The organism is Myxococcales bacterium, assembly GCA_022184915.1.
GTDB lineage: Bacteria > Myxococcota_A > Polyangia > Fen-1088 > Fen-1088 > JAGTJU01.
The window spans coordinates 230,687-287,901 of the sequence record JAGTJU010000002.1; the positions used below are offsets into that span (position 1 = coordinate 230,687).

General features: G+C 64.9%; 49 protein-coding genes, 1 tRNA gene and 4 pseudogenes (2 of these 54 running past the window's edge). 27 read left to right on the top strand and 27 right to left on the bottom strand.

The genetic code is table 11. From position 1 onward, the window contains the following. The 3 genes from KA712_08540 to KA712_08550 form a co-directional block, all read left to right on the top strand. Positions 1–29 carry the end of a hypothetical protein gene (locus KA712_08540; GenBank protein MCG5052995.1) on the top strand. It extends 1,591 nt beyond the left edge of the window, so only the last 29 of its 1,620 coding nucleotides appear in the window; its start codon lies off the left edge, out of view; the stop codon is at positions 27–29. Between the two features lie 66 nt (positions 30–95). Then, on the top strand, positions 96–974 hold the full coding sequence (locus KA712_08545; protein ID MCG5052996.1) for a hypothetical protein: 879 nt from the start codon (positions 96–98) through the stop codon (positions 972–974). A gap of 154 nt (positions 975–1,128) precedes the next feature. Next, complete coding sequence (locus tag KA712_08550) at positions 1,129–1,638, top strand: hemerythrin domain-containing protein (protein MCG5052997.1); 510 nt, start codon at positions 1,129–1,131, stop codon at positions 1,636–1,638. A gap of 22 nt (positions 1,639–1,660) precedes the next feature. Here KA712_08550 and KA712_08555 read toward each other — a convergent pair whose 3' ends face one another. Then, positions 1,661–2,668, bottom strand: a complete 1,008-nt coding sequence (locus KA712_08555; protein ID MCG5052998.1) for a ketoacyl-ACP synthase III — start codon at positions 2,666–2,668, stop codon at positions 1,661–1,663. A 373-nt stretch (positions 2,669–3,041) separates the two neighbouring features. Here KA712_08555 and KA712_08560 point away from each other — a divergent pair, with 373 nt between their 5' ends. Beyond that, the gene (locus KA712_08560; GenBank protein ID MCG5052999.1) at positions 3,042–3,764 is read left to right on the top strand and encodes a response regulator; all 723 of its coding nucleotides are present in this window, start codon (positions 3,042–3,044) and stop codon (positions 3,762–3,764) included. 21 nt (positions 3,765–3,785) lie between these two features. On the opposite strand, the gene KA712_08565 is transcribed toward KA712_08560, so the two are convergent. Continuing rightward, the gene (locus tag KA712_08565; GenBank protein MCG5053000.1) at positions 3,786–4,280 is read right to left on the bottom strand and encodes a response regulator; all 495 of its coding nucleotides are present in this window, start codon (positions 4,278–4,280) and stop codon (positions 3,786–3,788) included. On the opposite strand from KA712_08565, the gene KA712_08570 reads away from it, so the two are divergent. The 3 genes from KA712_08570 to KA712_08580 are packed head-to-tail and all read left to right on the top strand — an operon-like array spanning position 4,279 to position 6,548. After that, the gene (locus tag KA712_08570; GenBank protein MCG5053001.1) at positions 4,279–5,169 is read left to right on the top strand and encodes a hypothetical protein; all 891 of its coding nucleotides are present in this window, start codon (positions 4,279–4,281) and stop codon (positions 5,167–5,169) included. The two genes, KA712_08565 and KA712_08570, sit on opposite strands and share 2 nt — an antisense overlap. Before the next feature lie 36 nt (positions 5,170–5,205). Then, entirely contained in the window at positions 5,206–5,799 is a 594-nt protein-coding gene (locus KA712_08575; protein MCG5053002.1) for an RNA polymerase sigma factor, read from the top strand. Next, entirely contained in the window at positions 5,796–6,548 is a 753-nt protein-coding gene (locus tag KA712_08580; protein MCG5053003.1) for a hypothetical protein, read from the top strand. The genes KA712_08575 and KA712_08580 overlap by 4 nt, the downstream gene beginning before the upstream one ends. 10 nt (positions 6,549–6,558) lie before the next feature. On the opposite strand, the gene KA712_08585 is transcribed toward KA712_08580, so the two are convergent. Further along, positions 6,559–8,001: a hypothetical protein gene (locus KA712_08585; protein MCG5053004.1), complete on the bottom strand. Its 1,443-nt coding sequence runs from the start codon at positions 7,999–8,001 to the stop codon at positions 6,559–6,561. A 142-nt stretch (positions 8,002–8,143) separates the two neighbouring features. After that, the gene (locus KA712_08590) at positions 8,144–8,596 is read right to left on the bottom strand and encodes a UPF0158 family protein (GenBank protein MCG5053005.1); all 453 of its coding nucleotides are present in this window, start codon (positions 8,594–8,596) and stop codon (positions 8,144–8,146) included. 159 nt (positions 8,597–8,755) lie between these two features. On the opposite strand from KA712_08590, the gene KA712_08595 reads away from it, so the two are divergent. Further along, positions 8,756–11,221: a glycosyltransferase gene (locus KA712_08595; protein MCG5053006.1), complete on the top strand. Its 2,466-nt coding sequence runs from the start codon at positions 8,756–8,758 to the stop codon at positions 11,219–11,221. Here KA712_08595 and KA712_08600 read toward each other — a convergent pair. Beyond that, positions 11,112–11,981, bottom strand: a complete 870-nt coding sequence (locus KA712_08600) for a class I SAM-dependent methyltransferase (GenBank protein ID MCG5053007.1) — start codon at positions 11,979–11,981, stop codon at positions 11,112–11,114. The genes KA712_08595 and KA712_08600 overlap by 110 nt on opposite strands. Before the next feature lie 199 nt (positions 11,982–12,180). On the opposite strand from KA712_08600, the gene KA712_08605 reads away from it, so the two are divergent. The 3 genes from KA712_08605 to KA712_08615 are packed head-to-tail and all read left to right on the top strand — an operon-like array spanning position 12,181 to position 16,696. Next, on the top strand, positions 12,181–14,622 hold the full coding sequence (locus KA712_08605) for a glycosyltransferase (GenBank protein ID MCG5053008.1): 2,442 nt from the start codon (positions 12,181–12,183) through the stop codon (positions 14,620–14,622). Between the two features lie 14 nt (positions 14,623–14,636). Then, the gene (locus tag KA712_08610; protein ID MCG5053009.1) at positions 14,637–15,554 is read left to right on the top strand and encodes an NAD-dependent epimerase/dehydratase family protein; all 918 of its coding nucleotides are present in this window, start codon (positions 14,637–14,639) and stop codon (positions 15,552–15,554) included. Beyond that, positions 15,554–16,696, top strand: coding sequence for a glycosyltransferase family 4 protein (locus tag KA712_08615; protein MCG5053010.1), 1,143 nt, complete (start codon positions 15,554–15,556; stop codon positions 16,694–16,696). Before KA712_08610 ends, KA712_08615 begins: the two co-directional genes overlap by 1 nt. A gap of 1 nt (position 16,697) precedes the next feature. Here the strand turns inward: KA712_08615 and KA712_08620 are convergent, their stop codons facing one another. The 9 genes from KA712_08620 to KA712_08660 form a co-directional block, all read right to left on the bottom strand. Further along, entirely contained in the window at positions 16,698–18,338 is a 1,641-nt protein-coding gene (locus tag KA712_08620; protein ID MCG5053011.1) for a glycosyltransferase, read from the bottom strand. Further along, positions 18,335–20,041, bottom strand: a complete 1,707-nt coding sequence (gene asnB, locus KA712_08625) for an asparagine synthase (glutamine-hydrolyzing) (protein MCG5053012.1) — start codon at positions 20,039–20,041, stop codon at positions 18,335–18,337. The genes KA712_08620 and asnB overlap by 4 nt, the downstream gene beginning before the upstream one ends. 5 nt (positions 20,042–20,046) lie before the next feature. After that, a complete protein-coding gene (locus tag KA712_08630; GenBank protein ID MCG5053013.1) occupies positions 20,047–20,703 on the bottom strand; it encodes an HAD hydrolase-like protein in 657 nt (218 codons plus the stop codon). After that, entirely contained in the window at positions 20,691–21,434 is a 744-nt protein-coding gene (locus KA712_08635) for a methyltransferase domain-containing protein (protein ID MCG5053014.1), read from the bottom strand. Before KA712_08635 ends, KA712_08630 begins: the two co-directional genes overlap by 13 nt. Further along, a complete protein-coding gene (locus tag KA712_08640) occupies positions 21,431–22,171 on the bottom strand; it encodes an SDR family oxidoreductase (GenBank protein ID MCG5053015.1) in 741 nt (246 codons plus the stop codon). Before KA712_08640 ends, KA712_08635 begins: the two co-directional genes overlap by 4 nt. Continuing rightward, positions 22,153–23,052 (bottom strand): hypothetical protein, encoded by a 900-nt coding sequence (locus tag KA712_08645; GenBank protein ID MCG5053016.1) that lies wholly within the window; start codon positions 23,050–23,052, stop codon positions 22,153–22,155. Before KA712_08645 ends, KA712_08640 begins: the two co-directional genes overlap by 19 nt. Before the next feature lie 182 nt (positions 23,053–23,234). Continuing rightward, positions 23,235–24,335, bottom strand: a complete 1,101-nt coding sequence (locus KA712_08650) for a DegT/DnrJ/EryC1/StrS family aminotransferase (GenBank protein MCG5053017.1) — start codon at positions 24,333–24,335, stop codon at positions 23,235–23,237. A gap of 10 nt (positions 24,336–24,345) precedes the next feature. After that, a complete protein-coding gene (locus tag KA712_08655; protein MCG5053018.1) occupies positions 24,346–25,431 on the bottom strand; it encodes a Gfo/Idh/MocA family oxidoreductase in 1,086 nt (361 codons plus the stop codon). 161 nt (positions 25,432–25,592) lie between these two features. Next, positions 25,593–26,261: a glutathione S-transferase gene (locus KA712_08660; GenBank protein MCG5053019.1), complete on the bottom strand. Its 669-nt coding sequence runs from the start codon at positions 26,259–26,261 to the stop codon at positions 25,593–25,595. 248 nt (positions 26,262–26,509) lie between these two features. On the opposite strand from KA712_08660, the pseudogene KA712_08665 reads away from it, so the two are divergent. After that, positions 26,510–26,749: pseudogene (locus KA712_08665) on the top strand (hypothetical protein). On the opposite strand, the pseudogene KA712_08670 reads toward KA712_08665, so the two are convergent. Beyond that, positions 26,698–26,865, bottom strand: a pseudogene (locus tag KA712_08670) (YIP1 family protein). The pseudogenes KA712_08665 and KA712_08670 sit on opposite strands and share 52 nt — an antisense overlap. Here KA712_08670 and KA712_08675 point away from each other — a divergent pair. The 7 genes and pseudogenes from KA712_08675 to KA712_08705 all read left to right on the top strand — a co-directional run bounded on the left by KA712_08675 (position 26,837) and on the right by KA712_08705 (position 36,182). Further along, a complete protein-coding gene (locus tag KA712_08675) occupies positions 26,837–27,778 on the top strand; it encodes an SMP-30/gluconolactonase/LRE family protein (GenBank protein ID MCG5053020.1) in 942 nt (313 codons plus the stop codon). The pseudogene KA712_08670 and the gene KA712_08675 overlap by 29 nt on opposite strands. Positions 27,779–27,920: 142 nt before the next feature. Continuing rightward, the gene (locus tag KA712_08680) at positions 27,921–28,934 is read left to right on the top strand and encodes a tetratricopeptide repeat protein (GenBank protein ID MCG5053021.1); all 1,014 of its coding nucleotides are present in this window, start codon (positions 27,921–27,923) and stop codon (positions 28,932–28,934) included. Positions 28,935–29,232: 298 nt separating this feature from the next. Continuing rightward, positions 29,233–30,195 (top strand): Ig-like domain-containing protein, encoded by a 963-nt coding sequence (locus KA712_08685; protein ID MCG5053022.1) that lies wholly within the window; start codon positions 29,233–29,235, stop codon positions 30,193–30,195. A gap of 239 nt (positions 30,196–30,434) precedes the next feature. Further along, positions 30,435–31,550: a hypothetical protein gene (locus KA712_08690; GenBank protein ID MCG5053023.1), complete on the top strand. Its 1,116-nt coding sequence runs from the start codon at positions 30,435–30,437 to the stop codon at positions 31,548–31,550. A gap of 56 nt (positions 31,551–31,606) precedes the next feature. Beyond that, positions 31,607–33,561 (top strand): annotated as a pseudogene (tgt, locus tag KA712_08695) (tRNA guanosine(34) transglycosylase Tgt). A 179-nt stretch (positions 33,562–33,740) separates the two neighbouring features. Next, positions 33,741–34,877, top strand: coding sequence for a hypothetical protein (locus tag KA712_08700; protein ID MCG5053024.1), 1,137 nt, complete (start codon positions 33,741–33,743; stop codon positions 34,875–34,877). Beyond that, the gene (locus KA712_08705; protein ID MCG5053025.1) at positions 34,878–36,182 is read left to right on the top strand and encodes a cation:proton antiporter; all 1,305 of its coding nucleotides are present in this window, start codon (positions 34,878–34,880) and stop codon (positions 36,180–36,182) included. A gap of 39 nt (positions 36,183–36,221) precedes the next feature. Here the strand turns inward: KA712_08705 and KA712_08710 are convergent, their stop codons facing one another. After that, on the bottom strand, positions 36,222–37,133 hold the full coding sequence (locus KA712_08710) for a LysR family transcriptional regulator (protein MCG5053026.1): 912 nt from the start codon (positions 37,131–37,133) through the stop codon (positions 36,222–36,224). A gap of 116 nt (positions 37,134–37,249) precedes the next feature. On the opposite strand from KA712_08710, the gene KA712_08715 reads away from it, so the two are divergent. Beyond that, the gene (locus KA712_08715; protein MCG5053027.1) at positions 37,250–37,699 is read left to right on the top strand and encodes a DoxX family protein; all 450 of its coding nucleotides are present in this window, start codon (positions 37,250–37,252) and stop codon (positions 37,697–37,699) included. 69 nt (positions 37,700–37,768) lie between these two features. After that, a complete protein-coding gene (locus tag KA712_08720; protein ID MCG5053028.1) occupies positions 37,769–38,137 on the top strand; it encodes a tellurite resistance TerB family protein in 369 nt (122 codons plus the stop codon). 57 nt (positions 38,138–38,194) lie between these two features. Here KA712_08720 and KA712_08725 read toward each other — a convergent pair whose 3' ends face one another. From KA712_08725 to KA712_08760, 8 genes and pseudogenes are all read right to left on the bottom strand, one after another. Continuing rightward, positions 38,195–38,572 (bottom strand): hypothetical protein, encoded by a 378-nt coding sequence (locus KA712_08725; GenBank protein ID MCG5053029.1) that lies wholly within the window; start codon positions 38,570–38,572, stop codon positions 38,195–38,197. 145 nt (positions 38,573–38,717) lie between these two features. Next, a pseudogene (locus KA712_08730) lies at positions 38,718–39,977 on the bottom strand (M20/M25/M40 family metallo-hydrolase). Between the two features lie 65 nt (positions 39,978–40,042). Then, positions 40,043–42,076: an Hpt domain-containing protein gene (locus tag KA712_08735; protein ID MCG5053030.1), complete on the bottom strand. Its 2,034-nt coding sequence runs from the start codon at positions 42,074–42,076 to the stop codon at positions 40,043–40,045. A 14-nt stretch (positions 42,077–42,090) separates the two neighbouring features. Beyond that, positions 42,091–42,720 carry a hypothetical protein gene (locus tag KA712_08740; GenBank protein MCG5053031.1) on the bottom strand — a complete coding sequence of 210 codons (630 nt, stop codon included), beginning with the start codon at positions 42,718–42,720 and terminating at the stop codon, positions 42,091–42,093. 129 nt (positions 42,721–42,849) lie between these two features. Further along, positions 42,850–42,924 (bottom strand) — tRNA-Gly (locus tag KA712_08745). Positions 42,925–43,011: 87 nt separating this feature from the next. After that, complete coding sequence (locus tag KA712_08750) at positions 43,012–43,803, bottom strand: polysaccharide lyase (GenBank protein MCG5053032.1); 792 nt, start codon at positions 43,801–43,803, stop codon at positions 43,012–43,014. Positions 43,804–43,858: 55 nt separating this feature from the next. After that, on the bottom strand, positions 43,859–45,214 hold the full coding sequence (locus KA712_08755) for a DUF1552 domain-containing protein (protein ID MCG5053033.1): 1,356 nt from the start codon (positions 45,212–45,214) through the stop codon (positions 43,859–43,861). Between the two features lie 8 nt (positions 45,215–45,222). After that, positions 45,223–46,995 carry a DUF1592 domain-containing protein gene (locus tag KA712_08760; protein ID MCG5053034.1) on the bottom strand — a complete coding sequence of 591 codons (1,773 nt, stop codon included), beginning with the start codon at positions 46,993–46,995 and terminating at the stop codon, positions 45,223–45,225. 219 nt (positions 46,996–47,214) lie between these two features. Here KA712_08760 and KA712_08765 point away from each other — a divergent pair, with 219 nt between their 5' ends. Beyond that, positions 47,215–48,642, top strand: a complete 1,428-nt coding sequence (locus KA712_08765) for an SLC13 family permease (GenBank protein MCG5053035.1) — start codon at positions 47,215–47,217, stop codon at positions 48,640–48,642. 6 nt (positions 48,643–48,648) lie between these two features. Here KA712_08765 and KA712_08770 read toward each other — a convergent pair whose 3' ends face one another. Beyond that, a complete protein-coding gene (locus KA712_08770; protein ID MCG5053036.1) occupies positions 48,649–49,488 on the bottom strand; it encodes an NAD(P)-dependent oxidoreductase in 840 nt (279 codons plus the stop codon). A 246-nt stretch (positions 49,489–49,734) separates the two neighbouring features. On the opposite strand from KA712_08770, the gene KA712_08775 reads away from it, so the two are divergent. The 3 genes from KA712_08775 (at position 49,735) to KA712_08785 (ending at position 53,113) form a co-directional block, all read left to right on the top strand. Then, the gene (locus KA712_08775) at positions 49,735–51,093 is read left to right on the top strand and encodes a TolC family protein (protein ID MCG5053037.1); all 1,359 of its coding nucleotides are present in this window, start codon (positions 49,735–49,737) and stop codon (positions 51,091–51,093) included. Next, entirely contained in the window at positions 51,090–51,788 is a 699-nt protein-coding gene (locus KA712_08780) for an SAM-dependent methyltransferase (GenBank protein MCG5053038.1), read from the top strand. The genes KA712_08775 and KA712_08780 overlap by 4 nt, the downstream gene beginning before the upstream one ends. Positions 51,789–51,862: 74 nt before the next feature. After that, positions 51,863–53,113 (top strand): DTW domain-containing protein, encoded by a 1,251-nt coding sequence (locus KA712_08785; GenBank protein MCG5053039.1) that lies wholly within the window; start codon positions 51,863–51,865, stop codon positions 53,111–53,113. A gap of 9 nt (positions 53,114–53,122) precedes the next feature. On the opposite strand, the gene KA712_08790 is transcribed toward KA712_08785, so the two are convergent. Then, positions 53,123–53,779, bottom strand: coding sequence for a hypothetical protein (locus KA712_08790; GenBank protein ID MCG5053040.1), 657 nt, complete (start codon positions 53,777–53,779; stop codon positions 53,123–53,125). A gap of 111 nt (positions 53,780–53,890) precedes the next feature. Then, positions 53,891–55,603 carry a gamma-glutamyltransferase gene (locus tag KA712_08795; protein ID MCG5053041.1) on the bottom strand — a complete coding sequence of 571 codons (1,713 nt, stop codon included), beginning with the start codon at positions 55,601–55,603 and terminating at the stop codon, positions 53,891–53,893. 169 nt (positions 55,604–55,772) lie between these two features. On the opposite strand from KA712_08795, the gene KA712_08800 reads away from it, so the two are divergent. Together KA712_08800 and KA712_08805 are read left to right on the top strand one after the other, a co-directional pair. Then, on the top strand, positions 55,773–57,047 hold the full coding sequence (locus KA712_08800) for a hypothetical protein (GenBank protein ID MCG5053042.1): 1,275 nt from the start codon (positions 55,773–55,775) through the stop codon (positions 57,045–57,047). Positions 57,048–57,117: 70 nt separating this feature from the next. Further along, positions 57,118–57,215, top strand: partial view of a WYL domain-containing protein gene (locus KA712_08805; GenBank protein ID MCG5053043.1) — the start only. 637 nt of this gene lie beyond the right edge of the window; 98 of the gene's 735 nt are visible here — the first part of the coding sequence; its start codon is at positions 57,118–57,120; the stop codon falls past the right edge of the window.

Genomic DNA, 57,215 nt, shown 5'->3' on the forward strand with positions numbered 1-57,215 from the left:
CTGTGGGGCATCTCCTGCTGAATAGGTAGGTCCGAGTCGCAAAGGGCGAACTGCGCCGCGACGCACTCTCGAGACCGGCAGGACCCTTGCACGGCGTGGGGGGGATGACGGGCTGCGGAGAGGTTGACGGGTGCAGAGAGGCCGAGCGCACGTTCGAGGGTGTCAACGAGGCGTTTCATGGCGCTTACGGCCAGGTGCGTGCCAGGGCGGAGCGCGAGAGCGCCGTCTTCGTTTTCCTGGACGATGTGCTCTGGGTCGTGCGGGGGGCGTCGCGTTTGTCCCTGCCGGTCACCCCGCCTGTGTTCCGACTGCTCAAGGCGGCCGCCCACGGACCCGTGGGGCTTTACGCCGCCCTGTGCGGCCTTGCCGACGGCCCCCTGCCCAGCGACGCAAGGGAGACTTTGCGGGCGTACCTCGCCCGCCTCGAACGCGCGGCCAGCACCGGGCCGCGGGGCGCCGTGAGGGGTGATGAGGTGGCATTGGTCAAGGACGTCACGAAGGCCACCCGCGATTTTCTGCGGGCGTTGCTGGCGGCAGACCTGCTCCAGCGTTCCGCGCTCGAGCGCTTTGCGCGCGCCCTTGGCCCCCGCCTCCTGATCCTGACCGAGGCGGCCACCCGCGCCCAACTCGCAGCCCTTCATCGACAGGTCGAAACCGCCTACGGTGAGCTTTCTCCCGCCGAGCGCCGCGGGCTCGAGGTGGTGGTGGCGGGGGACCATCAAGCGCGGGAGCGGAGCAGCGCCATGCAGTACTTCCGCAAGCGCTTCCAGGAGCCGAAGGGCGCCGAGGTGAACGTGGCTTACGCCGAGAACGTCACCACCTTGGAAGAAGCGCTCGCATTGGTGGGCGTTCGGCGCGTCGACAGGGCCATAGCGCGCGCCTTTTTCGGGGATGAACGGCGCCTACAGCGAGACGTGCTGGGCGATGCCGCCAAGAGCATTCTTGCGCACGAGACCTTTACGCCACTGGGCTAGCCTGTCGTTTCCGACACGCCCCGTCCCGTGTGGACGCGTTACCGCATGCCCACACAAAAAGGCCGTATTTTCGGCTTCCTTGCGTGCAGGCTGTGTGTCCCGGGTCCATCGCATCGGGCATGGTTCTTGAAGGCCTGCATCGCCCGAGGTCCAGATGGCAAAGACGAGCAAAGACGAGAAGACCGAGGACGCAACCAAGATTCTGATGACCCAGCACCGGGAGGTCGAGGCGTTCTTCGAGGAGCTCGAAGACGGAAACCCGAAAATGTCCACGATGAAGAAGCTGGCCAACTCCTTGGCCTTGCACATGACGCTCGAAGAGCGGATCTTTTATCCCGCGAGCAACGAAGATGAAACCGAGGGGCAGCTCCGCGAGGGTGTCGAGGAGCATCTGGCCGCCAAGCGCACGCTGGCCGATCTCCTGGCGATGAAGCCCAAGGATCCGCAATTCAGGGCGAAGGTCGCCGTGCTCAAGGAGCAGGTCCTCCATCACGTCAAGGAGGAGGAAAAAGAACTCTTCCCCAAGGTGCGCAAGCTGCTCGGTAAGGAGCGGCTGGCAGAGCTCGGTGACGAGATGCGTATGCTCGCCTCCAAGCTGGGACGCACCAAAAAGAACGTGGGAAAGCAGCTGTCCTCCCAGACCGATCACGCTGCGTCTTTGTGACGGACGGGCGCCGCCTCCTCACTCACCAGCGGACGAGGGCGGCGCCCCAGGTAAACCCGGCGCCGAAGGCGGCGAAACAAACGAGGTCGCCCGGTTGGCATCGCCCCGCGGCGCGCGCTTCGTCGAGGGCCAGGGGAATCGAAGCGGCGGTGGTGTTGCCGTAGCGCTGGATGTTGTTCCAGACCTTGCTCCCGGGCAGACCCATGCGCTGCTGGACCATTTCGCTGATCCGCAAGTTGGCTTGATGCGGGATGAGCAGATCGATGTCGCTTGGGGTGAGCTGGTTCGCCGCGAGCGCTTCCTCGATCACCTCCGGCATGCGTACCGAGGCGTGCTTGAACACGTTGCGGCCGTTCATGTGGGGAAACTGAGCCCCATCGTGCAGATGAGCGGTGTCGATGCGGGGCATGGTGGCGCTCGAAGGATAGTTGCAGCAAAGCTCGTCAGCGAAGCGCCCATCGGCGTGCAGATGAACCGAGAGCACACCGCGCGCGGGATCCTCGGTTGGGCCTAGCACCACGGCGGCCGCGCCGTCGCCGAAGATGACGGACACGTCTCGGCCCCGATCCGAAAAGTCGAGCCCCGTCGAGTGCACCTCGGAGCCAATCAGCAACACGCGCCGGTAGGTGCCGATGCGGATGAACGCATCAGCGATGGACAAGCCGTAGAGGAACCCGGAGCACTGGTTGCGAATGTCCAGCGCGGGCACCCCCGCAGGGATGTTCAGTTTGGCCTGAACGAGCACGCCGTCGCCGGGGAACGCGCGATCGGGGCTGAGCGTGGCGTAGATGATGAGGTCGACGTCGTCGGGGCTCACCCCGGCGTTGGCGAGGGCCGCCCGCCCCGCCTGGGCGCCCAGATCCGATGCCCCCATCGGCGCGCGTGCGAAGTCGACATGGCGGCGCTCTTCGATGCCTGTGCGCTGGCGAATCCACTCGTCGGAGGTGGTCATCACCTGCGCGAGTTCGTCATTCGTAACCACCTTGTCGGGCACCGCGTGCCCCGTTCCCAGAAAGATCGTTCGTGTCATGTGGGTGTCTCCTGGACGGCCGTAGCCACCTGCCAGACACCCTGGCGACCGTTGGTGACTCTCGGGTGGCAACGGTGCGACAATTTTGCGCCACCGTAGCGCTGCACGGACGCGGGTTTGTGAGGCAGCGTTTCGTCAAGGGAACATCGACCTCACTGGGGCTTTTGGGGATCGATCGGTACCGACATAAACGTGCTTGTGCTGCACGACGAATCGACAAGTGTAAGGGGCCATCCGGCAAGCCTGCGGGTAGTATCCCGCCCATGGAAACACGACTCTCTACCGACGAGTACGAGATCGTAACGGAGCGCGCGTGGGACCAGATCACGAAAACGCTCGATCTGTCTGCCCACCCGCTTGCCGAGGTGGTCGCATGAGATCCGCGCATACCCGCCACAGGATTCTCATCGTCGAGGACGACGAAGGCATCGCCGATTCACTGCTCGGGGCGCTCGAGGATCGGTACGATGTGGCGCTCGCACGCAATGGAAGAGAGGGCCTGGAGGCCCTGTCGCTTTACTGCCCAGATCTCGTGCTCCTGGATCTCATGCTGCCGGTGCTCGACGGCGCTGGGTTTCTCGCCGCCCGGACGGCGGTGCAACGAGGTGTTCCGGTGATCATCATGTCGGCGGGCTGGGACGCGGGCCGCGTCGCTCGTGAGCACGGGGTTCCGCATGTCCTGGTCAAGCCGTTCGGCCTGGAGGAACTCGACCGTCTGCTCGAGCGTTTGCTGACGCCCTCCGGGGGGAGGGGCGGTACGGGCTCCGGCACACCCCGGCACGGTGAGGCCAAAGGAGGCGGGGGCACCCGGGGAGGCGAAGCGAGACGCTGGCGCCACCTGACCCTCGGGCGTGCCCCCGGGGTCCGGGGTGTGCCCTTGCGCGCCGGCACCCTGCGCTGGGAGTGGAACGACGCGAACGGAGGGCGGCAGCTCGTGGCGGGGTGGGCGGTGCGCGCCCGCAGCTGGGGCCCCCCCCCACCTCCGCGCCCGCCCCGGGGCGCGGGGCAGGCCCCGGAGCCGAACCGGCCCTCTGACGCCGCATCCCGCGGGAGCCGGGCGCGCCGCAAACGGTCTTCTCGCGGGCGCTTCGGCTGAGCCGCGGGCGCGTGTACAGCCTCAGGGTCGCGTCGACCGGGCCGACGGCACGGTGGCGAGCAGCCTGTCGAGCGCGCTGAGGTCCGGCGGCTTTGCCATGTGCCTGTCGAAGCCAGCCCGCTTGGCCCTCTCGATATCCTCCGCCGCTGCGTATCCGCTGAGCGCCACCAGAAAGGCCGATGCCAGGGTGGGATCGGCGCGCACGGCCCGCGCCACGTCGTAGCCGTCCATGCCTGGCAACCCGATGTCACACAGGACCACGTCGGGCACGAAGCTGCGGAGCGCTGCCAGGCCTTCGGGCCCGTCGAACGCCACCCTCACGTCGTGCCCACCCGCTTCGAGCACGTCTTTGAGGCTCTCGGCGCCGTCGACGTTGTCGTCGATCACCACGATGCGCTTCGGCTCCCAGGGGGCGCCAGGCTGATCGAAGGGGGGCATGGGCCTAACCATACCTTCGCGTTCGAGACGGGCCACCCCATAGAGGCCTTCGGCGCGCACGCTATGATGGCTGCGCATGGCAGGTGGCTGGCATCACCTTGGTTTCGGGGGCGCCCGCGCGCTCGTGCTCCTGCTGGGGCTGGGCCTGGGATGGGGCCGTGCGCGGGCGGCGGCGCCCGAGGCGGTGGGCACCTGCCCGGAAAGCCCGGCGATCGAGCGGGCCCTCGCGTCGGCGCTACCGGCTGCAGAGCTGGCGCGGTTGCTGGCCGAGCCCGCACCGCTCGCCATGGCCTTCGACGAGGGGACCACCTTCGTGGTGCAAAGGGGCACCCAGCGCCGGGTACTGGAAGATCCAGAGCGGGATTGCGCCGCCCGGGCCCGCAACGCGGCCGTCTTTCTGGTTTTGGCCCTTTCGTTGGAGGCGACCACCGCCCCGCAACCGCCCCCGACGCGCGTCGCGGAGACAGTCTCCCCCTGGCAGCTCGAGGGCGCCGCGGTGGGTGAGTTCGTGCCCGGCTTGGGGGCAGCGGCAGGCGCTCACGTGGCCCTGTCGCCCCCCGCGTGGGGACCCTGGCAGCTGGCCACGGTGGGGGGCGCAACCCACACGCTGGGGGCCCGGTTCGAGGGCCTCGAGGCCGAAGAGCTGCGCGTGTTCGCGCGGGGAGGCGGGCGGTTTCTGTTCGGGGGGCCGGTCTGGGAGGGAGCGGTATCGGCGCTGGGTGCCCTCACGTGGACCCGCTGGGAGCTTGCTCCCTTGCCCCGCGCGCAGCCCGACGCGGTCCTCGTAGGCTCCGTGCAGGCGGAGGCGCGGCTCGGGTGGCGCCTCGGACGTTTTCGCCCTTTTGTGGCCTTGGGGGTCGAATGGCTGCCCGCGCCGCCCCGGGTACGGCTCGACCCTGGGCTGCGGTTCCGCACACCCGGGTTGCGCTGGCAGCCTCAACTCGGGCTGGCCATTTCGATTCCGTGAAGGTTTCGGGGCCGCCGATACATTCCTCGAGGATCCTTGATCTCGAGTTTCAAAGAACGCCCCCACGCGCCAGAGCCGCACGACGTCACGGACGGCGGCAAAGCCGGGGACGCGTTCGACGCCTTCTATGCTCAGTGGGTGAGCAAGGTGTTCGCGTGGCTGCGCGCCCAGGGCGTGCGCCCCGCCGAGCTCGACGACGTGGCGCAGGACGTGTTCCTCGTGGTGCATCGGCGCCTTCCCCGCTTCGATGGCCGGCATCCGGCCGCGTGGCTTTACCGGGTGGCGCACAACGTGGTGCGGAATCATCGGCGCGCCGCCTGGCTCAAGCGGCTCGTGTTCATGGACACGTCCGATCCGGAGCTTCCCTTCGTAGACGAGCGCACCACGTCCGCGGCGCACGAGGAGGCCGAACGTCTGCGCGCGCTGCAGGTTTTGTTGGATCGCATGGAGCCGAAGCGCCGGGCTGCCTTGTGGATGTTCGAGGTGGAAGGCGCGAGCGGCGAGGAGATCGCCGAGGTTCAGGGCGTGCCGCTCAACACCGTGTGGTCACGGTTGCGGCTGGCCCGCCAGGACCTCGCCAAACTGGTCGAGAGCGCGCGGCAGGCGCAGCAAGGCGGAGAGTGGCCATGACACACGAGCGGTCCGAATGCGATCTGGGGTCGCCCCCGAGCCCCGCGCTGCAGCGGTGCTTGTTGGCTTTACGAGCAGCCTTTGGCGACGATGGCGTGCGGGCCCGTTCCCTGCATCGTGCGCTCCGCCGCCAGCTTGCGGTGGGCGCTCCGCGAAGAGGCCGGCGGCTGCGGCCAGCGCTGGTGCTTTTCAGCCTGTTCGTGGCCGGGGGGGCAGCCGCGGCGGCCGTAGGTCTGCTGCGCGCACCCGCACCTGCCCCGTCTCTTCGGGACGCGGATCGCCCCCGGTCTCCCGCGCGCGGGTCCTCCCCTCCGGTGACCCGTCCGCTCGCTCCCGCCGAGGTGCTCACCGAGAGCCCTCCCGAGCTTCCCGTCCGCCTCGCGTCTCCGCCGCGCCGTCCGCCCCGCCGCGCGCCGGCTGTGCGCACGGAGGTCCCGCCCGCGGCCGCGAAGGTGTCCGAAGCTCCGGCCCCCGCACCGAGCGCCGCCGAGTCACGCCTGTTGCTCGCGGCGGTGCGCGCGCTCAAGCGGCAGGCCCAGCCCCGGCAGGCGCGGGCCCTGGCTCAGCGCTACGAGGCCGAGTTCCCGCAGGGAGCGTTGCTCGAGGAGGCCCGTGCGCTCGCGTTTCAGGCCGCCGCCGAGGCGGGAGATGCGGACGCACCCGCGCTGGCACGCAGCTACCTTGCGCTTTACCCCGCGGGCCGTTTTGCGGTGGTGGCCGCCCGCGTGGGCGCGCGGGCGGCGCCTTGAGCGCGGGCCGTCAGGGCTGCTTGGGGCTCAGGGCGGGACCCTGCCCAGTGGGCAGCGCCCCCTGCGAAATCACGAAGCGATCGAACTTGGCGTTCGACTCGCGTCGTTTGAGCGTGAAGGTCTTTGCGCCCGCCGTGGCCACCTGGAACGAGCCCAGCTCCGACCACGCGAAGGCGGCCTGGCTGGCGGCGCCCATCTCCACGGGGGGGCCCCCATCGATGCGGTAATAGGCCGAATTGGCGCCGTTATCGGGGAAGAGGTTGCGGGAGAAGATTTTGTACGTGCCCGTTTGGTTGAAAAACAGCGCGTACGTCAGCTCTGCCGAGGCCACGTCGGCCTCCTTGACGTTGAACGACATCGTGGGCACCACCACGTAGCCGGTGCCAAGCGCGCCAGGGCTCACGTTCTCCACCACCCAGGCCTGATCACCGTTGGCGTTGGCGCTCTGGAAGCCCTCGGCGTCAAAGGTAACCGTGCCGCCCTGCTCGAGGTAGGTGTTTTGCGGCCACGTGACGTTGAGAGGCACACCCGCCGACGTGGTGCGCTGGCCAATGTCATCTTCGGCCACGGCCGTGAGCACGCGGGCGCCTGCCTGGGGCCGGACGTTGGCTAGGGCGTAGGGCGCCGTGGTGTCGCTGCCCAGGAGCTGAGGGCCGTCGAAGAAGTCGACCTTTTGGATGGTGCCTCCTGCAGAGGCCGCCGAGGCTTCCACGGTGATCGCTGCGCCTGTGCTGATGCTGGTGTTTGCCAGGGGCCGGGTCAGAGTCACCGTGGGGGCGGCCACGAGCGTGAGGGACACGGGGCCGGAGGTGGCGGTTTTGTCGGCGTTCGTGACGGCCCGTGCGACCAGCGTGTGCATGCCCGGCGAAAGCCCCGAGACGGCCACGGTGAAGGGCGCGGCGGACGACGTGCCGCGGATTGCGTCGCCTTCGAGAATCTCTACGCGGGCGATCTGGCCGGGTGCGCTCACAGCGGCGTTCACCGAGACCTGTACGGGCGACGCCGCCGGCAGCTTGCTACCCGGTGTCGGCGCGGTGATCGCGACGGTGGGGGTGGGGGGCTCGGCCGGCGTGCCGCCCGTACCCGGGTTGCCGCCGGTGCCAGGGTTCATGCCGCCGGTGCCGGGGTTCATGCCACCGGTGCCGGGGCTCGTGCCGCCCGTACCCGGGTTGCCACCGGTGCCGGGGTTCATGCCACCGGTGCCGGGGCTGGTGCCACCGGTGCCGCCTTTTCCGCCGGTGCCCAAGGCACCGCCGCTACCGCCCTTACCGCCGGCGCCGCCCGAGGCGCCACCGGTTCCTGGCACCGCGTCCCCCGGACCAGCATCTCCGTCCCCGGGGCGCTTGCCGTCGTCGCGGCTCTCCGGGCTGCCGCAGCCGGCGAGCGCAACGCCGAGCGCTGCCACCCCCAGGCCAAAAAAGATCGCGGTCGAGCGGAACAAGGGTGCGGACATGGAGCCTCGTGGGAGCGGGTCTAGAGGAGGTCTAGAGGGCTATGGCCGAGGGCGCGGGGCCCGATCGACAAAGGGAGACCCAAAAGTTTAGCACAGCGAACCCGAAACTCGGGCGGAGTGCGCCTGCGCACACCGGGCGAATTCATTCCTCCTGGTCGGCCCCCAAAAGGCGCGCGCGTATTTTCTCTGACGCTAGCCACTCCCGCGCCAGGGGGGCCAGCGCCTGGGCTCTGTAAGCGCTGAAACCTTCCTGCAAAGTCGGGTGCAACCGCAGGAGACGGGCGAACCCCCCGAGCGCCTGGCGGGCTTCGAGGGCTTCCAGGAGCTGCACCCGCACGTGGGGGGCTTCGACCTGCGCTTCGACGAAACGCCGGCGCAGGTCCCGACGGAGCCAGGCCGGCGCCAAAGGCAAGGGGCGATAGCGCGCCGGGTCGTTGCGCACGTCTGCGAACAGGGCCTGCTCGTCGAACGCCTCCTGCAGCACCATCTCCACGCCGCCGGTGAGGCGGTCGAGGTAGTAGGCGCACGAGACGGAGGGGCCTGCGTCCAGGGCCTCCGCCAGCGCGGGCAGGTCGATGTCGAGGGGGGTGGCCATGCGGCGATCCTGCAAAGCGACGCCCCCGGGTCAAGGGCCGCCGTCAGGTTTGTGACAAGGGCTCGTCACGCGGCCGCGTACGGGGCATTCCGCCAGCGCTTGACGTGAGCGGGGCACCCCGTCCAGCTTGGCTTGGTCCTTGCTGTTGCGGGTTGCGCCATGAATGTGTCGCCGTCTCCAGCGCCGCTCGTTTCGATCATCGTGCCGGTGTTCAACCTGTGGGAGTACACCCTCCGGTGCCTGCTTTCGGTGGTCAGGCACACGTCCCACATCCCCCACGAGGTGATCGTGATCGACGACGCCTCGACCGACGAGACCGCCGCGGCCTTGCCGCTGCTGGAAGGAGTTCGGTTCCACAGAAACGACGTGAACCAAGGGTTCTCTCACAACAACAACATCGCCGCGCAGATGGCGAGAGGCCAGTACCTCGTGTTCCTGAACAACGATACCGAGGTCCACCCTCGTTGGTTGGATAAAATGCTCGACGTCATGAAGTCCGATCCCTCCGTGGGGATGGTCGGCTGCAAGCTGCTGTTCCCGGACGGGACCATTCAACACGGGGGCGTTGGCTTTTCTTACGGTTCGCCCGACCCGATCTCACCCTATCACCTCGACTATCAGAAGCCCTCCGCGACAAGCACAGAGCGAAGGTCGCTGCAAGCGGTCACCGCGGCCTGTGCACTCATGCCGCGCTCACTCTTCGTCTCCCTCGGGGGATTCGACGAGGGCTTTCGCATGGGCTACGAGGACGTGGATCTCTGTCTACGCATTCGAGAAGCTGGGTGGAAGATCATCTACACGCCAGACTCGTTGGTCACGCACTACGAATCGCTCAGCCCGGGACGGTTTGAGTCGGGGCGACGCAATATCGAGAGATTGCATGAAAACTGGCTGGGGCGCTTCGAGGCCTACGACGCTGACTACCGAAAAGTGATACCGCCTCGTAGCGGGCTTCGGCGGCAACCTTGCTCCGTCGTGGTCAGCGTGCACGATGAACTATCGGCCGTCGCGCCGGCTCTTCACAGCCTGACCTGCGCAATGGCGCCCGATGATGAGCTCATCCTGGTCGATGACGGTTCGGTCGGCGCCACATCGAAATTCTTGCGCCTCTTCGCTGACCGGCAGACCGTGCCCACGCGCGTCCTTCGCCACGAGACGCACAGGGGTCTGGCGCGGGCCTGGACGAGCGGGCTTGCCGTGGCGACGTATGAACGCGCCGTCGCCTGCACGTGCACGGTTTGTGTGTTGCCCGACGCGGTCGATCGTTTGATGCGTCACCTGGAAGCCGATCCCCAGATCGGCCTTCTCGGCACCCGTACAGCCGACGGTACCCACTACGAAGGTCGCTGGCGGCTCTACATGGAAGGCGTAGACCCCGGCCGCGTCCCTCGTGTCGGTGCTGGGGCGGCGCCGTCTTCGACTCATCTCACGACCGCGCTCGTGGCCGGGCCCACGGCGGGACTGCGCAGGCTGGTCGAGGAGATGCCGCACGGGGTACCGGGGCAGCATCCAAAACTCTGGACGACCGCGCTGCGGGAGGAGGGGCGCCGGTCGGCCGTTGCCCCGGATGTCGAAGCCTTTCCCCTCACGCAGGTCTTTCCCGCGTGCAACGAGGCTACACGAAGCCTCTACTTCGAGCACGTGGCCGCAGCCCTGGACGGTGGGTTGCCAGGCGAGAAAGTCTCTGTAATCGTGGTGGCGCGCGACCACGAGGACGCGCTTTGGGCTTGCCTCAGCGCGCTCGTGGCTCACACGCAGAAAGCCATGGAGCTCATCATCGTGGACGATGGCTCTTCGACGCCCCTGAGGGTCCGAGCCGAGCAGCGCCTTGCCACCCTCCGCACGCGTGCTTTCGTCAGCACCTCTTGGATTCGCAACGAAGGGCCGATGGGCCTGCCATTCGCGATCAATCAAGGGTTGGCCCATAGCACGGCAGCGGAGCTCGTCGTGATGAACGGGGACGTGCTGGTCACCCCGCAATGGCTAGTGCGCATGAGCGCGGTGTTGAGGCTGAGCCCTGACATCGGTATTGTGGCGCCTACCGCGAACACGGGGCCCCGTCCACAGCGCTGCGACATGCCCAATGCGCTCCATCCGCCCATGGAGCTAGATGACTTTGCTGCCGAGCGCAGAGCCAAGTACCTGGGCGAGTTCGGAGGCATGCCGCGGGTCTCCGGCGTCTGTCTCCTCCTGCGCAGGGAGCTCGTTGATGCGATCGGTGGCTTTGACCCGAGTTATCCCCAAGATGGCGACGTAGAAGACTACTGCTTGCGGGCCACCCGAAGAGGCTTTTTGGTGGCGATGGCGCGAGAAGCCTACGTCGAACACCTCGGGCGCCTTCCTGCACGCTGGCTCGATCTTCATCCGCGTCGCGCACACCCACGTGGGTGGCTTCGATTCTGCGAACGCTGGCATCATGACCCGGCGGACTCAGACACCGACGGACTGTCCAAGGTGTTCGCTCCGGAGCCCGGGTTCAATCCCGCGACCGACCGGGTAACTCTGCCGACGACGCCTAGCGGCGTCGCATCCAGAACGAACCACCCGATTCATGTAGAAGCCCCAGCTCCCGTTGGATCGCATTCACCCCGTAGCGGTGTGCAAAGTAGTTCACGGCAAACTTGACTTCCCACTCACTGTTGTGGGCCAGGAACGCAGAGAGCATGTACTGCTCGCTGTATACGTGGCGCTGCTTCACCATCCATGACTCGGGGTAGTCGAAGGGCAAGAAGATGTCGTGAAAGTGGACCCACACCCCCGTGGGGATGCGTGGAAGAACATGCGAGAAAATCATGTTTACATCCCCGTAGGGCTTCACGACGTGGCTCGAATCGATGAAAAGTACGTCTCCGTAGGAGAGCGTGTCGAAGAGCCCTAGATCGACCTCTTGCAGCGGCGCCACGTAAGCATCGACTTGCAGGCTCTTGATGACGTCCGCCCGAAAGGGCTCGATACACGTCACGCTCGACCCTGGTCGCGCGTTCCTTACCATAGCCGCGCTCATCAGCTTGGTCGAAAACCCACTTCCGACTTCGATGACCCGCTTTGGATTCAGCTCGCGCAAGAGGGAGTAGAGGGTGAAACCGTCCACGTCACAGAAGTAGTCGTTGCGGCGGTGGTAAACCCGATCATCGGACACCGGGTTCTCCGGGAAGTCGAACTCGGAGACATATGTCTTGAGCTTGCTCCAAAGCGCGAGTTGATCCTCGTAGCGCCAAGCGATGTGACCGCTGGGGATGTCGCTGTAAGGCCTACGGTAGAGCTCGAGCTTGTCGTAGTCGGGGATGGGGCTGTCGTAGGCCAGTCTGACGACCTGGAAACCCCTCTGCGCGGCCGCGGCAGGAGACTGAACCAATGCTTCGAGGAGCTGCGACAACTCGTCCATGGGGCCGATGCTACGTGCTTTGCTCGCATCACGCAAAAACGGGACGCGCCGGGCGCCGACCGGGCGTCACCTCTGTGACGCAGCCATCTTTCTGACGAGGCCCCGGCCCTCCTCCCGCAAATACGATAATGATTCTAATCCCTTCGAGCGCTGTAAGCCTACTACTGGCGTGGCACGTCACTTGCTCAATCGGCTTGCCATGGCCTCCAGCCCCGTTGCCCCCTCGCCCAAAGTCACCGCCATCGTCTCCACCTACGCGTCGGCCCGGTTTCTTCGGGGCTGTCTCGACGACCTCTTGGCGCAAACCCTTTACGCGCAGGGGAACCTCGAGATCCTCGTCATCGACAGTGGATCCCCCGAAGACGAGAGCGACATCGTCAGGGAGTATCAGCGTCGATTTGCCCACATTCGGCTCGAGCGGACCGAACGCGAGACCCTCTATGCATCCTGGAACAGGGCCATCGACCTCGCCACAGGCGCCTATCTCACGAACGCCAACACGGACGACCGCCATCGCCCCGACGCCCTCGAGCTGCTGGCAAGCCACCTCGATGGAAGTCCTGATACGGCCGTGGTGTACGCCGACTCCCTCGTGACGACGGTGGCAAATGAGACCTGGGACACCAACACGGCCGAGTCACGACTCGATTGGCCGACGTTCTCGTACGCCGAGCTTCAGCGCCGCTGCATCGTAGGCCCGCAGCCCATGTGGCGCAAAGCTCTTCATGCACGTTGGGGACCGTTCGACCCCGCCTTTCGCGTCGCGGGCGACTACGAGTTCTGGCTCCGGATCGGAAAAATCGAGCGCATCGATCGCTACCCGGGGACGCTGGGCCTCTACTATCGCAATCCGGGAGGTCTCGAGCACGGTTCTGGCGCGACAAGTGACGAAACAAGTGCAATTCAACGCCGATACGCTCCGGCAGCGACCTTTGTCGTGACGAAGGAGCCCTCGCCGGTCGCCGCTGAAAATCCGATGAGGCCATCTTCGGGTGAGCCCCTCGTCTCGGTGATCATGCCCACCTACAACCGCCCAGATTTCCTCGGCCGCGCCCTCTCATCGCTCTGTATGCAGACGTTCACTGACTTCGAGGTGGTGGTGGTCAACGACTGCGGAGAGCCCGTCGAGGGGATCGTTCAGTCTTTTGCCGACCGCCTACAGATCACCTACGTTTGTCACGCGCGCAATCGAGACAGGTCGGCGGCGCGCAACACCGGAATCCGTGCGTCTCGCGGGAAATACATCGCCTACCTGGACGACGACGACGCTTACAGGGCAGAACACCTCGAGCTTCTGGTGCATGCCCTGCGGGCACAAGGTGCATGCGTGGCCTACACCGAGGCAGAGTGGGTCGAGGAAGAACGAATCGCTACCGGATATCGTGCGGTGAAGAGCTCGCGGGCTCGCGACGCTACCTTCAGTCGCGATCGCCTGATGGTTCAGAACTACATTCCGATTCTCTCAGTCATGCACGAAAGAACCTGCATGGACGAGGTGGGGATGTTCGACGAATCTCTTGCGACTCACGAGGACTGGGATCTCTTCATCCGGTTCGCAAACCGTTACCGCTTCGTGCACGTCGCCAGCATCACGGCAGACGTGTCGATGCGCAACGATGGGTCAAGCACGACGAGCGCCCACCGCAGCGACTTTCTGAGAACGCTGAAGCTGATTCACACTCGGTACCATCATTTGATTGCCGAGCGACCTGACCTTTTGGCGGATCAAGCCAAGTTCTATGAAGCAACGGCGCCCCTTCCAGCGCCGGAGCCAGAGGTCGATGTCTACGATAAAGCTTACGCCTGGGGTTGGGCGAATCCGGCCCTCAAAGACATCGTGTATTTGTGCTACAAGACCCCGAATCTCAGCGAAAATGCCAGACGATTCTACGAGAGCGACGAGTTCAAGTCGGAATGCCAACTTCTTCGCGATCTCGGCCAAGGACCAGGGACCGGAGTACGCGTTCTCGATGTTGGATGTGGAAACGGCGTTGCAAGTTATGCTTTGGCCCGAGCCGGCTATCAGGTGACGGCAATCGACTCGTCGAATGGGACGCTCGCTGGCGTGAGAGCGGCCGAGAAGCTCCAAGGCTTGGATGGCGTGACTTTCAAGGTGGGCCGCGCCGACCCGCCCGGTCTTCACTTTCCCGATGGTCACTTCGACGTCATCTGGATGCGCGAAGTCCTTCATCACATCAAGGACCTTCCAGCGTTCCTGGGCGAAGCTCACCGAGTTCTACGTCCTGGCGGCCTCATCTGCTGCTTTCGGGATACCGTCATCTGGAACGAAGAACAGCGAAAGGACTTCTTTGAAAAGCATCCCTTCTACCACATAACCAAGGACGAAGGTGCGTACTACCTGGATGAGTATAGGAGAGCCTTCCGCGACGCAGGGTTCTCCTGCGAGCGCGAGCTCAACCCCGTCGAGTCTCCCATCAACACCTTCCCAGGCCCTTGCAACCCGATGCAGAGGTTCGACGAAGCTTCCTCACGAACAAGGCGTACGGGTTACGACCTGTTCTCCTTCTTCTACAGAAAACCTCGTACGAGGATGCCCGGTGATGATGTGACGGCCCTCGTGGAGGGTGCCATTCGTAGGTTCAACGACTTCCAAGCCCGTTTGGGTGCCTCAGGACGTTGATGATGCCAAGTGTCATGGTCACGGGTGCCGGAGGATTCCTGGGATCCCACATTGCGGAGCGCTTTGCTTCCTCCTCGTACGACGTCACGGCCGTGGGACGATTTGCGACCGAGTTCACACGGACGCCGCCCGGCGTGAGACGATTCGTAGGGATGACCCTTCCTGATCGGAGATTCGTGGACGCCGTCAAACGGAGCAAACCAGACATCCTGGTCCACTGTGCGGGAACCGCGTCGGTTCCTGATTCAGTCGCGCACCCTTACGCCGACTTTCAGCGCACGGTTGATGTGTGCGCATTCGTGCTCGAGTCTCTTCGAACGGAAAGTCCCAGGAGCCTCTTCATTCTGCTCTCGAGTGCCGCCGTATACGGAAACCCGGAAACCCAGCCGATCGTGGAGTCGACGCCCACGAAGCCCGTCTCTCCCTACGGATACCACAAGCTCCTGTGTGAACTCCTGGCGCGAGAGTCCGCGGAGTTGCACGGGGTCGAGGTCGCCATCCTTAGAATCTTCTCGGCTTATGGCATTCGTCAGAGAAAGCAGGTCATTCATGATCTGTTCATGAAGCTTTGTGGTGCGGGTGAAGGAGATGTCGAGCTCATGGGTACAGGTAACGAAACCAGGGACTTCATCCACGCACGAGACGTTGCCACGTCGGTCGAACTCATCGCCAAGGAGAGGGCCACGGGAGTGTTCAACCTGGCCTCCGGTGAATCGATCTCGATCTCCTCGCTTGCTGCCGAGATCTCACACGCCCTCGACTCGCGAAAACCCATCGTGTTTACAGGAACCCGCAGAAAGGGGGATCCCGTGGGATGGAAGGCAGACATCGGGAGACTTCGTGCGATGGGATTTCGGCCCGCCGTCCCGCTGAGACAAGGATTGGCCGAGTACGCCGACTGGTACCGGCAGCACTGCCTCGGAGCCCACTGATGGCAAAGAGAATCGGCATTCCCGTGATTGGTAGCGCCGAATGGATAGGTGGCGTTTCCTATGTAGAAAACCTCGTGAAAGCCGTGCGTTTGCTTCCGGATGAGGAGCAGCCTGAGCTGACGTTGCTTGTGTCAGACAAAGATCTCGAAGCGCTGCCGCTCCACGCACACTTCCTTCATCTGTTTGACGGTGTGCTCCATCGGGGGACACAGCGGACTGCCGTCGAGTCGCTGTTCGGGCGAGCTGTCGCGGTCTATTCCTCAGAGGTGGAGCTGGGCGGACTTGTAGACTTCGTGTTTCCCGCTGCTGATTTCATGTTGGGGAAGATCGCGGCTGCGTCCTGGATTCCCGATTTTCAACACGTTCACCTGCCGCAATTCTTCTCATCGACGGAGATACAGGAAAGGGATCGTTCTTTTCTATGGAAATCCTCTCGGTCACAGACTGTGGTATTCAGCAGTCAGAGCGCAGCTGCCGACTTTCGGCGCCTCTATCCGCAGTCCTCTTCGAGAATTGCCACCTTGTGCTTCCATACTCTGCCGGAGTCGCTCTGGTTGCGATCCGATGCGGTCCAGGTCCAACGCAAGTACGGACTTCCGGACCGCTTCTTGCTTTGTAGCAATCAGTTCTGGGCACACAAGAACCACTGCAGAGTGTTCGAGGCGCTGGGATACATGAAACTGATGGGCTGCCCCGTGTCGCTCGTCCTCACCGGGAGCAAAAGCGACTATCGACACAAAACCTACTTCGAGACGCTGATGAGGATGCCGGGAGCTCTGGGAATCGAGGAGCAAGTTCATGTGCTAGGGAACATTCCTCGTATCGATCAGATCCAGCTCATGAGGCGATCCTTGGGAGTCATTCAGCCCTCGTTATTCGAGGGATGGAGTACCGTGGTAGAGGACGCCCGCGCTCTTGGAAAGGTCATGTTCCTCTCAGACATAGATGTTCATCGCGAGCAATCACCTGACCGAGCTCACTACTTCCCCCGCGAAGACGCTTTGGCGCTCGCTCACCTGATCCAGGCCCAACTCCCTCATCTAGAGCCCGGCCCGCAGCTCCGCAGCGAGCTCGAGTGTGCCCGTGCATCCTTGGAAAGAGTCATGGGGTTCGGACGCAAGTTCATGGACATCTGCGCCTGAACTAACTTTCGGGTCGAGGTACCTCCTTGACGATGCGGGCCGGGTTCCCAGCGACCATCGTCCAAGGGGGAACATCGCGTGTCACCACGCTGCCCGCCGCAACCACGGCTCCTTCGCCTATGGTGACGCCCTTGAGGACAATCGTGTTGAATCCCATCCAGACTTTGTCGCAGATTCTGACAGGTGAACGACGCACGTGAGTCCAGTCCTTGTTCCCGGAAAGCCAGTCAACGACGTCGTTCCTTCGAAGGCGGAAGTCAGTTGAATGCGAGTCATGATCCGTGATGGTGCACCCCCAGGAGATCAATACGTCGCTACCTATCGAGACCGACTCTGCGGAGACGATGAGGGACCTCCCGATGAAGGTTCGCGCTCCAATTTCTACCTCTGCTCCGGGGCGATCGAACGCAATTGTCACAGCTTGCACGTCGCTTTGCTCGCCCACAGTCACGGCACAGTCTTGCTGCCACGATACGAGATTCGGGTTCGTCTTCGATGAACTCGGCGCAGATAGCCCTGTCTTTCTCTGCTGGCCTGGCGCGTGGCGAGGACTCTCCGATCCGAGCGAGGCGCGCAGGACGGAGTCGAGAGCTTTGGCCCGAACCTCCATGGAATGATCCCGGAAGCACCGCGCCTGGCCGCGTCTTCCCAGTGCCGCAAGCTCGGTCGGAGCCCTCAGGAAGTAGACGAGCTTGTCGACGAGCTCCGAGGCGTCCCTGTAGGTGATGACTTCCTCGTTTGGCTCGAAGTATTCGCGGATTCCGGGTGTTTCCTGAACGAAGAGGGGGACCCCCATACCCGTCGCTTCAAACAGGCGCATCGCGGGGGCTTCCGTCTCGCTCAGGTCGATGGGATGGTGCAATGTGGCACGGCCAAGCCGGAGAGCCTTGTACATTTCCAATCCCCAGCGGGGGCCTTGGTCGTGCATGGCTACGCCAGCAGGCATCGGATGGCGGCCGTTCGTCGACAGAAAGTAGGCGAGGGTGAAGGTGTGAGGGCAGCGGAGCTGAGCCTTCGAAAGCTCGAGAAGGAGCGCATTGCGGGCCTTGTGCTCGGCGGTCCACTGGCCAGAGAAGACCAAGTCCCACGTGGGCTGGACGTCTCCACACCGCGCGTACAGCTCGACCGGAAACCCCGGGTGGTGCCTCTCCACGCGGCGAGCGCCCTGCGCCAGCATCGTACGCCGGCAGTACGACGAATTCGTCAACATGAGATCAAAGGCTGAAAAGTCCGTGGATTCAGGTATGGCAGCCGCTCTCCATCCAAAAACCAAACGAGGCCGGAACGAGAGTCCCCGAATGAACGTCGAGTCGTAAGTGATGGGATCCTGGAAATAGAGAACATCAGGCTTCATGCGCTCGATCTGTATCCGGACCAGATTGTCAGGACGGGAGAGCAAGGATGGGTCGAAACCTTTCTCTTGCAGCCAAAGCGCCTGGGAACGCCCGTCGTTTGTTACGATGGTGCAGGCATCCCATCCGAGTTGATTGAGATGAGGCGCAACCACGTGAGAGGCACTGAATCCGCCCTGGAGCAGAGAGTCGACGCTCGTGCGCCACGTGGCGTCCGGAGAAGCAGGGCAGGTCCGAAAAAACTCACGGAGGTAACCTTCGTACACCGCTGTCACCTGCAGGAACTTCATTGCACCCCTCCCGAGGGGCGGTCACCGTCTATGAACATGCGAAGCCACATGACGAGGTTCATGCGTGACCATGTTTTGAGGCTGTCGTCCCAGTCCGATGCGGTCCAGCCGCGACGCTCACACTTCTCGAGAAGGGCGTTGCCGATTTCTGGACCCCGCCACCAAGGGTTGTCCCTCCAGTATTTATGGTTCACGCAGGAGCGCAGGACCGGTCCCAAATCCCCGTTGAACCAGTCGATCATGGGAGCGTTGAACCCAACTTTCGTGCGGCGAGTCCGGATCTCCTCAGGAACGAGACCCGTCACGGCGTCTCGGAGGATACGCTTCGTAAATCCGCCCCCCAATTTGTCCTCTGGGGGAAGAGAGAAGGCGAAACAGACAAGTCGGTAATCCATGAATGGCATGCGCACCTCGATGCCGTGAGCCATGGAGCATCGATCGAAGTTTCGCAAGATCGATGGCAGAAGCGTATGGTGGAAGTCTCGGTGTAGGGCAGGGCCCAAGTCAGAATAGGGCAGATCGAGGTACCACGGATAACCTGCCAGGAGCTCGTCGCAGCCGTGCCCATCTAGCGAGACAAAGACGCCATTTTGCCTCATGAGACGGTAAAGGGACCATGGGGGAAGCGCAATGCCTGGATAGACGTCCTCCATCGACCAAACAGATGCTTCCAGGTCAGACAGGGCGGCGACGGGGTCGAATCGCCAGAGCGTTTCCCTGACGCCACTATGCCGTACGACAGCCATGGCATGGTCGACCTCATCGATATTCGTGTCGGGGAATCCTGCAATGAATGCCCTTCGCCAGTCCGGTGGTGCTCGTTCGCTTGGTTCTCCCGCGTGCGCTTGGAGCCAGCTCAGCGCACCGACCACAGAGGATGAATCCAGGCCGCCGCTCAGGCTCGTTCCGATGGGGATGTCGCTACGGGTGCGAAGGCGAACGGCGTCAAGGAAGAGTTCCCGAAATGCCTCCACCCGCTCTCCGAATTCCGATGGGGTGTACACGAGGTTCTCCTTCGTATCCCACCATTTGGCAGACTTGACGTTCCCGGAGAGATCGATCTTGAGCCAGTGACCAGGCATGAGTCTGGTCACATCGCGCATCAAAGTCCGATCGGTCGTTCCCTCGATCGCCTGGCCTGAAGTCAGAGTGGCTGATGCAACCTCTTCGTCACAGGCGCGCTTGAAACCTTCCAATGCCACGAAAGCCTTGAGCTCCGAAGCGAAGGCGAACCGTGCGTCCTGGACTGAAACGTAGAGAGGCTTGACTCCAAAACGATCACGGGCAAGAAACAGCGTCTTGTCATGCTCGTCCCAGATCGCGAACGCAAACATGCCGTTGAAGCGACCGAGACAAGATGAGCCCCATTCCGCATATGCGGCCAAAACGACCTCTGTGTCCGTTCGGGTGCGGAAGGTGTGGCCGCGCCTCGACAATTCACGCTGAAGCTCGACGAAGTTGTAGACTTCGCCGTTGAACGTGATCCACAGACGGTGTCCCTCTTTCGTCACGAACGACATGGGACAGGTCCCTGCGTTCGACGGGTCGAGGACCGATAAGCGCCGATGCCCTAGTCCAACGTTTCCGTCGATGTAGATGCCGCGTCCGTCGGGGCCGCGATGAGCCAAGGAGTCGGTGAACCGATTCAGAGCCGAAGGCGCAACGGCTCGCTTGAAGTCTATGATTCCTGCTATGCCGCACATGAATTCTAGTCCCTCAAGTGGGAGGTCTGGAGGCTGCCAAGTCCCGGAAGCATGAGCCAGGGATGGAGCTTCGATAGAAGCTCGGCATCGCGAATGCCGTTGCTTACCGCTATCGTGCGTACGCCGAGGGTTTTCCCTGCCTGTATGTCCGTTTCCGTGTCGCCGACAAAGATGTCCTGCGCAGTGCAGGTGATGCAGGCCGAATAGACGAGGTTGCACTTGACCTTCCATCCTGGCAGAGCCGTGCTGTTATCCTGGCCCACCAGAACGCTGCGAAAGTATCCATCTATGCTGAGTTCAAGGAGCTGCTTCTTAACGGAGCGGCTTGAACGCCTTAGCGTGACGAGGTAGAGATTGTAGTCGCCGCAGAGCCAGCTCAGCGTTGAGTGAATCTCGGGTTGAAGCCTGTCGTGTTCCAGATACGTGGGCGATTCGATCAACGCAAGCTTTCGTGCCTCATACTCCTCGAGGGCGGCAGGAATTCCGCTCAGAGCCAGGAGCGTGGCGTCGCCTTGACGACTGCGCTTTGCGGCCCAGTACGCTTCGATGGAAACAGGTGTCCCTCCAAGAGCCTCGACGATGCTTGCGTAGACCAGGTGGTGACGCCGCGACACGTCCAGGAGAGGCCCGTCGAGGTCGATGAACGCGTTCAGTCTCTGCATGGCCGGCCCACGACGTAGACGTTCGAGCAGAGCTCTGCAGGGACGTCACGGCTGATCGCATAGATCGCTTCATGCAGAGACGCCGGCCACCCCACCATTTGCTCTTGGGACACGAGTTTGACGTTGAATCCCCCTGACTCCGCGATTTCGTAGTGGCCCGCCATCACGTCGTGACGTAACGAGGCAAGGTCGTAAACGCGCTTGTGTCCGACGCGGAGGTCTTGAGGGCCGAGCGCGTAAACGTCGCTGAGTAGGCCCATGGCTACCCCAATGCGGCGGTGAAGTGAGGTGGCGTTCGGAACTGTGAAGACCGCGAAGCCGTCATCGTCTACCCACGTCCTGCTGCGGTAAATCAAAGACACGGGATCTTCGAGATGTTCGAGAACGTGGTTCGCAAGCAGGCATGCGGTTGATACCCCGGGAGCCGGCGTGTAAGTCTCGAATCGTTCGTGGACCAAAACGAGCGATTCGAGGTGCGAGAGTCGAGCGCGAGCTGATTCCAGTAGGGATCTGGATGCCTCGACGACCACCGCACGCTTAAACCGGCTTGCCATCATCTCGACTAGGCCACCCTCTCCGAGTCCGAGGAAGAGTCCGGAAGTAGGCCGCCCCATGCGCTCGATGATATCGGCGTTCAGGCGAGCACAGGCGCTCACGACGCTGCTCATGTTCACCTGTCCGATGGCGCTAGAGTAGAACTCGGCGCTGCTCTCCAAGTCGGAAACGTTCATCTTGCCACCTTGGTCATGAGGGGCGTCTCCGTCGTGAGGGCTGCCGCGCAGTCTGCAAGCTGTTCGTACAGCGTGCGGTGTTCTGGCGGGACGGCAGACCAGGGCGCCCCCTCGGAGAGCATGCGGATGAGACTCACGAGCTCCGCATTCGAGACTTGAATCTTTGGGCTGTCGACTACGCCTCGGAGTCTGACCGCGCGAACAACCGCAGCTGCGGCCTCATCGACATGACAGTAAGTGCGGACGTCGTCCCTCACGTCGAAACGCGGCTCGCCCAGCATGTAGTGGCGAAGGAGCTTCGGAATCAACTTCGACGTTTGAGGCTGGCGCGGACCAAATACGCTCGGGAGGCGCACGATGCAAAAGTCATCGCGCTCCCTTACGAGGGCTTCGGCCTCACGCTTGGACTTCGCGTAAGTGCTCAGGTCTTCCCGGCAAACGTCGGTGGTCGATACGAAGACAATCTTCTGTGTGCCGTAGGCAGCGAGAAGACGGCGGGTGCCCTCGACGTTTACGGCCCAGTAATCATCTGGCGATACGTCACCTCGGTGGGTAATCAGGGCGGCGGCATGTATTACCGTGTCGATGTCACGTGGTGCTTGCCCCGGGAGCCGGTCGAATCCCAGGGTGCGCAGGTCTCCCACGAAGGGAACGGTCGTGGCGTTGGAGGCGTTCAAAGCCGCCACGATCCGGCTTCCAATGAATCCGCGTGACCCCGTTACGAGAACGCGCGACATAGCTCCTCGTATTGTCGCAACTTGTCCTCGAACTCGGCCTTGTCGATCAGTACGGGGTTCACGTCGATTCCACGTATCCACAACATGCCAGGCTTGCAGGGGTTCAACACCTCGTAGGGTCCCTCGTAACGTCCCATTGCCAGTTGAACCAGAATTTCGGGCATGTTGCAGCCAGTTCTGGTGAGAAAGTGATGGGTTGTGAAGAACTTCGCGATGTTGATCTCGGTAGGGTTGGGAATGCGTTTCAGGTCATACGTAAAGTCTACGCTGAAGATTCCATTGGGATTTGTGTCCGCGGCGCGGATACACGCGATCGCAAGGGCATCGAGCGAGGGTTCCGAGATCGTCTCTCCCACCCCCGTCAGCCCAGTGACTCCGGACTGGGCGCGGTTCCCAAATGCCCAGGAGTGTCGCCGTCGTCCCTGAGCTACTACCAGGCGACCTTCCTGCCAGATGGATTGCCAGGTCACCGTCTCTCGGCTCAGGTGCTCGGCCGCGACGGCCCGACCCCACGCTTGACTATGGTCGAGGTGTGCGCGGGCTGTCTCGAAGGTGGGGCGTGACAAGGAGCCTTTTCCGGCGGCGCCAATCGTTTCGCGAATCCATATGTCTTCGCCGAATGCGGAGAATGCCTCCTTGAGGTCTGAGGGGTCGTTGAGGAGTACGTTTTTCGGTACTTTGATCCCTGCGTCACGCCAGATGCAGTAGGAAGACCACTTGTCACGTAAGCGCTCGATGGTTGTCTGTGACGGCATGAACAGACGACAACCTGTCGCCTCGATCTGAGTCCGAAACTTTCCGATCGTGTAGGCTTCCACCTCCGGCTGTGAATGCAAGACGTCAACCTTCTCGCGCTTGATGAGCTCGAGCAGGAAGGGCAAATACCGCGGGTCGCCCGCTTTGGGACAAAGGTAAGCGGTGTCTACCTCGGAGCGATGCAGGTTATGAGGATCGCAATCCGTTCCGATCAGTCTGTAAAATCGTCCTTGCGGGTCGGCGTCTCGAAGACTTCGCGTAAAGCTGAGTGTGGAGGGGCCGCCCGAAGCGGTTGCCAGAACCGTGATCACAGGAGCTCCTTGAGGCACCTACAGACGTGGTCGAGCTGGTCGAGTGTCATTTCGGGGTAGAGCGGCAAGGAGAGCAGACGCCCCATCGCGGTGTACGCATTCGGAAAATCCTCAGGAGTGTGCTCGAGATGCTTGAATGCCGCCAAGAATGGCAAGGCGATGGGGTACTGAATCCCCGTGTGGATTCCCTTCTGCTCGAGCCCCTCGCGCACCCGCTCCCTGTCGCGCACCTGAATGACGTAGAGATGGAAGACGTGAGTGGATTCGGCGGGCGTCGACGGCAGCTGTATCCCTGGTAAGCCACGCAGACGCTCCGTATAGGCTTCGGCAAGCGAGATGCGTCGACGCGTCCACTCCTTGAGGTGGGGCAGCTTGGCGCTCAGAACTGCTGCTTGCAGGCCGTCAAGACGGCTGTTGCGTCCCTGGAACGCATGGTCGAACTTTCCAGTGCGCCCGTGGTTTCCAAGCTGCCTCAGACGCAAGGCGAGCGCGTCGTCGCTGCACGCAATGCCCCCCGCATCCCCATAGGCGCCCAGGTTCTTTCCTGGAAAGAAGCTGAAGGTCGCAGCGTCGCCCATGGTGCCCACCGGCCGGCCACGATGGCGGGCGCCGTGAGCCTGCGCGCAGTCTTCTAGTAGGTACAGCCCATGCTTCTTCGCGAGGGCTGCGAGCTCATCCATCTGAGCAGGAAGGCCGTATAGGTGTACGGCTATGATGGCCTTCGTTCTTTGCGTAATCTTCGCTTCGATCTTGCTCGGGTCGAGCGTATACAGATGCGGGTGGTTGTCCACGAATACCACGGTGGCCCCTACGGAGGTCACCGCTTCAGCTGTGGAGATCCAGGTGTTTGCGGGTACGAGAACCTCGTCGCCGGGGCCGATTTCCAGTGACTCGAGGGCCATTTCGATGGCGTCGGTACCGTTTGCACAACCAACGAAGTGCTTGCTTTCGTTCCAGGCAGCAAACTCTCGTTCGAAGCGCTCCACGAAGGGGCCCTTGATATAGGCGCTTTCGCGGATGACGGCGGCCAAGGCGGCGTCCACCTCAGGCTTGATCGTCAGGTACTGCTCGTAGAGATCGTTGAAGGGAACGTGCATGAAGGACTCCTCAGGAAGCCGACTTCTGTGCGAGGGCCGGTGCGTCAACAGGTGTCAAGCTTCTTTCAAGCCTCTGCGTGGGCGATTTTGCTGCGACCCATGACAGAATCCGCAGGACGCGGGCCGCATGAAGAGGGCCCGTCAAGCACTCGCTTCGCCCTTCGATGCAGTCGAAGAAGTGATCGAGTTCCTGTGCGAGGGGTTCCGATTGGGGAATTTCTGGGGTGTGCACCTTCCCGGCTCTGTTTCCGAAGTGCATGTTTCCCGTCGATCCGTCGTAAGCCATGCCTTCGCCCAGGACGTGAAAGCGATCGATTCCCTTGTCGTGAATCTGGATCTTGTTGGCCTGCGTGTCGTCGTAGACAGCCATGGCATCAGAGCCCACGATGACGAGCTTTCTCACGCGCTGGGGGTCGAGCCAGCTCACGTGAATGTTGGCGATCACCTTGTTCGGATAGGTGATGCTTAGGAAGCTGACATCTTCAACGCCCTTTTGTACGTAGGCCATTCCGTTGCGGGAGACACTGAGCGGGGTGGGGTCGCCGAGAAGAAACTGCATGATGCTCACATCGTGGGGAGCAAAGTTCCATAGAGCGTCGACATCCGAGCGGATGCGGCCGAGGTTGAGTCGCTGGCTATACATGTACCGAACCTGGCCAAGGACGCCTTCTTCGATTGACTGCTTGATGAAGCGGACGGCGTTCTCGTAGATGAAGGTGTGCCCCACCATGGCCGTGAGCCGCTTTTGGGCGGCCAGCCCGCCGAGCTCCTCAACTTCCGCAACGGAAGTGGCCATGGGCTTTTCGACGAGAATGTGTTTGCCCGACAGGAGGGCCTTGCGACCAAGCTCGAAGTGCGTGGCGGCGGGCGTGGCGACGACGACGGCGTCGATGTCGTTGCGCTCGAACACCTGGTTGGGGTCGTGGCAGACGGCGACTCCCGGATGCGTCGTCTCGACGTACGAACGACGTTCCGCGGACACGTCCACGACGAGGGCCACCTCGCAGCGGTCGTTCTGCACCAGGTTGCGAAGAAGGTTCGGACCCCAATACCCGACCCCCAGCTGCGCCACTTTCAACTTTCCACCAAGTTTCATTCGGGTTCTCCGGCGTTTTTTTCCCGAGGTGTGGCCCGAACTGGCCCCGCGCGACCTCGCGAAGGTCGAATGCAACGGGTATGCCGGTGAATCGGCGAGAAAACGTCAGGATCCTGGCGCTGGCGGACAGGTTCGGAGGGCGGAAGCGGCCCCACCGCCCGTCATGGATTTGACGGTGGCTCTGCCAAAGCGGCGTCGTACTCGGGGATGGGCGGCGCCGGGGCGGCCAGGGTTTCGAGCTTCTTCACCAGCGGATGCTCCCAAATGGCTTCGCTGAAGCGAGCGGCGCCCGGGCTCAAGGGGACGCCATAGGTGCGGAAGCGGGAGACCACGGGCATGTACATGCAGTCGGCGATGGAAAAGCCGCCCAGCAGGTAGTCCCCCGAGGTGGTGGCCATGCACGCCTCCCAGATGTCTTGAATCCGCGCGATCTCGTGCGCCAGGCCGGGGGCGCTGGGCGTCTTCGTCGCGCGCGCCCGGAGGTTCATGGGCATGTGATTTCGGATGAGGGGGAACCCACTCACCATCTCGCAGGCGAGGGCGCGGCCGCGCGCGCGTAGCTGGGGGTCGGTTGGCCACAGCTGCGCGTGCGGGAAGCGCTCCGCCAGAGTTTCACAGATGGCAAGTGATTCGTGAACGCTGGAGGGCCCATCGATCAAAATCGGAACCCGTCCGGCTCCCGAGAACGAGAGAATCTTTTCTTTCCAACCCGGGTCCGTTTTCATTCCCACGTCGAAAAATCGATAGGCCGCTCCCGTCTGCTCGAGGGCCAGCCAGACCCGTACAGTCCACGAGGAGTAGTTCAGCGAAGCCCCAACCAGACGTAGCATGACGCGATGGTAGAGGGCGGCCTCGGAAAATCCAAGGGCTTTGCGTCGGATTCGCCCATTTCCACCGGTTGAACTCGGTCGATATCCTTTGTCGGATGGATCATGAAGGTTTGCCCGATGGATGGCGCTGCATGCGAAAGAAATCGTATGAGAGTGCTTGGTTCACGTTGGCCGAAGCCGCGGAGCGGGGGGTAAGCTCCGCAGTCGAATCCACGTGAGTGACTCGTCTTTTTTGGAAAGGACCAATCATGAAAAGGGCCCCTGACGTTTGGGCATCGTTTGGCATTCTCTCAGTCCTGGTGGCGCTCCTGCTCTCGCCAAGTGGGGTAGGTTGTGGCGGCTCCCTTGGTGAGCCGGGTGACGAGAGCGAAGGTGACAACGACGCCGGCGGAGGCAACTCCGAGGATGACGAGATGGGTGGTAACCAGGGCGCCGTGGGCGGTTCGGGGGGGGGTGGGCGAGGCGGGGCAGGAGGCAGTGGTGGTAGCTCCGAAACGGAGGGGGTGCCTCAAGGGGAAGCTGGGAGCAGTGGCACGGCGAGCGGCGGTGTTGGGGGAGTCGGTACGGGAGGCAGCATGGGCGGCAGTGGTGGTAGCGGTGGCGGCTTGGCGCTTGGTGGATCCGGCGGCGCCACGGCGAGCGGCGGGTCTGGTGGCATGGTTGTCTACGGAAATCCACTCGCTGGCAACCCGCAGGTTCGGCTGATATCCGGCAACCGGAGTTTCGGACAGCCTGAAGGACCCTTGTGGATCGAAGAAGGCGCCTACCTCCTCTTCTCGGCGGTGAACGACAGCCGTATCTGGAAGGTCGAACCTGACAAGCCGGACGCAATGCGGTTTAGCCAGTTTGCTTACAAGAACACCAGGACGAACGGTCTTGCGCTCGATCCCGAAGGCAACCTCTTGGTCTGCGAGCGCACGACCGGGAAGGTGGGGAAGCGAAAACTTCCGGATGGCCCGATTTCCTACGTGGCAGAAGAGTTCGATGGCAAGCGATTGAAGGCCCCGAACGACATCGTTGCCGGAAAGAACGGGAACATCTATTTCACGGACCCGCGGTGGGACTCTGGTTCGGACCTACCCGAAAGCGCTTACAGGATCGACACTCAAGGCATGCTTCACAGAATCACGACAGGTACCGCGAAGCCTGCGAATCCGAATGGTATTGCGCTGTCGCCAGACGAAACGGCGCTCTACGTGGGGGACGACGGAGATGGGGGAGGGATATGGAAGTACGACGTCAATGCCGACGGGGTGACAAGCAATCCGCGGATTCTTACGACCACCCAGAAGCCCGATGGTATCGCCATCGACAGGGCGGGCAACCTGTACGTGGCGAGCAACTCCGCCCTGCGACAGATTGTCGTTTTCCGGCCAGACGGAAGCAAGTTGGGGGAAATCAGTGTTCCGGCGCAGCCTTCCAACGCCTCCTTCGGAGGCGTTGAGGGCAAAACGCTTTTCATCACTGCGGGTACGGGCCTGTACGCGGTGGACTTGGCGGTGCCGGGACTGCCCTAACGTGAAGGCAGAAGGGAGGCCCCTTCCGCGGCGTGCTTCTCCCTGGGTGCGGTCTTGCGCCGCATGAGACGCGCGCGGCGCGCAGGCCCCTCGACAGCGGCGGGAGCCCATGACATCATGCGTTTTCATGTGCCGGACCGTCGTGGTGGTGCTCGTGGGGCTGTTTGCCTCGACGACCGACTTGGCACGGGAGACCTACGCCGCCGACGCCGCTGAGACGCTCATCCGCAAAGGAGTCGACAAAAGACGAGGGGGCAACGATCGGGCCGCTCTTCCTCTCTTTCAGGAGGCGTACGACATCTCGAGAACCCCTAGGGCGGCAGCTCAGCTAGGCCTGTGTGAGCAGGCGCTGGAGATGTGGTCCCAAGCAGAGTTTCATCTGTCCGAGGCGCTCGTGGTGCAGACGGATCCATGGGTGGCCAGTAATAGGCAGGTCCTGGAGAATTCGCTGTCTGATACGCGCAGCCATATGGCCAGCATCGAGATCCAGAACGCCCCTTCGAGTGCCCTCGTCGTTATCGCAGGCCTGCCCCGTGGTAAAGCCAGCGAAGGGCCGTTCTTCGTCATCACAGGCGACGCTGAGATCTCCGTCGTCGCGCCCGACAGCAGGTTCGAAACAACGGCATCTGACCTGAAGGCCGGCGAAACCCGGAAGATCAAGTACCGTGAAGCTGACGCTCATCAGCCCGCAGCGACAGGCTTGCGTGTGCGAACCCCTACGTCGTCCCAAGCTCCGGTGGCCCGCTCCGAAGCGTCATCTGCATCAGGGACTGTCCTCTCTTCGGCAAAATGGGTCTCGCTGGGGCTCGGAGTCTTCGGGCTTGGCACTGGGATATACGGATTGCAGTCGCGGAACCAAGCTGCGAATGACTTCAACAGCGAGACGAACGAAAAGGGAGAGCGGAGTTGCTTTCTGCTGAACGGAAAGGTGGTTGGATCTTCCGGGGGAGTTCCAGATTCCCGCTGCCAAGACCTCCACTCGAGGGTTGGCTCCATGACGACCGCTTCCGTGGTCGGATTCACTGCGGGTGCGGCGTTGACGTCGCTCGGATTCATTCTGTGGTCCAAAGAGCGAAATGGCACAAAAGAGCCGGATTCACTCGCCTGCTTGCCCCGCCTAGACGTTGCAGGCGTGACCTGCGCTCGAACGTTTTAACCCACACGCTGCGAGGTGCGCAATGCAACGATCGACCGGGCTCATGCCCCTGGCCTTGCTCTTTGTTTCGTCCTGCGTGAGTCAACAAGAGCTTCCTGGGGACACCAACGTCGGCACCGGAAACAATGCGTCTGGCGCAGAGGGAAGAGACTCCGGGGCCGGAGCGGAGGGTGACGACGCTGGAGCACGCCAGGGTCAGGACCAGGGCGGCGTTCAGCCCGAATCTGACATGGGAGGATCGGAGAATTCGGATGGCGGAGACTCGCACGACGTCCCGACTCCGCCAGGGAGCGCATCGGTGACCGGTGTCGTTCCTGCTGACCAAGGGGTCGGAGTCGATGCGACTTCAAACATCACCATCTCATTCGACAGCCCCATGGACCGCGTGATCACCGAAGCAGCCTTCTCGGTTTCGGGCCGCAACCCCTCGTCATTCGAGTTCACCTGGAACCGGGAGAGTACAACGATGACCGCTACGCCAATCCAGCCACTCGAGTACGCTGAAGGCATTCTGGGGGCGACCGTGATTGCAAAGAGTTACACCGTGACGGTGGCTTCATCCGCCAGAGACGCGAGGGGGAGGCCCCTGCTCCCGTTCAGCTCAATCTTCAAGACCAAGCGACTGCTTGTCGGCGAAGGATTGTTTCAGTCGCATCTTTCGCGCACGCTTTCTTGGTCGTGCCAAGGGTGCAGCTCAGCTACCGCCACATATCGAGGGGAGCTGCGTGACATCGGAGTTGGCTACGGAGATATGTCGAGGCCCGGGGCATTCTGCGTGGGTCCTGTCTTCATTCAGCCAGCATTCAACAATTGGTGGGAGGAAGTTTTGATTTCATTCCTCATCCGGCAAGTGCCTCCGGCCCCGATCGTGACCTCGGCACAGCTGACGCTGAACCAATACTCTGCACCATCAATGCCGTTACCTGGACGCAAGCTTGCGGTCGACACTGTCGCGTACGGTGTTCAAAGCTTCGGCCTGGACAACGGGAGTATTCCTTTGGCTACTGAGGTTGCGGTCTCGTCCGGTCTGACGGTGTACGGCAGTACTGAGGTGGCCGGAGCACTTGTGGAGACCGGTGCGAAGACGGCGTTTGTAACTCGAGAAGTTCAATCGGCCATGAACGCTTCATCAAGCAAAGTGCAATTCCGTGTTCGAGTCAGTCCCGAGGGTTGGCTCCATACCGACGAGACAACTGGGAGCTGCTTTTCTCAAGAAGGGGCTAGCGAGCCTAGCCTGCGTTTCACAGTTGCTATTCCCTAATCCTTGGCTTCGCTGGCTTGACATCCATCCATCCGCCTGGGCGAGGGCTCGCGCCCCCTGATCACTTGAGATAATGCGATGAGTTGTGTGTCCAGCGATGAACGCGAGGGGCGCTGCGCGGTGAACCTTCACCGCACTTCACCGGCTTCACCAGCCCCTCACACAGAAAAAGCAGGCGTTTTCATCGGCTTTTGTGTTGGCAGCATCTTTGCTGAATGCCACGCCCAGGAACAACCAACGTGGCCCAAGCAACCCTGCACGATAAAGTCATGCACCTCGCCGCGCGTGCCCCTGGGCTCGCGGCGCTGTGGCGATCCTACCACTTTGCGCTTGGCGCCTGGACGCGCTCGAGCCGCCTCGGCAAGCTGCTCCGTCGCAGCAGCTCCTACGGCTCGTTCGGCGTGCTTGCGGGTTTGCGGGGGCATCTGCTGCGACGGGCGCACCGCTGGCCGGCGCTTGCGTCCTACGTCGCCCGGTTTGGAACGGTCTCTCCGCTTTACGGCTATAGCGTGTGGCTCAAACACCTCGTGCTTCAGCAGGCTCACGGCGCGCACGAATCCTTGCCTCGCGTGGTGGTCGAGGTGGGTCCTGGCGATTCGTTGGCCTCCGGGCTCGCCGCGCTTCTTTGCGGGGCCAACGAGTACTATGGGCTGGACGTGGTCGCCTACCCAAACCCCGAAGCCAACAAACGCGCGCTGGCGGCCATCGTCGGCTACTATCGCGCCCGCACGGAGCGCATCCGCGAGCACCCCGGAAAAGGCGACCCCTACCTGGATGCCTTCGGCTTCCCCTCGCATCTTCTGAGCGAAGACGTGCTGGCCCGCGCGCTCGACCCGGAGCGCATCGCCCGGATTGAACGGGCCCTGGTGGCGCCCGACGGTCGCTGTGAGGAGATCGTGATTCGCTTTTGCCGCCCGGATGCCCCGGAGCTGGCGGCGCTTCGCGGGCGCGTGCAGATGCTGTTCTCGCACGCCGCGCTCGAGCACGTGATGGACCTGCCCGCAGCTTACGCGCTCTACGTGGAGCTTCTTGCCCCGTCAGGCACCATGAGCCACCAGATCGATTTTGCCAGTCACAATCTGGCGCTGGAATGGAACGGGCACTGGACGTATACGGAGGCCCAATGGGCCCAGATCCTCGGCACGAGGCCCTACGTCATCAATAGAGCCCCCTGCGGGCAGCACCTCGCGCTCATCGAGGCGCAGCGCTGCCAGATCCTCTGGCTCACGCGCGACCTCAAGCCCATCGGCAGCCCCCGTCACCGACTGGCCGATCCGTTTCGCGTGCTCGCGCCCCATGACCTGCAGTGCCGGGGCGCCTTCATCGTGGCGAAGCGTCAGCCACGGGGCGCGTAACGCCCGCATTTGCCCTCCCTCTGGCCAGGGGGCACCGGGCTTGGTACGGTGCGCGCATGCCGGCTGCATTCACCGTTTTGGCCCGCGATGTCGCGTCGCGGGCGCGCCGGGGCGTGCTTCACACGGCCCGCGGCCTGGTGCAAACGCCGGCCTTCATGCCGGTGGGAACGAGGGCCACCGTGACGGGGCTGACGCCGCAGGACCTTGCGCACGTGGGGGCGCCGGTGCTGCTGGCCAACACCTACCACCTGCTGTTGCGGCCCGGGCCGGAGACATTTCGCCGCGTGGGTGGCATTCACGCGTTCATGCGCTGGCCGGGGCCGGTGCTGACGGATTCGGGCGGATATCAGATCTTTTCGCTGCCCGGGGCCCGCACGATCACGGAAGAGGGCGCGCGGTTTTCGAGCTACATCGATGGCCGCGTCTATGCTTTTTCTCCCGAGGAGTCCATCGCCACACAAACCGCGATCGGCTCAGACGTCATGATGGTGCTCGACGAATGCGTGCCCTCCACCCTCGATGAAGGGGCGGTGCGCGCGGCCATGCATCGCACGCACCGGTGGGCCCTGCGAAGCCTCGCGGCAAGGACCAACCCCGCGCAGGCCCTGTTCGCGATCATGCAGGGAGGCTTGGTGCCCGCGCTGCGGCGCGAGTCTGCGGCGTTCCTCACGCAGCATGCCTTCGATGGCTTCGCGATCGGCGGTCTCGCGGTAGGGGATTCTCGGGCACAAAGAGAAGACGTGACCGCCTACGCCGCAGAGCTCTTGCCCGTCGAGAAGGCCCGCTATTTGATGGGCGTGGGCACACCCCCGGACCTGCTCCATGCCATCGGCTGTGGCGTGGACATGTTCGATTGCGTGCTACCGACCCACATGGCGTGGCAGGGTTCGGCGTTCACGTCCACGGGGCGTGTGAAGATCAACCGCGGGGCCCATGCGCAAGACGATGCGCCGCTCGATGAACGCTGCGCCTGCGCGACCTGTGCACAGTACAGCCGGGCCTACCTGCATCACCTCGTCAAATGCAGCGAGCCGCTGGGACCTCGGCTGCTGTCGGTGCACAACCTGTTTTACTACCAGCGCCTGATGCACGATGCGCGGGAGGCCATCGTTGAAGGCACCTACGCCGCGTTCGCGCGGCAGCGCCTGGCCGAAATGGATCGCTACGAACACGCGCCGGCCCCGGGGGGCGAAAGGCCCGCCGCGTGACGTGCACGCTCGAGCAAACCCGGCAGGGCGCCTGGGTGGTGCGCGATCTCGAGGCCGGTGAGGTGATGCACCCAGGTGTGGGACCGCGCGAGGAGGCCGAACGGCTCTACGTGCAGCAGTCTCGCTTGCCGCAGCGGCTGCGGGACGCGTCCGGCAAAACCTTCGTGCTCTTCGACGTGGGACTTGGCGCAGGGTCGAACGCGCTCGCGGCGTGGCAGGCCTCGGCGGATGCGCCCAGCGAGGCGGCGCGGCTCACGCTGCTCAGCTTCGAGCGGGACCTTTCGGCGCTTGCCCTGGCGCTGGCGCATGGTGAGCGCTTCGGGTTTTCGGATCCGGCGCGCGAGGCGGCGCGCACGCTGCTGGCTCAGGGGGCTTCCACGAGCGCACGCACCTCGTGGCACCTGCGTTACGGGGACTTGCTCGCCTGCCTCGCTGCCGAGACCTCGCGAGCCGACGTGGTGTTCTGGGATCCCTTCTCTGCCAAGGCCAACCCCACGCTGTGGACGGTGGCGGCCTTCAGCGCGGTTCGCAAGGCCGCTGGACCCCGGGCCACGTTGTTCACGTACAGCGCTTCGACGACCGTGCGTATGGCCCTGTTGCTGGCCGGCTGGCACGTGGGGGTAGGGGCCGCCATCGGCGACAAGGCCGCCACCACGGCCGCCGCGGTTCATTTTCCGGACCTGGAGCAACCGCTCGATCGCGTGTGGCTATCCCGGGTGGAGCGCCCCGACGTGCGCCTGCCTGCGGACGCTGGCCCTCTCGCAGTGGCAGCCGTGCGCGCGTGTCCCCAGTTCTCTCTGTAAATGCCGATGAATCGCAGAACGAAAAAACATTTTTCCGCGGCATCGGGTGGGGGCGGGGGCGTGGTGGAGACCTGCCACGCCTGGTAGGCTCCGGCCGCGTCATCTAACGGGCACGCGTGCGAACTCTCTTTGGAATCCTGTTTCTGTTGTCCGCGGCATATCTCGGCGGGCATCCACGCGTGCTTCGGTTCGAGACGCGCTTGGGGCTATCTCGTGCACTCGCATCGGGGTTGCTCTTCGTCGTTCTGGGGCTTTTGGCTCGCTGGCCCGTCATCGGGATCCTGAACGATGGTGTGCTCGACGAGTTGAGCCCGTTGCTTCGGCTGGGCCTTGGCTGTATCGGGTTCTTTTACGGATTTCGCTTCGACTTACGCCTCGTCAAGTCACTGCCTTCCGGAGGCGGTCGTCTCGTCGGACTTTCCACGATGCTGCCCTTCGTGCTGGTGGTCGCAACATCAGCGCTGGCGTTGACCGCCGTCGCCGCCGACGGGGAGGCCCCATCGTTCTCGGGGCCCTCCGTCCTGAGGGACGCACTCTGTTTGGGTACGGCGGCGGCGTTGTCGAACCGGCCCGCTCACCTGTACGCGGGCCGCAGACTCATGGCCATCGTGGGGCGCTTGGAGGAGTTGTTCGGAATCGCCGGCCTGATGCTGATCGCCGCCTACTTTCGGCCGCATGCCGCGGGCACCATGTGGCAATTACCCGGTGCAGCCTGGCTCCTCTTGACCATTGGTCTTGGCGCCGTGATGGGCGCAGTCATCTACGCCGTGTTGCAGACGGCGCAAAAGGGGCCGGAATTGCTCGCGGTGTCGCTGGGTACCATCAGCTTCGCGGCAGGGGCGGCCGGATACCTCCACCTGTCCTCGGTGGTCGTCACATTCATCGCGGGCGCGTTGGTGGCAAACCTGCCCGGAGGGTACCATACGAAACTGCGCCATACCCTCCGCCGGCTCGAGCGCCCCATCGTGCTCTTGTCGTTGGTCATCGTGGGCGCGTTGTGGCGGCCCGATGATTGGCGGGGCTGGTTGCTGATGCCCGTATTCGCCGGGGCGAGGCACCTGGGCAAACGCCTCGCGGCGAGGGCCAGCCGAGGGTTGCTCAGCGAGCTCCCTGCGGCGGCAAGTCGAGAGGCGCTGGCCGTGACGCCGCTGGGAACGCTGGCAGTGGCCGTGGTGATCAATACCAAGCTTCTGTATCCTGGCGGTTCTTTGCCGCTCATCGTGTCGGCCGTGCTGGGAGGCGCCTTGCTGACGGAGCTGTACGTGGGCTTCGTGAACCGACGATCTCGCGTTGGGGATGTGGAGGGTTCAACGTGAATCTGCTGCTGCTCGCGATCTTCGCCGCGCTCATGCAGGCGATTCGGTCGTTCGACAGCGTCGAGTCAGGAGGCGCGCCCGGTACCCACGCTTGCGCTCGGTTATCTCCTGCTTACGGGGCACTTCGCTGGGCGGCTCTTCAAGACCTTGCGCTTGCCGAAACTCACCGGATACATCGCCGCAGGCATCGTGGTGGGGCCGTCGGCTCTTGGGTACCTCAACGAGTCGATGGTCGAGAACCTGAAGCTCGTCAACGGAGTTGCCGTTGCCCTCATCGCCCTGACAGCGGGTACGGAACTGTCCTTCCGCCAGATGCGCGGAACCCTTCGTGCGATTCTGTGGATCTCGGGCGTGGCAGTGGTGGGTACCACAGTGCTGCTCACGGGCGCGGTCATGGCCTTGCGAGGTCTGCTCCCGTTCATGGCATCCTTATCGCTCTTTGAATCCGGGATGATCGCTTCGGTTTTGGGCGTGGTCATGGTGGCCCAGTCCCCTGCGGTGGTCATGGCCCTTCGAGATGAGACAGAGTCAGACGGTCCCGTATCGCAAACGGTTCTGGGCGTCGTGGTGCTCGCAGACCTCCTGGTGATCGTAATGTTCGCGGTCACCTCTGCGCTTGCCAAGGCGGCGATGGGGGGGGGGACGCGGGTCACCGAGGCAGCGTCTGCTCTGGCTTGGGAGCTTTTCGGGTCGCTTGGCTTGGGGCTCTTGGTCGGAGGACTTCTCGCGCTCTTTGCACGGCGGGTCGTCAGCGGACTGGGCCTTTTCCTGTTGGTTGTGATGTTTGCGGTTGCGGAGGGTGGGCAGCGGCTGCATCTGGATGCTTTGCTGGTGGCGCTGGCGGCCGGCGTGTTCATTCGCAATGTGACGAGCGCTGCTGAGAAAGTGCAACATAGCGTCGAGGCCTACAGCCTGCCCATCTACACGCTCTTCTTCGCGGTGGCGGGCGCGAATCTTCATCTCGACGTTCTCAGCGCAGTAGGCCCGGCCGCAATCGTCTTCGTGTTGGTGAGGGGAGTTGGCCTTTACCAGGGCACCCGCGTGGCAGCGCGGATCGCCGGGGCGAGCCCCGCTGTCCAGCGCTTTGCGGGCTTTGGCTTGCTGCCTCAGGCGGGCTTGGCCCTGGCGCTGTCGTTGCTGTTTGCCCGCACCTTCCCCGAGTTTGGTTCCGACGCAGGGGCGTTGACGTTGGGGGTGGTAGCCCTGAACGAGCTCATCGCGCCCGTGTTCTTCCGGCTCGCGCTCATCCGCAGCGGGGAGGCAGGACGCAGACGATCGGGGACGGACACCGAGCGGGCCGCGTGAGGCGAGGACTTTGGGCACACCGCAGTCCGCGTGTTTTTCTCAGGTTTCTTCCCACCCGCCCTTCGCGACCCACGCCAGCATGAAGTCGCGAAACAGCTTCACTTTCGCAGGCAGATACCGCGACGACGGGTACACCAGGTGCATGGCGCCTGCCCGCAGGTGATGATCCGGCAGCACCGGTGAAAGCCTTCCCGACCGCACGTGCTGCGCGCACAGGAAGGCTGGCATGAAGCCAATGCCCGCGCCCGCGATCAGCGCGTCCCTGACGAAGCCGAACTCGTTTCCGAACACGGTGCCCTTGGCGTGAATCACCGTCTCCACGCCGTCGGGCCCGATGAGCTGCCAGCGCGCGCCCCGGTGGCCCCCGGTGAACACCACACAGTCGTGGTGGGCCAGCTCTTCGAGCGTTTTTGGTATGCCGTGCGTGTCCAGGTAAGCCGGGCTGGCGAACAGGTACCAGTTTTCCACCAGCAGCTGGCGCGCCACCAAACTCGAATCGCGCAGGGCGCCCGCGCGGATGGCCACGTCGATGCCTTCACCCACCAGGTCCATCGTGCGGGCCGTGGCCACGACCTCCAAGGTGATGCCGGGATGAAGGGCGCAGAACTGCTGCGCGATCTTGCCCATGAACAAGGAGGCGAAGTCGTTGGGCGTGGTGACTTTCAAGTGCCCCGTGGGTTCGTTCTGGAGCTCAGCCATCAGGGTGGCGGCATCGTTGACCTGCGCCAGCGCCACCCGTACCCGGTCGAAAAACGCCGCGCCCTGCTCCGTCAGGTGCAACTTGCGCGTGGTGCGCTGGAGCAGGCGGCCCCCCAACGAAGCCTCCAGGCGGGCCACTTTGCGACTGACCGTGGATTTGGGCAGGTTGGCCAGGCGCGCCGCGGCCGAAAAGCCCCCGGCCTCCACCACCTTGACGAAAATGCCCACCTCATTGAGATCTATTTGTCCCACTGGTGGAACAGTATGTTCGATAGACCACCGCTAGTCCCGTTGGTGAGACAGTCGTAGATCAGAGCCGAAAGCCGGGCAGCGCCCGGCCCTCTCAAGCCAACTGAAGGGAAAGTGTCATGTCGCGTACCACCAACAAGCTCGCTCTCGGCGCCCGGCTGCTGCTCGGAACGATCATGTTCGTTTTTGGGCTCAATGGGTTCTTGCAGTTCCTTCCCATGCCCCCTCTGCCGGACGCTGCGGGGGCGTTCATGGGCGCTCTGGCGGCCTCTGGCTACTTCTTCCCCCTGGTCAAGGCGGTCGAGGTGGTGACCGGGCTGGCCCTGCTGACGGGCACCTTCGTGCCCCTGGCGCTCGTGGTTTTGGCCCCGATCTCGGTGAACATCTTCGCCTTCCACCTCATGCTCGCGCCCGCGGGCATGGCGGTTCCCGTGCTGGTGGTCGTGCTGCACCTCTACCTGGGGTGGGCCTACCGCAACGCCTTCCGCGGCGTGCTCGCCGCCAAGGCGCGCCCCGCCTCTTCGGGGGCGGCCTCTGGCGGTGCGTCCTCGGTCGCCTCGGCGGTGTGAGGCAAAACCCGCGTCCGCTTTACAGCTGCGCGCGCCTCACCGAAGATTGCGCCTTTGCCAGGAGCACCCATGAAGGACGAGCAGCTGTTTTTGGACGTGATGCAGATATGGGCCGGGGCGGCCTGGGCCGATGGCGTCCTGGCGCCCAACGAGCGGCGCCTCCTCTGCGGCCTCATCGAAGAGACCGAAGTCAGCGACGCCACCCGGGATACGGCCCGAAGCTTCCTGGATGCCCCGGTCAAGCTCGAGGACGCCCGCGTGGAACGGCTGGGGCCCGACGAGCGCATGGGCGTGTTTCGGGCCGCCGCCAAGATGATGACGGTCGACCGGCTCGTCTCCGACGACGAGCGTGCCTTCCTCCGTCGCCTGGCCCCCGTGCTCGCGCTCGACGAGGCCACGGTTCGGCAGATCGCCGTCTCCATGGGCCTTGTGCTCTGAGCGGCCGAGCCATCCTGCTGTTTTGCGGGGCGGCTCGTCGTCGCGCCTGCGAGGACCTCAGACGCTTCGCCGTGAGGCACGCCGCTGCGCGCGCCTTACGAACAGCAGGGCCAACGCCGTCAAGCCCAGCGCTTGGCCCGCGTCGCCGCTCCCTGTGCCCCCGCGCCCGTAACGGCAGCCGCCGCTCACGGCTTCGTCGTCATCGAGCTCTTCGCCCGCGGCAGCGCCTCCAGAGCCCTCGTTGGGCGCCGGGCCTTCGTCGGACGGCGCGTTGCCCCCGCGCGGCGGGCTGCCCCCTGCGCCGGCCTGGTTGCCCGCCGACGAGCGGCCACCCGTGCCGGAATCTCCTGAAGCGCCTCCCTGGGCGACCGGCCCTGAGGCTCCACCCGCCCCGCTCGGCATGCCGTCACTGCCTCCACCCGCCCCGCTCGGCATGCCGCCACTGCCTCCACCCGCCCCCGGGGGCCCCCCCCGCCCCCCCACTGCCGCCGGGACCCGGCATGACAGGCGGGGCGCCTGTTTGAGCTTCGGCCATCTCGGCCGCAAACGCCGCCGCCAGGCGCACGAAGAGTGCGGCGTGGGCCGCGTTGCCCCCGAAGGTGGCGATCGTGTCGTCCCGCGTGTGGATGCGCCCGTTCGACTCCTGGAAGGTCGACTCCACCGGAAACACGGCGGGATAGCTCCGGGCGTCCCACGAAGCGTGGTCCGAACAGGCGTAGCCACACGCGGTGCTGACCCAGGGCACCTTCACGTAGGTCTCGACCAGTTTCTTCGCAAAGGCCGTGAGGGTGGAATCGGTGTAGTCCTCGATGAAAGCGATTTTTTTGCCCGAGCCCGCGTAGCCCACCATATCGAGCTGCATCACCCCCACGACGTTTTCGTTGGCGTTTTTGAAGGAGCGGGCGATGTCTTGTGAGCCGCGCAGGCCCACTTCCTCCGCGGCGTAGCCCATGAACTTCAGCGTTCTTCCCGGCGCAATGCCCAGCTTCATGGCGGTGCGTATCACTTCGGTGAGCGCGGCCACGCCGGAGGCATCGTCATCGGCCCCGGGGGCCACCGTATCGCCGCCGCCGCCCGTGATCGAGTCGAGGTGTGCGCCCATGACCACGATTTCACCTGGGGACGAACGCCCCGCGATCGTCATGACCACCGAAGGCTGGTTCGTGAACGAATGCGTGAACAGCTCTACCTTCACGTCACTGCGCCCACCCGCCAGCTCCGTCCACCGGTCCCGTAGCCACAACGCCGCCGCGCGCCCGTGCTCCGTGCCGTGAAAGCGGTTACGAAAGCTCGAGAGTTTCTCAATCGTGGCGAGAATCTCTGCCTCTTGCACCTCGGCGATCCAGGGCTCGGCCACCGCTTGCTGGTCGATGACCAGGTCTGCGGCCACGTCCGACGAGACCTCCCGAGGCTCCAGGGCCTCGCGGGCAGCGGCTTCGCTTTCGTGGGCGATGAAGCCGCCACATTTACGGTAAAGCCCATGCACCAGCTCACCCAGATGGGTGATCTCGCTCTCGGTCACCGGCACCGCAACCACGTCGCTGGGATTTTGCCAGGGGCCGGGTTCGAGCGCCTTGAACCTCTTGCCCCCCCGGAGGAGCGCAAGCCGCTCAGGGCTCACCGCGCCGGTGGAGAGGGCGTGGTTCAGGGTCTCGGCGGGCAGCGAAACCCACAGCGTTTTGGGGACCTCGGGAGGCACCGCCTCGAAGGGGGGCTCCACCTCCTGCGAGCCATCGCAAGCGCTTGCGAGCCCGACTGAGAGCGCCGTGAAGAGAAGGGTGGCGCCGCTTCGCCCCAAGAGGCGTTGCGGCATGACTGAACGACCTCGTGTTTCCACCATGGCTAGAGTTGGGGAGCCGCCCGCCTGGGGCTCATCAAAGATTTCTGCGGGAGAGTCTGTGCCCCCTAGGCTGCCCGTTGCCGCACGTGTCGGCTCGGAGGCAGAGTCATGAGGTGCTTCGGGAAGGTGAAGCGGACGCAGGTGCCTTGCCCACCCAGGCCTGGCAGAAGCTCCATCGTGCCGCCCCGCTCCACAGCCACCGCCCGAAGCGCGCCGAGCCCCACGCCTCGGCCCGAGATCTCGGTGACGTTTCGGGCGGTGCTCAGGCCATCGGCGAAGACGGCTTCGTGCAGCTGCTCGTCCGTCTCGGCCGGGAGACCCAAGCTCTTCGCACGGGTGGCGATCGCGGCCCAGTCGATGCCGCGTCCGTTGTCTGCGACCTCCACCACGAACGTGTCTGCCTCGAGGACGGTGCGCAAAAGCACCTCAGACGCATGACCGCGGGCGCGCTGTTCGTCCGCCTCGGGAAGCCCATGGTCCACGGCGTTGCGCACCACGTGAATGAGCGACGACCAGAACCCGCCCCACAGGCTGGGATCCACCCGAAGACCGTTGTCTTCCACGCGCACGTCCACGTTGCCTTTGCCAAGGCGTTTGGCAATGCGGCGCGCTTGCTCCGCGAGCCGCGAGAGCCAGGTGGCAGTAGGTTCGGCCGGCAAGCCCGCCACCATGGGCGCAAGCAACTGGTGATCCTGCTTGTCCAGGACAGCCTCGAGCAGCTCGGCGAAGCGTTCTTTCGACACGGGCACGGTGAGTGAGGCCCCCTCGCCCAAAAGCGGCGCCATCGACGTGCGCAGGCGGTTCCAGTGCTCTTCCAACGCCGCGCGGTGGGCTGGCACCTCGTCGAACGCGCCCTCGGCGAGCAAGGTCTCGAGTTCGTGGCACAGCGTGCTCAGCTTCGTGAGGCCGTACATGCCGGCGTTGCCCTTGAGCGTGTGCAGCGCGCGCATGAGCGCGGACGACGCGGAGGCATGGCCTTCTCGAATCGTTTTGACGAGGGCGTCGGCCTCGTCGAGGAACTCGGTGAGTCCCGTCCTGTCGTGGACCAAGAGGTGGACGAGCGCGGTGAGCTCTCGCTGGGCCTCGGCCAGGCGCTCACCCTCACGGGCGGCCGTCACGTCAGACACCATCACCATGATCTCGAGCGGACTGCCGCCCTCTTGGGGCGTCGCCTGGGCGCTCGCCTTGTCATCGAGCAGGAGGTAACGCATCTGCAGCAGACGGCCCGCGTGTTTCGTCTCATGCGGTAGCTGGCCAAGCGCCACCTCCACCGGCATCCATTGCTCTTGAAGTTGTTCGTAACCGAGAGCAAAGCGTGTTCCTGCCACAGGGTCGGACGCCGCCAGCAGGTCGGCAAAGGTCTTTCCGGTCAAATTCTGACCGAACCAGCTCTCGAGGATACGGGCGTACTCAGGGGCCACGCGGCCTTGTCCGTCCAAGGTCAAGATGCCTTCGTCGACGGCGTCGAACATGGCGCGCATCTGCTGGTTGCGCCTGTCGAGGTCGGATGTTCTTTGATGTACGATCTTCTCGAGGCCGATGACATTGTCGAAGAAGGTGCGTGCGATGAAGCAGGTGCCAACCGACTCGAGCACCACGAAGGCGGCATGCACTGCCACCACCCAGAACGGAGCGTCGTAGTTGAACACGCTCTTGGGAAGCAAGGCCCACAACACAAGGTGGTGAAGAGCCACCGTAGCGGCCGCCGCCAGGATCACGGCCGGGTTGCCGAACATCGCCAGCATTGCGAGCAAGGCAAAGAAGTAAAAGTGCATCTCGATCTGCACGGGGCCTTGCCCGAAGTGAACGAGGAGGCCTCCCATCATCATGGCGGTTACACCGTGGACGAGGGATACGTGCCGGGGGTTGGTCAGCACGCGCGCGGCCATCACGGGACCGAGCGACACCAAGGTGGTGAGCACCACGGCCAGGCCCATACCCGTGCCGTTGAGCGCCGCCACCAGGAAAAATGCCGGGATGTGCAGCAGATAAAACCACACCGCTTTGTGGTTCATGCGCTGCAGATACGCGTGCTCGAAGGGGCTGATGGTGGTGGGCAGGCGAAGCCCGCCGAGGGCAGCTCGCAGCTGAGAAAACATGACGACCTCTCTTTTCACGACTTGATCCCCAGGGGATCCAAGAGTTGTTGGAGTTGGCGACTCACGCCGCACCCAAACACGGGCAGGGGCGGCCTCGGGGCGTTGGGCTCGGCCATGAGCGCTTCGACGATGGCGCGGTCGACAATCGCAAGGCCTTGTTTGCGCTCGGTGTAGCCGCCCGTATGAACGAGACGGCCTTGGGGATCGAACACCATGAACAGGGGTGCTGCTTCGATGCCGTAGCGCTCCTTGAGTTCGGGCGCCGTGAGGCCGCGGATCTCGAGGCCAGCGGCATGGGCTTGTGCGCGCCACGTTGGCGCTGCGTCAGCCAGGAGCAAGATCTCTCGAACACCCCTGGGCCTCGTCGTCGACACCAGGGATTCGAAGATGCGCTGCGAGCAGGTGCACTTTCCATAAAGTGCGTGAACCACCAACCAGGGGCGCTTGGCGCCCGGGGGGCTCGCGCCCAGGGTCTCGAGCCGCTGGGCCGCTGCGGCGTTGGGCACGGGCAAAGACACCCAGTGCCCCACCATCAGAGAACCCACCACCCCGAGACACACCACGAACCAGACCCCGAGGACGACCAAGCCCCATGGGCGTGTTTTGATGCCGTCGCTCGTGCGTCCCCGCCGAATCCCTCCCATGACGGTTGGTCATTCGTCCGGAACCTCTTTGGGCTTGAATCGAGGCAGCCTTTGAAGACGCTCCGCGTCTTCTTATTCCAGGTGCTTCTACAGGGGGCGCCCGCGGCGCGCGCAAGGCCTGAACTTCGTTGGAGCGGGAGAAGGGGTTCGAACCCTCGACGTCCACCTTGGCAAGGTGGCACTCTACCACTGAGTTACTCCCGCAACGGGAGGAAGGTGATACGGCAAAAGCCGGATCCTGTCAACGGAATCGAGGAGAAAATCTCCTTGCCTGCGACGACCCCTGGGTTTCTACCTTCGCCGCGTGGACAACGACGTAATGGCGGCGTCGTCCACGAAGACCTCCACGGGCCCGGGAGCCACGTCCTTGGCGATGTTCGTGACGAACCAGATCAACACACCCGTGCCCTCGGTGCGCTCGCCCGCAATGTCGAAGAGCAGGCGTCCGTCTTGCCACACCCTCACGGCTCCCGCTGTGGCGCTGCGGACGAATCGCACTTCCAGGTGAACCCAGCGGCCGATGGGAAGCGTGAGGGCCTGCACAGGCAAAAAGTTCGTCCATGTGTCCACCGGTACCTGTTGGGCGAGGCCCAAGACCATCCCCCCCTGGGGATCCCGGTGCACGTTGAGCCCCCAGTGAACGTCAGTCTCTGGACTGTCGGGCTGGTCGGTGGTGGCGCTGCGGAACTGCAGCACGTACCAATAACCGGCTACATCGTAGGCACGCGGAAAGTAGTAGTACGCGCTGAAGTAGGCCTCTTCCGGCACGGGGCTTCGCCGGGCCAGGCCGGCGTGTTCCTCGACCCCGGGCACGCCGGGGTTGCTCAGGCGGACCGCCACCTGGCCCGTACGCACCGGCTCGTTCACGAACGACAGCGTGCCACCCTCTTTCGTATAGGAGGTCCCCGAAAAGCCCGTCGTCGTCACCGCCGTCCATTCTGCGTCGCTGGCGGGCTCGAAGCTCGAGGCGAAGTGATCTCCCCCCCCCAGGTCCAAGTCTGCGCAGCCCCCGAGCCCTGCCGTGCAGATCCCCGCGATGAGCACGAAGGGCAAGTAGGCGCGGGGCGGGGCCAGGGAAACCATCACACGTGCCTCCCAGTATGTCAGGGGCCCGCGGTCTCGCCCAGGTGAGGCTTCGTCAGGCCTCGAGACCCGAGAGCCGTCCCTTGTAGCGGGCGTCACCGAAGCCGTCCGTGGCCACGCCCAGCGCGTTGCCGATTGTCGTCAACAAGTGGTTGTGCGGCACCCGGGTGGCCCCCGATTTCCAGTAGGTGCCCGTCTTGCCCGCCCACGAGCCTACCTTGAGCACCTGGCCTCCTTTCAATTTGCCGCCCGCCGTCCCGATGAGCACCACGGGGATGCCCTGGGAGATGTCGTGCATGCTGCCTTCGCACATGTCGCTGGCCGCTACGATCACGCTGTTGTCGAGCAGGCTGCCCGATCCCTCTTTCACGGCTTCGAGCGCCAGGGCCAGATGGGCGATTTGGCTCACATACCAGGTGTCAATCTTCACCTTCTTCGCATAACCGCCGGGCCCCTCGTGGGCGATGTTGTGCACGTCCCCGCTCACGCCCGCGTACGGCATGGTGGTGGGATCACTGCCGGTGTTGGCGCCGAAGGTGAACGACACCGTGCGGGTCACGTCACAGCGCAACGCCATGGCGATGAGGTCCATGAACGCCTTGACCCGCGCCGGGTAGTCACCAGGATTGCCTAGCGAGGGCGTCTCGCAGACCGGCTGCGCGGCTTGCGCCTCGAGCTGTTTTTTCAAGGTCGAGACGCTGTCGAGGTGCGCGTCGATCTGAAGCTTGTCCTCTGCGCCCAGGCGGTTTTTGAAGGCCTTGAGATCTTCGTTCACGACGTCCAGCACTCGGCTGCGTCGGGCGCGCGTAAGGTCGAACGCATCCGGCTGTGAAGGGCTGGCTTTGCCATCGCCGAACAGCTTCGTGAAGAGGCGCTTGGGATCGGATTCGCCCGCGTTGCGCTGATCGTTGCCGCGGTAGCTCGTGGATTCACCCCCCGCGGCCACGATGGTCATCAGCGGCTCTGGCAGGTTCACGGTTTTTGCGAAGCTGTTCGCCACCACGTGGTCGAGCGAGGGGCCCGTGGCCGTGGCCGATTGTCCGGTGCTGCCGCCCACGTTGCGGTACGTGCCCGTGAACAAGGAGGGGTACGAAAAATGCCCGTCCCACTGGCGCCTGTCGTCCATCATCACTTGCACGTCGAGGCCTGCGATCAAGGACACCTTCGCCTTGACGGGCGCCAGGGGGGCCAGGATCGGCCGCGAGGTCGGGTCGGTGTTGCCCGCATAAAACTCGGGTTGAGCCACGCCGTTCGGCCAAGCGATCGTGATGAGACGCTGGATGCGGCCGCCCTGCGCGCGGGCGCGTTCGTCGAGCAACATCGGTACAAAGGCTGCGCCCACGCCGGTCTGCGCAAGGAAGGCCCGCCGGGAGAACTTGAGCTTGGTTTTCGAGGAGCGAATGAGTGGCATGGGCAACCTCAAGGCGTGGGTTTGCGGAAACGGAAGGGCTTGGACAGCGCGATCTGCTCCATCAGGGCAGGGATCCGGGCGTCGTCGCCCGTAAAGCGCGCGACGACGCCTGCCAAAGCGGCCTCGTCGGCCTCTGTTTCATTCCGGCGCAGGCCGAAGCGGAAGAGTTGACGGGCGAAGCAGTCCTCGCCGGCTTTGCTGCGCCCCAGGGCTTCCAAGAAGGGAAGCGCGCTTTCGAAAGGCTGGGGCTCACCGTCGAGGTTCACGGTGGCCGTGGCGTCCACGGGCTGGTTGGCGTCTTGCGTGCGGTACTGTCCGATGCCGTCGTAGTGCTCGAAGAGAAAGCCGAGCGGGTCGAGAATGCCGTGACAGGTGGTGGCACAGGGATTGGTGGCGTGGTCGGCAAAGCGCTCACGGGTGGTGCCACCCGTATCGGCCGAGCGCGCCTCGGGCACGTTCGGGGGGGTCATGGGAAGGTGCCCGCAGAGCGCCTTGGCAAACACCGCGTGCCCGCGGCGCACGGGGTGGGAGCCATCGCTTGCGCCATTGAGGGCCAAAAACGCGGCGCGTGTGAAGAGACCCCGCCGCTGGCCTGGGTCGAGCTCGAGGGAACCCGCCTGGGCGGCTCCGTAGAGCGGGCGGGTGCGGTCTTCGAGAAAAGCTTTGCGGCTTCCGTAAAGCTCGGTGAGATGCCCCCCGGTGTCGAACGCAGCGTGCTCGGCGAAGCGGGCGGTCTCGTCCACCACGGCCGCGAGCGTCTGCGCGGACCATGCGGGGTAGATGCTGGCCTGTTTGTCACGGGTGGGCAGCAGATCGAAGTCGAGCCAGTCCGCCACGAATCCGGAGAACTGGGAACGCGCCTTGGGTGACTCCAGCATACGCTTGACCTGGGTTTGCAGGCCCGCGTCGGTGGCCAGATTGCCCTCGGCGGCCGCAGTGAGCAGCTCGTCGTCGGGCATCGAGCCCCACAGAAAGTAGGATAGCCGCGAAGCCAGATGGTAGGGCCCGAGGGGCGTGAGTTCGCCGGCCGCCTGGCTCACGTCCTCTTCTTCCCAGTGGTAAAGGAAGTGCGGCGATTGAAGCACGGCTTCGATGACGACCGCGACCGACTCGTGGAAGCTGAGCGTCCAGGTGGCCCGCGCCGTTTCGTAAAGCGCGGCGAAGCGCCCGGCCTCCTCGGGGCTCACGGGGCGGCGGAAGGCACGGCGGCCGAAGGTCTCGATGAAGGTGCGGGCACAGGAGGTCTCCGCGCCCGTCTGGGGCTGGCAGGGCAAAAGGCTCGCCATTTTCCCGGCGGCCTCTTTGGCCAGGCTCTCGGCCGCGTCGCGGAACAAGGTGGTGTCGTGGGTCGACACGACGCCGGGGCGTGCGAAGGCGAACGTCTGGTCCCGGTCGCTCGCGAACGTGGCGCCGGGGCGCTGGGCGGTGCCCAAAAGATCGCGGACCGTGTTGTCGTATTCGGCACGGGTGAGCCTGAAAAGCTGCAGGGGCTCGGCGCTGGGGGTGGGGCTCGCGCCGCCGCCACGACCCGTCCCGGGCGGCGTGCCGTCTCCGCCGGCGCCCGGGTTGGCCCGACCGCCCCCTCCGCCGCCGCCCAGAGGGGCCCCTCCGGTAGGTGACTCGTCGGTGGCCCCGTCACCCTCATCCACGCCCGAGCTGATGGAGCCCGAACACCCTGCCGGAAACGTGGCGGCGAGACAGGCCCAGGTGACGAGGTAGCCCGGGTGTCGCGGGCCCGAAATTGAACGGGGAGACCATCGCAGGCGTGGTTCGAACTTCATCCAGACGTTCCCTCGAGGGTGGGGCGGTGGGCCCGCAGGCCCGAAAACACAACCGACCTCTCTCAAATGTAGGGTCCTGCGAAGGATCTTCACGGGCTTTGCACGAATGATTGCGTTTGCCGTCCGGGCCGTGTGTCGGTGCGGGACCGCCCGCCCCGGGGGCGCCTCGGTCCCTTGCGGGTTGCATGGCCGCGGGGACGGGGGGAAAGTGACCGCCCCATGTCCAACGGCCCCGCCGCCCCCGTGCCGCCTTCCTCGGCCGTACGGGCCTTTTTCTTCCTGTCCGGACCCGTGGCGGGGCTACTGGCCGCTGGCATGGCGCATCGCGCAGGGCTTTCCTCGGCGGCCGTGGTCACCGCGGGCGTGACGGCACTGTGTGCCGCCTGGTGGATCTTCGAGCCTCTGCCTCTTGCCGCCACCTCGCTCCTGCCTTTCGTGGTGTTTCCAGCCGCCGGCGTGCTCTCCCACGAGCAGGTGGCGGCGGCCTACGGGCACACGCTCGTGCTGCTCTTTCTCGGTGGGTTTCTGCTCTCGGCGGGTATGGAACGTTCGGGGGCCCACGAACGCGTGGCGATGCTCATGGTCCGTGCGGTGGGGGGAGGGGGCCGGCGTTTGGTGTTGGGGTTCATGGTGGCGGCCGCGGCCACCAGTATGTGGATCTCCAATACGGCCACGACGTTGATGCTCCTGCCCATGGCGGCCGCGGCGGCGGCGCGCGTGGGCGATCCAGGCGTGTCGCGGGCTCTCATGTTGGGCATTGCTTACGCCTCCAGCATCGGGGGGCTGGGCACGCCCATCGGCTCGCCCCCCAACATCGTTTTCATGGCGATTTACAACGCCCAGTCGGGCGCCACGTTCAGCTTTGTCGACTGGATGAGGGTGGGCGTGCCCGTGGTGTTGGTGTTTACGCCGCTCGCCTGGTGGTGGCTCACCCGTCACGTGGGCCCCGTGCCCGTTGTGCCTCCCCCGCGCCCGGGCGCCTGGTCGGTGGGGCAAAAGCGGGTGCTCGGGGTGTTCGTCGCGGCCGCCGTTTTGTGGATCACCCGCACCTCCCCGGCCGGGGGCTGGAACGGGTGGCTCGAGGTCCTGTTTGCGTACCAAGGCAAAGGGGAGCTCGTGGGTGACAGCACGGTGGCGCTCGCCGGGGCGTTCGTGCTGTTTCTCATCCCGGACGGCCAGGGCGCCCGGCTTTTGGACTGGCCCACGGCCGAGCGGATCCCCTGGGGCATTCTCTTGCTCTTCGGCGGGGGCATCGCGATTGCACAAGCCTTCTCGGCCTCCGGGCTCTCGGCCGCCCTGGGGGGCGCGCTCGACGGCCTGACCCGTCTGCCCCCCCTGGTGATGATCGCAGGCGTCTGTCTGGTGGTGACCTTCCTCACCGAGGTCACCAGCAACACCGCCACCGCGAACGTCATCATGCCGATCCTCATGGCCGCGGCGCTTGCGGCCGACGTGAAGGCCCCCTTGCTCATGGTGCCCGCGGCGCTTTCGTGTAGCTGCGCCTTCATGCTGCCCGTAGCCACGCCCCCGAACGCCGTGGTGTTCGGGGCTGGTTACGTGACCGTCAAAGACATGGCGCGCGCGGGCCTCGTGCTGAACCTCATGGGGGTGGTGCTGATCTCGCTCCTCTCCTGGCTCCTGCTCTAATCTTAATCACAGGAAGAGATCGGGCAGGAGGTCCGCCGTGGGGTCCACCGCGTAGGACGCGAAGTCGTCGACGCCTGCCTCGCGCAACACGTCCTCGTCGATGAAGAAGTTGCCCGTGCAGGTGCGACCCTCGCGCAGGAAAATCGCGTGAGCGGCGTCGGCCACGATGGCTGGATGCCGCGAGCCCTTGATCGCCTCGTCGCCCCCCAGCAGGTTGCGCACGGCCGCGGTGGCGATCGTGGTGCGCGGCCACAGAGCGTTGACGCCGATGCCTCGGGCCCGGAACTCCTCTGCGAAGCCCAGCACGCACAGGCTCATGCCGAACTTCGACAGGGAGTACGCCACGTGGGGGCCGAAGTGACGGGGTTCGAGGTGAAGCGGGGGCGACATCATCAGGACGTGGGGGTTCTCGGCGCGCGCCAGGTGAGGCAAGCAGGCCTGGGTGCACGCGTAGGTGCCGCGCACGTTGATCGTATGCATCAGGTCGAAGCGCTTGAGCGGTGTTTCGGGGGTGCGGCCGAGGGAGATGGCGCTGGCGTTGTTCACCAGAATGTCGATGCCGCCAAAGGTGTCCACGGCCGCCTTCACGGCGGACGCAATCTGGGCCTCGTCTCGTACGTCCAGGATCACGGGCAGGGCGTGTCCGCCGGCGGCCTCGATCGCGGCGGCGGCGGTGTAAATGGTGCCCGGCAGCTTCGGGTGTGCTTCGGTGGTCTTGGCCGCCACCACCACGTTGGCCCCGTCCTGGGCGGCCCGCAAGCCTATGGCCAGGCCGATGCCGCGGCTCGCGCCGGTGATGAACAGGGTCTTTCCCCGCAGCGACCGTTTGTCTTCCGAGTGGGGCATCGGGGAAGTGTCCCATGGCTGCCGCGGAAATTCACCCGCTCCGCGCGCCCCTTGGGCCCGCTTGGCTTCGCCGCCCGTGTTGACGGCGACACGCCCAGCCGGTAGGTGAAGGCCAGTTCATGCCCATGAACGACTCCCCCCTTCGATTCGTCGCGTGCGCTTTGGCCCGATCGCCCCGCGTCCTGCGGCGCTCCGTGGCATCCAAAGGGCGCGTGGCTCTCTCCGCGTAAAAAGCGACAAACGAACATGAACGACAAGGTCCCTCACATGAAGCGCGCGCTCGGGGCCCTGGCCCTGTCCGTGGTTTTGGTCCCTGCCGTGGCCAAGGCCCAGCCGGCGCCCCAGCCCCTGACGCTCGAGGCCGCCGTCAAGACCGCGCTCGAGCGCGGCCGTCCGGTGGCATCGGCGGGATTCGGGGTGACCGCGGCCGAAAAGCGCCTGGGCGCGGCCAAGGCGCAGCGGCTGCCGAAGCTGCGGGCCGACGCCAACCTTCTTTACTGGGACCGAGCCCTCGAAGCCTCCTTCGGGGGCGGCATGCCCAGCACGCCCGGCATGCCTGCACCAACGATCGTGGTGCGCGACAGACTGACCTCCAGCGTATCGCTCACCCTGGCACAGCCGCTCACCGGCCTGCTCGCGCTGAACCGCAACGTGCAGGTGCAAAACGCGGCGCTCACCGGCGCCCGGTCGACGTGGGTGCAAGCGCGGCTCGATGCGGCCCAGCGTGCCGCCGAATCCTACCTGCGTCTGCTGCAAGCCAAGGCCTTGGCCGCGGTCGCCGCGCAGAGCCTCACGCAGACCGAGGCGCAGCTCAAGCTGGCGCAGACCCTCGAGAGCGCGGGTGCCCTGGCCCACGTTGACGTGCTGCGCCTGACCTCCGCGCGCGACAACGCTCGCCAAAATCAGCTGAGGGCCCACACGGGCGAGGAGGTAGCCCAAGCGGGCCTGGCTTTGTCCTTGAACCTTCCTCTCGATACGCGCTTCGCCCCTCTCGACGATCTTCCCGAAAAGCCTGTCTTGACCCGGCTCGAGCTCGACGCTGCCGTGAACACGGCGGTCGAAAACCGACCCGAACTGGCTGTGGCCGAGGTTCAGCAGGTCCAGGCACAGGCGGCGCGCCAGATCGCGGTGTCGAACCTCATTCCCACCGTCAACGCGCTCGGCACCTACCAGAACACGCAGGGGCAGGGGCCTTTCGTGCCCGAGAACGCCTGGTACGTGGGCCTCAACCTCAGCTGGGACATCTGGGACTGGGGCAAAAACTGGAAAGACGCCAAGGCCGCCGAGGCCCAGGTGCAGCAGGCCCAGCTGGCCCGCGAGGCGCTGCGAGACCAGATCGCCTTCGAGGTGCGCCGGGCTCTGCTCGAGACCACGAACGCGTTCGAGTCGCTCGAGGTTGCCCAATCGGCGCTTGCGGCGGCCGAAGAGGCTTACCGCATCCAGAACCTGCGCTTCAAGGAAGGCGCCGCTACCACGACGGACCTCATCGACGTGGAATCGGACGTGTCGCGGGCGCGCAACACGTACGCCCAGGCCCGGTACGACTACTACCTCGCGCAGGCCAACCTGGCGCGCGTGCTGGGCAAGCTGGCCCCCGCGGCCTGAGCGTCACCGAGCCGATCGTGGTCGCAGAGGCTCCGCGGGTCACCCGCACCATCGTGCAGGGCGATGCTCTGGCCTGGCTGGCGTCCACACCCACGCAGCCCGGGGTGAGCGTGGTGACCTCGTTGCCGGACGTCTCCGAGGTGCCCGAGCGAGGCTTCGAGGGGTGGCGTGCGTTTTTCTTTCAGGCCGCCGCGGCGGTGGCGGCCTGGGTGCCCGACGAGGGCGTAGCCATCTTCTTTCAAAGCGACATCAAGGTGGAGGGGCGGTGGATCGACAAGGGCTACTGGGTGCAGCGCGCGCTCGAAGACGCCCAGCTGCCTTTGCTCTGGCACAAGATCGTATGCCGCAAGCCCGCGGGTACGGTGACCCATGGCCGGGCGAGCTACTCGCACATGCTGTGCTTTTCCCGTGGCGTGCGGCACGACGCTGCGCTCAGCACGGCGGACGTGATTCCCGCCGCCGGGCACATGCCCTGGAGCCGGGCCATGGGCGCGGCGGCGTGCCTCGATGCGTGCCGTTTCGTCCAGCGTGAGACCCGCTGCCATACGGTGCTCGATCCCTTTTGCGGCCACGGCACCGCGCTGGCGGTGGCGAACCTCGTGGGGCTTCACGGCTTGGGTGTCGAGCTGAGCGCGCGCAAGTGCCGCCGCGCCCGCACTTTGCGCTTCGAGAGCCTCGACGCGCTCTTTTGCTGAAGCGCGCCGCAGGTTGGACCTGCCTTGGTCTTCCGGCGTCCGGCTTTCCCTTGCGGGCCAAGGCGCAACATCTCATGCTGGGAGCCTTTTCCCGCATGGATCTCGAAGAGCCCTCGGCTGCCGCCTCGCCCCCTCCCCGGCGCCCCACCTGCCCAAACTGCTTGCGGCCCGCCCGCGTCTGCGTGTGCCTGCAGCTGCCTTCCTTGACCACCGCGTTGACACGCGTGCTGTTGCTGCAGCATCCCCGCGAGAGCCGCACCGGCATCGGTACGGCCCGCCTGGCGCATTTGTCGCTGCCGGGGTCGTTGCTCAAGGCCGGGCTCGATTTCTCGCAGGATCCCGAGGTCCAGGCTGCGGTCGCGGCGCACCCGGCGTACGTGTTGTTTCCGGGCCCGGACGCGATCGCCATCGACGCGCTTCCGCAGGGCGAGCCGCTCACGCTCGTGGTGGTGGACGGAACGTGGTGGCAAGCCAAGAAGCTCATCACACTGAACCCCTGGCTGGTGGCCCTGCCGCGTGTGGCGTTCTCGCCGCGCCGTCCAAGCGACTATCGCATTCGCAGGCAGCCGGCCGCGCATTGCGTGTCCACCATTGAAGCCCTGGCGGAGGTGCTGTCGTGCCGCGAGCCCCAGGGCGCCCGTTTCGAGCGTTTGCTCGACCCCTTCCGCGCGATGGTGGATCTGCAGGTGGGCTTTCGCGAGGCGATGGGGGTCTCCCGGCATCGGGGCCGCAAGCGCCCCCGCGACAAGCGCCGTCCCACGTTGCCTGAGACCTTGCGGGAGCTCTGGCCTCGTCTGGTGTTCGTCCAAGGGGAGGCCAACGCGTGGCCCGCCCGTCACCCTGACCGCCCGCCTGCGGACCTCGTGCACTGGGTGGCCCAGAGGGCGGCTTCGCCCGGCGAGCGCTTCGAGGCCATCATCGCCCCCGCGCATGCGCTTGCGCCCTCCACCGCCCGCTACGTCGAGCTGCCTGAAACGAGCCTTGGAACCGGGACGCCGCCCCATCAAGTGGCCGCCGCCTGGACGCGCTTTGTGCGCCCCGATGATGTTCTATGTGCGTTCGGCGTCTATCACCTGGGCGTGGGCATGGAGCAAGGGATCGTACAGCTGCCGCGAGGGCAGGCGCTGCCCGCTTCCGGAGAGGGGCTGGACGCAGGGTTCATTGATCTTCGAAACGCGCTCTCGCAGCACCTCAAGCAGAAGCTGGCACAGGTCGAGGACACCCCTGCGCAGGTCGGGGTGCTTCCGGGCCCTCCGGCAGGGCCGGGGCGGGCCCATCGACGGTTGGCAGCCCTGCGGGCCGTGGCCGAATCGCTGGTGGCGTAAACGGTGCCGTCAGGCCAGGTCGTGGCCCTCGACGGGGGCGGGCGCGGCAGAGGCGGGGCCGGGGTCGTGGTGAAGCAACGACTGGAGCAGGGCCTCCGTGCGGGCCACGGCTTGCAAGCGGTTGCTGACCGGGGGGATGCGGGGAGGGCTATCGTCGTCGCCACTGGCGGCGGTGAGGCCGAAGAAAACACCGGAGGTCAACACCACGTCGCCCAAGGGCACGAGCCTCGTGGCGATGAGAATGCCCGGCTTGGCCTTGCTCCAGAATCCCTTCTCGCGCACACGGGCCGTTTGGCCATTCGATACGTCTTCCAGCTCGACCTCGTCCTCCGAGAGCTGCTGGAGCACCTTGTGGATGGTGAACGAGGACTGCGCCAAGCTGTCGAGGAAACGCTCTTCGATCGACCCGGTCTCGGGCGGGTGCTGCACCATGTACCGTTCGAGCGCCGTGGTGCCGTTGCGGGCGAAGTCGAGCATGCAGTACTGCAGGAACGTGAGCCCCGCGGTCGCGTCCTCTTCGTCCAGATACACGCTGCCGTGTTGCCAGAGCTTGAGGCGCTTGGCCGCGGCCTGGATCGTCGCGCTGGAGACGTACTTGGTGAGATCGGAGAGCAGCTGCGAGCGGAACTCGCGTACGGCTTCCAGGTCGAGGGCAACGTCGGTCATGAACGTCAACCTTCCTAGCGCGAAGTGCGGGGGCAGGGAAAGGGCCGAAATGTAAAGACGCACGCGGGCGCTTTTGGCGCGTTTGCCGCCTTTACGAGCTCCGAACGTGCGCTAGAGTGCGCCCGCTTCCTGCCCCGCGGCAGGGTCGCCGGTGGCCACGAGGATCTTGAAGCGGGGATCGATCACCACCAGGCTGGGGGCGCCGATGGGCGCTTCGTGGGCTTCGAGGCGATGTCCCATGGTCTCGAGCGCGGGCCCGGCGGCTTCGATCAAGGCAGGGTTCGCTCTCAGCACGTGGGCCTGCGCTGCGGAGTGACCCACGCCCTCGCGCGGCCGCGTCGCCCAACGCGGAGCGACAATGGCCTCTTCAGGCAGCATTTGAAAGTCGATGAGGTCCGTCAGCAGCTGCAGTGTCACCTGTTCCTGTTCGTCGTCGCCCGCCACCGAGAGCGCGTAGATCGGTTGCTTGTCCTTGAACACCAGCGTGGGGCTCGCGGGGCTGCGGGGCCGCTTGCCCGGGGCGAGCGCGTTGGGGTGCTCGGCCGCAAGGTTGAAGCTTGCGAGGCGTGTGCCGAGCCACACACCTGTCTCGCCTGCTTCCACGCCTGCCGAGCCGCTGGCCGTGGCGGCCACCACGTTGCCTTGCTGGTCGGCCACCACGCACGTGGTGGACCCGAGGGCGGTGGCCAGGGCGCCGGGGGACCACCGGGGCTCGGGTTCGAGCAGGGGCTTCTTGTTCACCGGATCGCCGGTGCGCCCCACCGGCGCAGCCTTCCCAAGGTCTATGGTCTTGCTCCGCAATGAAAGATAGTAAGGGTAGATCAAGGCCTCGAGAGGCACGTCGACGTGGCTCGGGTCCCCCAGGTAGGCGTCGCGATCGGCAAACGCCAGCTTCAGTGATTCGACCCCGACGTGCACGGCGCGCGGGTTGTGCGGCCCGAGCCCATGCAGACCAAAGTGCTCGAGCGTGCCGAGGGCGGCCAGGAGGACAGGACCCTGCGTCCCTGCTCCCGCCTTCACCAAGCGATGGCCGCGGTAGGCGAGGGACGCAGGCGCCTCGATGCGCGTCGTGTGGGCGGCCAGATCCACAAAGCGCAGCAGCGCTCCCCCTTTGCGCGACCATTCGTCGATCTCGCGGGCCACGCTGCCGCGATAAAATTCTTCCCGGGCACGCAACAGACCTTCGGACCGGGCCCCGTCGGCCTTCTTCTCGGCGTCCGTCATCTTTCGCAAGGTCTTTGCGAGCCGCCAATGCCAGGGCTGGTCGTTTTTCTTGAGCAGCTCGTGCGTGGGCGCTGCGGCCTCCTTGAGCGTCGTGGTGCCGTGCCGCTCGAGCAACGTCACGATCGCGTCGGGCGCGGCCGGCACGGTGGCCGCCTGGGCCCCCACGGTGGGCAGGCCTTTTTTGGCGAAGCGCTCGCGTGTGGCGAGCAGGGGCGCGGCGCCTTGGCCCGCGATCGCCTCGACGGAGCCGTCCCTGGCGCTGTAGACCAAGATCGACACCTCGCCCCCGAACGGGAAGCGCGCGTGGTCGGCCACGCTGAGCGCGAGCAGGGCCGCCGCCGCCCCGTCCGCGGCGTTGCCGCCCTTGCGCATGACCTCGAGCGCGGCGTTCGTGGCTTCCCGGCGTCCGGTGGACACGGCGGCCTTTTTGCCCGCGGCGTACCAGGGCCGGGTTTGGGGCGGTGGCGCTTCCTCCACAGGCGTCGGGGGCGCTGGTGGGGGTGCAGCCGGCGGGGCCTGGCTTTCACAGCCCGCACCTCCGAGGCTCGCAGAGCCGCAGAGGGCCAACACGGCGAGGGCGCGCGACGAACGAGCAGACATCGTGAACCTCCTAGCAGGGATGCCCAGCATGGCTTCCGTTTTCGATGTCATCGCCCCCGCGTGAAGTCAAGCGGCGCACCTGTGCCGCTGCACCTCGAGCCTTGCAAACCCCCGACGTGGCGCCCGTATTTCCGCCCGGCGCCCTCGAACTGTGGCAGGCTGAGGCTGAATGCGGAAACCTGATCCTTTGGCAGAGCTCCTGGAAGATGGGGTCATCGATGCCGTGCACACCCGCCTGATGAGTGGCAAAGAAGCCACCGTGTTCGTGGTCGAGCGGGGCGGGCATCTGGGCGCTGCGAAGGTCTACAAGAGCCGCAACGATCGCACGTTCAAGAACGTGGCCAGCTACGTCGAAGGCCGCAAGCAAACGCGCAACTCGCGGGACCGCCGGGCCATGGCGAAGAAAAGCGGCTACGGCCGCGAGCTCATGGAAGAAGGTTGGCAGGACATGGAGTTTCGGGCTCTGCGCCGGGCGTTCGACGCCGGCGTGCTCGTCCCGGAGCCGTTCTTCGTGTTCCCCAGCGTGTTGCTGATGGAGCTCGTGGTCGACAACACCGGCGCCCCCGCCTCGCGGTTGGCGGACTTTCCCTACTCGCCGGAGCAGGCCACGCTGCTGCATCACGAGGTGTTCATGCAAGTCAGGGCCATGTTGGCCGCGGGCATGATTCACGGCGATCTTTCTGCTTACAACATCCTGATGTCGGCGCGGGGGGCCACATTGATCGACATTCCCCAGGTGGTGGACGCTGCCGGCAACACCAACGCGAAGCATATTTTGGCTCGCGATCTGAAGAACGTGACAGAGCATCTGGCGCGCTATGACGCTCGTTTGCAGCGCTTCTCCGATTGTGGGCTCGCGCTCTTCGAGCACTACGAGCGCGGCACGCTCGATATGGTGACAGGTCCCGAAGCCCGCGCGCCGCAGTGGCGAAGCGGCGGCCGCCGGGCGCGCGATGCCGAGCGGGGGCGTGCCGGCCGAGACAAATCGGGCGGACGTGCGCCGGTGGTGTCCCACGGGTCTTCCGACGCCGCTCAGGCGGGGCCAAGGCCCGCCGGCGAGCGCTCGCATGATCGCCCGCGCGCGCCCCGCGATCCCGCCGAACGACATCACCCCGCGCGCCCACAAGGCGATCGGCACAGCGAGCGGCCCGCCCGCCCCCAGGTGGATCGTGCTGCGCGGGCCGACCGCGCGATGCGCCCCCAAGCCGAGCGTGCCCCGCGGGCCTCCGAGGGGCGCCCCGCGCGCCCGCCTGTAGAACGGGCACCCCGCGTGCGGCTCGAGCGCCCCGCTCATGCGACGATCGAGCACGCGTCGCGCCCGTCGCAGGGGCGTCACCCTTCCGAACGGGCTCCGCGGGCGCCCATGGCCCACGACCGTCCGGCGAGCGAGCGTGGGGCCGCGCCGCCCGTTCCCCGGGGCAGACGCCCGGGAAGCACGGGCTGAGACGCCGGATCCCCCGGGGGGGGCCGCCAAAGCGGCGCGTGCTGCGGGTTTGCTGGTACGCTGGCCGCGCATGGACACGCGTTCGCGGCAGGACGCCCTCGCGGGCTGGCTTCGAGGGCAGGGGTTCACGACCGTGGGCGCGGCGGCCCGGCGTTTCGAGGTCTCCGC

Excerpts from the sequence above, each read along its gene's own strand:
- KA712_08550 (MCG5052997.1), top strand. The coding sequence starts at position 1,129 with ATGGCAAAGACGAGCAAAGACGAGAAGACCGAGGACGCAACCAAGATT.
- KA712_08555 (MCG5052998.1), bottom strand. The coding sequence starts at position 2,668 with ATGACACGAACGATCTTTCTGGGAACGGGGCACGCGGTGCCCGACAAG.
- KA712_08560 (MCG5052999.1), top strand. The coding sequence starts at position 3,042 with ATGAGATCCGCGCATACCCGCCACAGGATTCTCATCGTCGAGGACGAC.
- KA712_08570 (MCG5053001.1), top strand. The coding sequence starts at position 4,279 with ATGGCAGGTGGCTGGCATCACCTTGGTTTCGGGGGCGCCCGCGCGCTC.
- KA712_08565 (MCG5053000.1), bottom strand. The coding sequence starts at position 4,280 with ATGCGCAGCCATCATAGCGTGCGCGCCGAAGGCCTCTATGGGGTGGCC.
- KA712_08580 (MCG5053003.1), top strand. The coding sequence starts at position 5,796 with ATGACACACGAGCGGTCCGAATGCGATCTGGGGTCGCCCCCGAGCCCC.
- KA712_08585 (MCG5053004.1), bottom strand. The coding sequence starts at position 8,001 with ATGTCCGCACCCTTGTTCCGCTCGACCGCGATCTTTTTTGGCCTGGGG.
- KA712_08590 (MCG5053005.1), bottom strand. The coding sequence starts at position 8,596 with ATGGCCACCCCCCTCGACATCGACCTGCCCGCGCTGGCGGAGGCCCTG.
- KA712_08595 (MCG5053006.1), top strand. The coding sequence starts at position 8,756 with ATGAATGTGTCGCCGTCTCCAGCGCCGCTCGTTTCGATCATCGTGCCG.
- KA712_08600 (MCG5053007.1), bottom strand. The coding sequence starts at position 11,981 with ATGGACGAGTTGTCGCAGCTCCTCGAAGCATTGGTTCAGTCTCCTGCC.
- KA712_08605 (MCG5053008.1), top strand. The coding sequence starts at position 12,181 with ATGGCCTCCAGCCCCGTTGCCCCCTCGCCCAAAGTCACCGCCATCGTC.
- KA712_08610 (MCG5053009.1), top strand. The coding sequence starts at position 14,637 with ATGGTCACGGGTGCCGGAGGATTCCTGGGATCCCACATTGCGGAGCGC.
- KA712_08615 (MCG5053010.1), top strand. The coding sequence starts at position 15,554 with ATGGCAAAGAGAATCGGCATTCCCGTGATTGGTAGCGCCGAATGGATA.
- KA712_08620 (MCG5053011.1), bottom strand. The coding sequence starts at position 18,338 with ATGAAGTTCCTGCAGGTGACAGCGGTGTACGAAGGTTACCTCCGTGAG.
- asnB (MCG5053012.1), bottom strand. The coding sequence starts at position 20,041 with ATGTGCGGCATAGCAGGAATCATAGACTTCAAGCGAGCCGTTGCGCCT.
- KA712_08630 (MCG5053013.1), bottom strand. The coding sequence starts at position 20,703 with ATGCAGAGACTGAACGCGTTCATCGACCTCGACGGGCCTCTCCTGGAC.
- KA712_08635 (MCG5053014.1), bottom strand. The coding sequence starts at position 21,434 with ATGAACGTTTCCGACTTGGAGAGCAGCGCCGAGTTCTACTCTAGCGCC.
- KA712_08640 (MCG5053015.1), bottom strand. The coding sequence starts at position 22,171 with ATGTCGCGCGTTCTCGTAACGGGGTCACGCGGATTCATTGGAAGCCGG.
- KA712_08650 (MCG5053017.1), bottom strand. The coding sequence starts at position 24,335 with ATGCACGTTCCCTTCAACGATCTCTACGAGCAGTACCTGACGATCAAG.
- KA712_08655 (MCG5053018.1), bottom strand. The coding sequence starts at position 25,431 with ATGAAACTTGGTGGAAAGTTGAAAGTGGCGCAGCTGGGGGTCGGGTAT.
- KA712_08660 (MCG5053019.1), bottom strand. The coding sequence starts at position 26,261 with ATGCTACGTCTGGTTGGGGCTTCGCTGAACTACTCCTCGTGGACTGTA.
- KA712_08675 (MCG5053020.1), top strand. The coding sequence starts at position 26,837 with ATGGGCGGCAGTGGTGGTAGCGGTGGCGGCTTGGCGCTTGGTGGATCC.
- KA712_08715 (MCG5053027.1), top strand. The coding sequence starts at position 37,250 with ATGTCGCGTACCACCAACAAGCTCGCTCTCGGCGCCCGGCTGCTGCTC.
- KA712_08720 (MCG5053028.1), top strand. The coding sequence starts at position 37,769 with ATGAAGGACGAGCAGCTGTTTTTGGACGTGATGCAGATATGGGCCGGG.
- KA712_08725 (MCG5053029.1), bottom strand. The coding sequence starts at position 38,572 with ATGCCGAGCGGGGCGGGTGGAGGCAGTGACGGCATGCCGAGCGGGGCG.
- KA712_08735 (MCG5053030.1), bottom strand. The coding sequence starts at position 42,076 with ATGTTTTCTCAGCTGCGAGCTGCCCTCGGCGGGCTTCGCCTGCCCACC.
- KA712_08740 (MCG5053031.1), bottom strand. The coding sequence starts at position 42,720 with ATGGGAGGGATTCGGCGGGGACGCACGAGCGACGGCATCAAAACACGC.
- KA712_08750 (MCG5053032.1), bottom strand. The coding sequence starts at position 43,803 with ATGGTTTCCCTGGCCCCGCCCCGCGCCTACTTGCCCTTCGTGCTCATC.
- KA712_08755 (MCG5053033.1), bottom strand. The coding sequence starts at position 45,214 with ATGCCACTCATTCGCTCCTCGAAAACCAAGCTCAAGTTCTCCCGGCGG.
- KA712_08760 (MCG5053034.1), bottom strand. The coding sequence starts at position 46,995 with ATGAAGTTCGAACCACGCCTGCGATGGTCTCCCCGTTCAATTTCGGGC.
- KA712_08765 (MCG5053035.1), top strand. The coding sequence starts at position 47,215 with ATGTCCAACGGCCCCGCCGCCCCCGTGCCGCCTTCCTCGGCCGTACGG.
- KA712_08770 (MCG5053036.1), bottom strand. The coding sequence starts at position 49,488 with ATGCCCCACTCGGAAGACAAACGGTCGCTGCGGGGAAAGACCCTGTTC.
- KA712_08775 (MCG5053037.1), top strand. The coding sequence starts at position 49,735 with ATGAACGACAAGGTCCCTCACATGAAGCGCGCGCTCGGGGCCCTGGCC.
- KA712_08785 (MCG5053039.1), top strand. The coding sequence starts at position 51,863 with ATGCTGGGAGCCTTTTCCCGCATGGATCTCGAAGAGCCCTCGGCTGCC.
- KA712_08790 (MCG5053040.1), bottom strand. The coding sequence starts at position 53,779 with ATGACCGACGTTGCCCTCGACCTGGAAGCCGTACGCGAGTTCCGCTCG.
- KA712_08795 (MCG5053041.1), bottom strand. The coding sequence starts at position 55,603 with ATGTCTGCTCGTTCGTCGCGCGCCCTCGCCGTGTTGGCCCTCTGCGGC.
- KA712_08800 (MCG5053042.1), top strand. The coding sequence starts at position 55,773 with ATGCGGAAACCTGATCCTTTGGCAGAGCTCCTGGAAGATGGGGTCATC.